The sequence below is a fragment of the Microbulbifer bruguierae genome, assembly GCF_029869925.1.
Lineage (GTDB): Bacteria > Pseudomonadota > Gammaproteobacteria > Pseudomonadales > Cellvibrionaceae > Microbulbifer > Microbulbifer bruguierae.
The window spans coordinates 2858358-2913975 of sequence record NZ_CP118605.1 but is presented as its reverse complement, the minus strand read 5'-3'; the positions used below and the strand labels follow the sequence as shown (position 1 = coordinate 2913975).

Annotated in this window: 59 protein-coding genes (2 of these 59 only partly in view); 26 read left to right on the top strand and 33 right to left on the bottom strand. The window is 60.1% G+C overall.

Annotated elements, in window-relative coordinates; genetic code table 11:
• Together PVT68_RS12200 and PVT68_RS12195 are read right to left on the bottom strand one after the other, a co-directional pair.
• A protein-coding gene (locus PVT68_RS12200; protein ID WP_280318427.1) for an NAD-dependent epimerase/dehydratase family protein crosses the window boundary here: on the bottom strand, positions 1-336 show its 5' portion. Its footprint begins 687 nt before the window's first position; 336 of the gene's 1023 nt are visible here — the first part of the coding sequence; it begins with the start codon at positions 334-336; the stop codon falls past the left edge of the window.
• A 78-nt stretch (positions 337-414) separates the two neighbouring features.
• On the bottom strand, positions 415-2598 hold the full coding sequence (locus PVT68_RS12195; protein WP_280318425.1) for a prolyl oligopeptidase family serine peptidase: 2184 nt from the start codon (positions 2596-2598) through the stop codon (positions 415-417).
• 161 nt (positions 2599-2759) lie between these two features.
• Between PVT68_RS12195 and dtd the strand changes: the two genes are divergently transcribed.
• A complete protein-coding gene (dtd, locus tag PVT68_RS12190) occupies positions 2760-3206 on the top strand; it encodes a D-aminoacyl-tRNA deacylase (RefSeq protein ID WP_280318423.1) in 447 nt (148 codons plus the stop codon).
• On the opposite strand, the gene PVT68_RS12185 is transcribed toward dtd, so the two are convergent.
• Positions 3137-4327 carry an aminopeptidase gene (locus tag PVT68_RS12185; protein ID WP_280318421.1) on the bottom strand — a complete coding sequence of 397 codons (1191 nt, stop codon included), beginning with the start codon at positions 4325-4327 and terminating at the stop codon, positions 3137-3139. The two genes, dtd and PVT68_RS12185, sit on opposite strands and share 70 nt — an antisense overlap.
• On the opposite strand from PVT68_RS12185, the gene PVT68_RS12180 reads away from it, so the two are divergent.
• On the top strand, positions 4326-4559 hold the full coding sequence (locus PVT68_RS12180) for a hypothetical protein (protein WP_280318419.1): 234 nt from the start codon (positions 4326-4328) through the stop codon (positions 4557-4559). The two genes, PVT68_RS12185 and PVT68_RS12180, sit on opposite strands and share 2 nt — an antisense overlap.
• Positions 4560-4631: 72 nt before the next feature.
• On the opposite strand, the gene tatC is transcribed toward PVT68_RS12180, so the two are convergent.
• The 8 genes from tatC to ubiE form a co-directional block, all read right to left on the bottom strand.
• On the bottom strand, positions 4632-5378 hold the full coding sequence (tatC, locus tag PVT68_RS12175) for a twin-arginine translocase subunit TatC (protein ID WP_280318417.1): 747 nt from the start codon (positions 5376-5378) through the stop codon (positions 4632-4634).
• Positions 5375-6076: a Sec-independent protein translocase protein TatB gene (tatB, locus tag PVT68_RS12170; protein WP_280318416.1), complete on the bottom strand. Its 702-nt coding sequence runs from the start codon at positions 6074-6076 to the stop codon at positions 5375-5377. Before tatB ends, tatC begins: the two co-directional genes overlap by 4 nt.
• A 29-nt stretch (positions 6077-6105) precedes the next feature.
• Positions 6106-6351 carry a twin-arginine translocase TatA/TatE family subunit gene (gene tatA, locus PVT68_RS12165; protein ID WP_280318415.1) on the bottom strand — a complete coding sequence of 82 codons (246 nt, stop codon included), beginning with the start codon at positions 6349-6351 and terminating at the stop codon, positions 6106-6108.
• 67 nt (positions 6352-6418) lie between these two features.
• A complete protein-coding gene (locus PVT68_RS12160; RefSeq protein ID WP_280318413.1) occupies positions 6419-6766 on the bottom strand; it encodes a phosphoribosyl-ATP diphosphatase in 348 nt (115 codons plus the stop codon).
• Between the two features lie 9 nt (positions 6767-6775).
• Positions 6776-7174: a phosphoribosyl-AMP cyclohydrolase gene (gene hisI / locus PVT68_RS12155; protein ID WP_280318411.1), complete on the bottom strand. Its 399-nt coding sequence runs from the start codon at positions 7172-7174 to the stop codon at positions 6776-6778.
• Positions 7175-7383: 209 nt separating this feature from the next.
• Complete coding sequence (ubiB, locus tag PVT68_RS12150) at positions 7384-9021, bottom strand: ubiquinone biosynthesis regulatory protein kinase UbiB (protein WP_280318409.1); 1638 nt, start codon at positions 9019-9021, stop codon at positions 7384-7386.
• A 1-nt stretch (position 9022) separates the two neighbouring features.
• The gene (locus PVT68_RS12145) at positions 9023-9694 is read right to left on the bottom strand and encodes a ubiquinone biosynthesis accessory factor UbiJ (RefSeq protein ID WP_280318407.1); all 672 of its coding nucleotides are present in this window, start codon (positions 9692-9694) and stop codon (positions 9023-9025) included.
• 183 nt (positions 9695-9877) lie between these two features.
• Entirely contained in the window at positions 9878-10627 is a 750-nt protein-coding gene (gene ubiE / locus PVT68_RS12140) for a bifunctional demethylmenaquinone methyltransferase/2-methoxy-6-polyprenyl-1,4-benzoquinol methylase UbiE (RefSeq protein ID WP_280318405.1), read from the bottom strand.
• Positions 10628-10757: 130 nt separating this feature from the next.
• Here ubiE and PVT68_RS12135 point away from each other — a divergent pair, with 130 nt between their 5' ends.
• Positions 10758-11633, top strand: coding sequence for a CHAD domain-containing protein (locus PVT68_RS12135; RefSeq protein ID WP_280318403.1), 876 nt, complete (start codon positions 10758-10760; stop codon positions 11631-11633).
• Here the strand turns inward: PVT68_RS12135 and PVT68_RS12130 are convergent.
• The 4 genes from PVT68_RS12130 to hslV all read right to left on the bottom strand — a co-directional run bounded on the left by PVT68_RS12130 (position 11630) and on the right by hslV (position 16046).
• Complete coding sequence (locus PVT68_RS12130; RefSeq protein WP_280318401.1) at positions 11630-13228, bottom strand: alkaline phosphatase; 1599 nt, start codon at positions 13226-13228, stop codon at positions 11630-11632. The two genes, PVT68_RS12135 and PVT68_RS12130, sit on opposite strands and share 4 nt — an antisense overlap.
• 254 nt (positions 13229-13482) lie before the next feature.
• On the bottom strand, positions 13483-13860 hold the full coding sequence (locus tag PVT68_RS12125) for a DUF971 domain-containing protein (protein WP_280318399.1): 378 nt from the start codon (positions 13858-13860) through the stop codon (positions 13483-13485).
• A gap of 104 nt (positions 13861-13964) precedes the next feature.
• The gene (gene hslU, locus PVT68_RS12120; protein ID WP_280318397.1) at positions 13965-15278 is read right to left on the bottom strand and encodes an ATP-dependent protease ATPase subunit HslU; all 1314 of its coding nucleotides are present in this window, start codon (positions 15276-15278) and stop codon (positions 13965-13967) included.
• 228 nt (positions 15279-15506) lie between these two features.
• On the bottom strand, positions 15507-16046 hold the full coding sequence (hslV, locus tag PVT68_RS12115) for an ATP-dependent protease subunit HslV (RefSeq protein WP_138234242.1): 540 nt from the start codon (positions 16044-16046) through the stop codon (positions 15507-15509).
• A 118-nt stretch (positions 16047-16164) separates the two neighbouring features.
• Between hslV and PVT68_RS12110 the strand changes: the two genes are divergently transcribed.
• Entirely contained in the window at positions 16165-16398 is a 234-nt protein-coding gene (locus tag PVT68_RS12110; RefSeq protein WP_280318394.1) for a DUF2798 domain-containing protein, read from the top strand.
• Positions 16399-16489: 91 nt separating this feature from the next.
• Here the strand turns inward: PVT68_RS12110 and PVT68_RS12105 are convergent, their stop codons facing one another.
• Positions 16490-17065, bottom strand: a complete 576-nt coding sequence (locus PVT68_RS12105; protein ID WP_280318392.1) for an SPOR domain-containing protein — start codon at positions 17063-17065, stop codon at positions 16490-16492.
• A gap of 81 nt (positions 17066-17146) precedes the next feature.
• Positions 17147-19336, bottom strand: a complete 2190-nt coding sequence (locus PVT68_RS12100; RefSeq protein WP_280318391.1) for a primosomal protein N' — start codon at positions 19334-19336, stop codon at positions 17147-17149.
• Positions 19337-19702: 366 nt separating this feature from the next.
• Between PVT68_RS12100 and PVT68_RS12095 the strand changes: the two genes are divergently transcribed.
• The 12 genes from PVT68_RS12095 to rsd all read left to right on the top strand — a co-directional run bounded on the left by PVT68_RS12095 (position 19703) and on the right by rsd (position 28621).
• The gene (locus PVT68_RS12095) at positions 19703-20281 is read left to right on the top strand and encodes a hypothetical protein (protein ID WP_280318389.1); all 579 of its coding nucleotides are present in this window, start codon (positions 19703-19705) and stop codon (positions 20279-20281) included.
• Positions 20278-20583, top strand: a complete 306-nt coding sequence (locus PVT68_RS12090) for a winged helix-turn-helix domain-containing protein (protein ID WP_280318387.1) — start codon at positions 20278-20280, stop codon at positions 20581-20583. The genes PVT68_RS12095 and PVT68_RS12090 overlap by 4 nt, the downstream gene beginning before the upstream one ends.
• A 175-nt stretch (positions 20584-20758) precedes the next feature.
• Positions 20759-20971 carry a 50S ribosomal protein L31 gene (gene rpmE, locus PVT68_RS12085; RefSeq protein ID WP_280318385.1) on the top strand — a complete coding sequence of 71 codons (213 nt, stop codon included), beginning with the start codon at positions 20759-20761 and terminating at the stop codon, positions 20969-20971.
• 23 nt (positions 20972-20994) lie between these two features.
• Positions 20995-21834 (top strand): thermonuclease family protein, encoded by an 840-nt coding sequence (locus PVT68_RS12080; protein WP_280318383.1) that lies wholly within the window; start codon positions 20995-20997, stop codon positions 21832-21834.
• Between the two features lie 168 nt (positions 21835-22002).
• Positions 22003-23256 carry a malic enzyme-like NAD(P)-binding protein gene (locus PVT68_RS12075; RefSeq protein WP_280318381.1) on the top strand — a complete coding sequence of 418 codons (1254 nt, stop codon included), beginning with the start codon at positions 22003-22005 and terminating at the stop codon, positions 23254-23256.
• A gap of 188 nt (positions 23257-23444) precedes the next feature.
• A complete protein-coding gene (locus PVT68_RS12070) occupies positions 23445-23960 on the top strand; it encodes a hypothetical protein (protein ID WP_280318379.1) in 516 nt (171 codons plus the stop codon).
• Positions 23961-24085: 125 nt separating this feature from the next.
• The gene (gshA, locus tag PVT68_RS12065) at positions 24086-25675 is read left to right on the top strand and encodes a glutamate--cysteine ligase (RefSeq protein WP_280318377.1); all 1590 of its coding nucleotides are present in this window, start codon (positions 24086-24088) and stop codon (positions 25673-25675) included.
• Between the two features lie 82 nt (positions 25676-25757).
• Positions 25758-26342 carry an acyl carrier protein phosphodiesterase gene (locus PVT68_RS12060; RefSeq protein ID WP_280318375.1) on the top strand — a complete coding sequence of 195 codons (585 nt, stop codon included), beginning with the start codon at positions 25758-25760 and terminating at the stop codon, positions 26340-26342.
• Between the two features lie 17 nt (positions 26343-26359).
• Positions 26360-26860, top strand: coding sequence for a disulfide bond formation protein B (locus PVT68_RS12055; RefSeq protein ID WP_280318373.1), 501 nt, complete (start codon positions 26360-26362; stop codon positions 26858-26860).
• Positions 26861-26869: 9 nt separating this feature from the next.
• On the top strand, positions 26870-27286 hold the full coding sequence (locus PVT68_RS12050) for a CidA/LrgA family protein (protein ID WP_280318371.1): 417 nt from the start codon (positions 26870-26872) through the stop codon (positions 27284-27286).
• On the top strand, positions 27276-28025 hold the full coding sequence (locus PVT68_RS12045; RefSeq protein WP_280318370.1) for an LrgB family protein: 750 nt from the start codon (positions 27276-27278) through the stop codon (positions 28023-28025). The genes PVT68_RS12050 and PVT68_RS12045 overlap by 11 nt, the downstream gene beginning before the upstream one ends.
• A 128-nt stretch (positions 28026-28153) precedes the next feature.
• A complete protein-coding gene (rsd, locus tag PVT68_RS12040) occupies positions 28154-28621 on the top strand; it encodes a sigma D regulator (protein WP_280318368.1) in 468 nt (155 codons plus the stop codon).
• A 117-nt stretch (positions 28622-28738) separates the two neighbouring features.
• Here the strand turns inward: rsd and PVT68_RS12035 are convergent, their stop codons facing one another.
• Positions 28739-29530 carry an FKBP-type peptidyl-prolyl cis-trans isomerase gene (locus tag PVT68_RS12035; RefSeq protein WP_280318366.1) on the bottom strand — a complete coding sequence of 264 codons (792 nt, stop codon included), beginning with the start codon at positions 29528-29530 and terminating at the stop codon, positions 28739-28741.
• A gap of 474 nt (positions 29531-30004) precedes the next feature.
• Here PVT68_RS12035 and PVT68_RS12030 point away from each other — a divergent pair, with 474 nt between their 5' ends.
• Positions 30005-30961, top strand: a complete 957-nt coding sequence (locus PVT68_RS12030; protein WP_280318364.1) for a histidine kinase — start codon at positions 30005-30007, stop codon at positions 30959-30961.
• Between the two features lie 10 nt (positions 30962-30971).
• Here PVT68_RS12030 and PVT68_RS12025 read toward each other — a convergent pair whose 3' ends face one another.
• Positions 30972-31493, bottom strand: a complete 522-nt coding sequence (locus tag PVT68_RS12025) for a TIGR02444 family protein (RefSeq protein WP_280318362.1) — start codon at positions 31491-31493, stop codon at positions 30972-30974.
• Positions 31494-31561: 68 nt separating this feature from the next.
• On the opposite strand from PVT68_RS12025, the gene PVT68_RS12020 reads away from it, so the two are divergent.
• Positions 31562-33484: an ATP-binding cassette domain-containing protein gene (locus PVT68_RS12020; RefSeq protein ID WP_280318360.1), complete on the top strand. Its 1923-nt coding sequence runs from the start codon at positions 31562-31564 to the stop codon at positions 33482-33484.
• 48 nt (positions 33485-33532) lie between these two features.
• On the opposite strand, the gene PVT68_RS12015 is transcribed toward PVT68_RS12020, so the two are convergent.
• From PVT68_RS12015 to ftsY, 7 genes are all read right to left on the bottom strand, one after another.
• On the bottom strand, positions 33533-34345 hold the full coding sequence (locus PVT68_RS12015) for an outer membrane beta-barrel protein (RefSeq protein ID WP_280318358.1): 813 nt from the start codon (positions 34343-34345) through the stop codon (positions 33533-33535).
• A gap of 90 nt (positions 34346-34435) precedes the next feature.
• On the bottom strand, positions 34436-35173 hold the full coding sequence (gene trmB, locus PVT68_RS12010; protein ID WP_280318357.1) for a tRNA (guanosine(46)-N7)-methyltransferase TrmB: 738 nt from the start codon (positions 35171-35173) through the stop codon (positions 34436-34438).
• A 220-nt stretch (positions 35174-35393) separates the two neighbouring features.
• On the bottom strand, positions 35394-35771 hold the full coding sequence (locus PVT68_RS12005; RefSeq protein WP_280318355.1) for a DUF423 domain-containing protein: 378 nt from the start codon (positions 35769-35771) through the stop codon (positions 35394-35396).
• Positions 35772-36039: 268 nt separating this feature from the next.
• The gene (gene rpoH / locus PVT68_RS12000) at positions 36040-36894 is read right to left on the bottom strand and encodes an RNA polymerase sigma factor RpoH (protein WP_280318353.1); all 855 of its coding nucleotides are present in this window, start codon (positions 36892-36894) and stop codon (positions 36040-36042) included.
• 334 nt (positions 36895-37228) lie between these two features.
• Complete coding sequence (ftsX, locus tag PVT68_RS11995; RefSeq protein WP_280318352.1) at positions 37229-38242, bottom strand: permease-like cell division protein FtsX; 1014 nt, start codon at positions 38240-38242, stop codon at positions 37229-37231.
• Complete coding sequence (ftsE, locus tag PVT68_RS11990) at positions 38226-38909, bottom strand: cell division ATP-binding protein FtsE (RefSeq protein ID WP_280318351.1); 684 nt, start codon at positions 38907-38909, stop codon at positions 38226-38228. The genes ftsX and ftsE overlap by 17 nt, the downstream gene beginning before the upstream one ends.
• A gap of 268 nt (positions 38910-39177) precedes the next feature.
• Positions 39178-40425 (bottom strand): signal recognition particle-docking protein FtsY, encoded by a 1248-nt coding sequence (gene ftsY / locus PVT68_RS11985; RefSeq protein ID WP_280318350.1) that lies wholly within the window; start codon positions 40423-40425, stop codon positions 39178-39180.
• Between the two features lie 154 nt (positions 40426-40579).
• Between ftsY and rsmD the strand changes: the two genes are divergently transcribed.
• The 3 genes from rsmD (at position 40580) to ggt (ending at position 43666) form a co-directional block, all read left to right on the top strand.
• Positions 40580-41203 carry a 16S rRNA (guanine(966)-N(2))-methyltransferase RsmD gene (rsmD, locus tag PVT68_RS11980; protein ID WP_407666094.1) on the top strand — a complete coding sequence of 208 codons (624 nt, stop codon included), beginning with the start codon at positions 40580-40582 and terminating at the stop codon, positions 41201-41203.
• A 156-nt stretch (positions 41204-41359) separates the two neighbouring features.
• On the top strand, positions 41360-41848 hold the full coding sequence (gene coaD, locus PVT68_RS11975; RefSeq protein ID WP_280318349.1) for a pantetheine-phosphate adenylyltransferase: 489 nt from the start codon (positions 41360-41362) through the stop codon (positions 41846-41848).
• Positions 41849-41905: 57 nt separating this feature from the next.
• A complete protein-coding gene (gene ggt, locus PVT68_RS11970; RefSeq protein WP_280318348.1) occupies positions 41906-43666 on the top strand; it encodes a gamma-glutamyltransferase in 1761 nt (586 codons plus the stop codon).
• Between the two features lie 34 nt (positions 43667-43700).
• Here ggt and mutM read toward each other — a convergent pair whose 3' ends face one another.
• The 4 genes from mutM to radC form a co-directional block, all read right to left on the bottom strand.
• Positions 43701-44516 carry a bifunctional DNA-formamidopyrimidine glycosylase/DNA-(apurinic or apyrimidinic site) lyase gene (mutM, locus tag PVT68_RS11965; RefSeq protein ID WP_280318347.1) on the bottom strand — a complete coding sequence of 272 codons (816 nt, stop codon included), beginning with the start codon at positions 44514-44516 and terminating at the stop codon, positions 43701-43703.
• Positions 44517-44583: 67 nt separating this feature from the next.
• Complete coding sequence (gene rpmG, locus PVT68_RS11960) at positions 44584-44739, bottom strand: 50S ribosomal protein L33 (protein WP_066960071.1); 156 nt, start codon at positions 44737-44739, stop codon at positions 44584-44586.
• 33 nt (positions 44740-44772) lie between these two features.
• A complete protein-coding gene (gene rpmB / locus PVT68_RS11955) occupies positions 44773-45009 on the bottom strand; it encodes a 50S ribosomal protein L28 (RefSeq protein ID WP_280318342.1) in 237 nt (78 codons plus the stop codon).
• 305 nt (positions 45010-45314) lie between these two features.
• Positions 45315-45989, bottom strand: coding sequence for a RadC family protein (radC, locus tag PVT68_RS11950; RefSeq protein ID WP_280318340.1), 675 nt, complete (start codon positions 45987-45989; stop codon positions 45315-45317).
• A gap of 140 nt (positions 45990-46129) precedes the next feature.
• On the opposite strand from radC, the gene coaBC reads away from it, so the two are divergent.
• The 4 genes from coaBC to slmA all read left to right on the top strand — a co-directional run bounded on the left by coaBC (position 46130) and on the right by slmA (position 51591).
• Entirely contained in the window at positions 46130-47344 is a 1215-nt protein-coding gene (coaBC, locus tag PVT68_RS11945; protein ID WP_280318338.1) for a bifunctional phosphopantothenoylcysteine decarboxylase/phosphopantothenate--cysteine ligase CoaBC, read from the top strand.
• A 95-nt stretch (positions 47345-47439) separates the two neighbouring features.
• Positions 47440-49752, top strand: coding sequence for a phosphomannomutase/phosphoglucomutase (locus tag PVT68_RS11940; RefSeq protein ID WP_280318336.1), 2313 nt, complete (start codon positions 47440-47442; stop codon positions 49750-49752).
• A gap of 58 nt (positions 49753-49810) precedes the next feature.
• Positions 49811-50731: an acetylglutamate kinase gene (argB, locus tag PVT68_RS11935; protein WP_280318334.1), complete on the top strand. Its 921-nt coding sequence runs from the start codon at positions 49811-49813 to the stop codon at positions 50729-50731.
• Positions 50732-50976: 245 nt separating this feature from the next.
• On the top strand, positions 50977-51591 hold the full coding sequence (gene slmA, locus PVT68_RS11930; protein ID WP_280318332.1) for a nucleoid occlusion factor SlmA: 615 nt from the start codon (positions 50977-50979) through the stop codon (positions 51589-51591).
• Between the two features lie 92 nt (positions 51592-51683).
• Here the strand turns inward: slmA and PVT68_RS11925 are convergent, their stop codons facing one another.
• Both PVT68_RS11925 and pyrE read right to left on the bottom strand, forming a co-directional pair.
• A complete protein-coding gene (locus tag PVT68_RS11925; protein WP_280318330.1) occupies positions 51684-52280 on the bottom strand; it encodes a hypothetical protein in 597 nt (198 codons plus the stop codon).
• A 139-nt stretch (positions 52281-52419) separates the two neighbouring features.
• The gene (gene pyrE, locus PVT68_RS11920) at positions 52420-53076 is read right to left on the bottom strand and encodes an orotate phosphoribosyltransferase (protein WP_280318328.1); all 657 of its coding nucleotides are present in this window, start codon (positions 53074-53076) and stop codon (positions 52420-52422) included.
• A gap of 123 nt (positions 53077-53199) precedes the next feature.
• Between pyrE and PVT68_RS11915 the strand changes: the two genes are divergently transcribed.
• Positions 53200-53967 carry an exodeoxyribonuclease III gene (locus tag PVT68_RS11915; RefSeq protein ID WP_280318326.1) on the top strand — a complete coding sequence of 256 codons (768 nt, stop codon included), beginning with the start codon at positions 53200-53202 and terminating at the stop codon, positions 53965-53967.
• Positions 53968-54042: 75 nt separating this feature from the next.
• On the opposite strand, the gene PVT68_RS11910 is transcribed toward PVT68_RS11915, so the two are convergent.
• A protein-coding gene (locus tag PVT68_RS11910; RefSeq protein WP_280318324.1) for a tetratricopeptide repeat protein crosses the window boundary here: on the bottom strand, positions 54043-55618 show its 3' portion. It continues 137 nt past the right edge of the window; only the last 1576 of its 1713 coding nucleotides appear in the window; its start codon lies beyond the right edge, outside the window; the stop codon is at positions 54043-54045.

Genomic DNA, 55618 nt, shown 5'->3' with positions numbered 1-55618 from the left:
CCCCGGTTTGCTCTGCGCAGCGAAATGCTCGCGCGCCGCGCGGGCGATCATCGCCGAGCCGATCACATTGTCTCGCCACTGCTGATCGTTGCCACCGCGCCACATATTGGTATTGCCGGCGAGGTGAAACACTGCATCCAGATCCGCAGGCAGGGCCCGACGCAGCGAATTGAGGTCGTCCAGAGACGCCTCCACCGGTGTCGCCCCCAGTGCGCACAGTCGCTCTGTGTTGGAGCCAGGCCTGTGCATGGCAGTCACCTGCCAGCCGTCGTCGATGAGTTGTTCAATCAAATTGGCCCCGAGAAATCCGGTACCGCCGGTCACAAATGCACGCATTACTTCTAAACCTCATTTTTATTCTAATAGGGCAGCAAATGCTGCCCGCCAGACATTCCGTATAAACGGCCTTCAAGGTTACTGGATTTGCAGACCCAGCTGATGGGCAAGAAAGGCAAACTGATTGGTAAAATCTTCCACCTGCATCCACACCGGCTTGCCTGCACCGTGACCCGCGCGAGTCTCCACCGCAAGATATATGGGGTTTTCACACCCCTGGTCCCGCTGCAGTGCCGCGGCAAATTTGTAGCTGTGCCAGGGCACCACGCGGTCGTCGCGGTCAGCGGTCGTAATCAGGGTCGCCGGATAGCAGGTGCCTTTCACGGTGTTGTGCACCGGTGAATAGGCGTAGAGCGCGGCAAACTCCTCCCGGTTCTCCGCCAGACCATAATCGCTGGACCACTGGCGCGCGTTGGCGGAGGCGGTGTGGTAGCGCAGCATATCCAGCACGCCGACGATGGGTAGCGCCACTTTGAACAGTTCCGGGCGCTGTACTTCGACGGCACCGACGAGGAGACCGCCATTGGAGCGCCCCATGATGCCGAGTTTTTCCGGTGAGGTGATTCTTTTTCCGATCAGCCACTCCGCCGCACCGATAAAATCATCGAAGACATTCTGCTTCTGTAGTTTGGTACCGGCCTTATGCCAGTCGCCACCGTATTCACTGCCCCCGCGCAGATTCACCAGCGCGAAGGTGCCGCCCATATCCAGCCAGCCGGCAAAACGGGTGTAGAACTGTGGCAGCTGCGCGGCATTGAATCCGCCGTAGCCGTACAGCAGCGTGGGATTGCTGCCGTCATTTTTCATTCCCTTTTTGTGCACCAGAAACAGCGGTACCCGGATGCCGTCTTTACTGGTGAAAAAGTGCTGGCTGACGGTGTAATCGGAAAAGTCCGCGGGATATTTCGGCGCTTTGACTTTTTCGCTCTCGCCGGTCGCTACATCCAGTTTGTAAATGCTGGGTGGCGTCAGGAAATTGCTGAATTCATAGTAGGTTTCACTGTCGTCCGGCTCGCCGTAAAAACCGTCTACGGTCCCCATCCCCGGCAGTTTCAGTTCGTACTGCTGCTTGCCCCCGAGGTCAGTCACCACCACCTTGGATCTCGCATCTTCCAGATAATGCAGCACAAATCGGCCGCCGATCAGGCTGGCACTCTGCAGGGCATTTTTTTGCTCCGGCACCAGGGTTTTCCAGTTGGTTTTTTCCGGCATATCGATGTCGATGGCGACAATCTTGCCGTTGGTGGCACCGGCGTTGGTTTCAAAATAAAACTGCTTGCCGTCGTTACCGAGATAGGTATACAGCGCGTCCCAATCGTTCAGCATTTTGACCACCTCGCCGTTGCTATCGCGCAAATCCCGATAGTAAACACCGTTGCTGTCATAGCCGTCGAAAATTCCGAAAATCAGGTAATTACCATCGTCACTGACACGGGCGTCGGGGTTGCGGGTAGGGTGATCGGTGATCTGGTAGACCAGTTGATCCTTGCTCTGGGGCTCACCGATCTTGTGAAAATACACCGCGACCTGTTTACTGTCGTCGGCACTGCCGTCCTCGTTGAACGGATAGCGGCTGTAATAGAAACCGGACTCATCCTTGGCCCAGCTGGCGTCACTGAACTTGATGCCGGTCAGGTGATCCGGCAGCAGGCGACGGGTCCTGAGATCGCGCACATGGTAGTCCGTCCAGTCGGTGCCACCGTCGGAGGTGCCATAGGCCAGGTAGCGACCGTTGGGGCTGACGGAATAACGTCTCGCCGCGATGGTGCCGTCCTTGCTGAGGGCGCGGGGATCCAAGACCACGCCACCGTCCTTGTGGATATCGCGGGTACTGTAGAAGACACTCTGGTCCCAGCTACCGTCGTTGTATTCATAAAAGATCTGCCCGGCCTTTTTGTAGGGCACACCGTAACGCTCGTACTGCCAGAGTTCACTCAGGCGTTGATTGATCTTCTGCCATCCCGGCAGTGACTTGAGTTTGGGCAGAGAAAAATCGTTCTGGGCCGCCACCCAGTCCTGCACCGGCTTGGACTCCTGCTTTTCCAGCCAGCGATAGGGGTCACTGACCTGCGTGCCGAAATAATCGTCCTGGTGCGGCACCGTTGCGGTTTGCGGATACTGAATCTCAGAGCTTTTACTCGAATGACTCTGCGGCTGCGGGTCGCCGGTATTTTCAGTACTGCTGAAACTACCGTTAGCAGCAGCGATCACTGCAGCGGCTGCAATACAAGCCGCGAGCAGCGCGATGACAGGTGTTCTCATGGAAGGATTCCGGTCTCTTTTCTGGAATGAATTATTTGGATTGGAATAGGGGTAACCGGCTGTCGCTGCCCGGGGGCCGAACCGGTAAACTGCTTGACCGAACCCTAAGCGATTCGCAGCCGCGGTTCTACAGAGTCCATGCAGTTTAGAAGAGGATTACGATGAAAGGCCTGATTCAGCGGGTAAAGCACGCGAAAGTGGAAGTGAGCAGTGAATCCGTCGGCGCCATCAATCACGGTATTCTGCTGCTGCTCGGAGTGGAGGCCAGCGACAGCGAGGAAACCGCAGACAAGCTGCTGCACAAGGTGCTGCACTATCGCATTTTCAGCGACGATCAGGGCAAGATGAACCTGAATGTGCAGCAGGCCGGCGGCGGCCTGCTGGTGGTAAGCCAGTTCACCCTGGTGGCGGATACGGCCAAGGGGCTGCGCCCCAGTTTCAGCCGCGGTGCCACGCCACAGCAGGCGGAAAAGCTCTATCAATATTTCCTGAATCAGGCGCGGCACAAGCTGCCGGGGGAACTGCCCGTGGCCGGGGGTCAGTTTGCCGCGGACATGCAGGTATCGCTCTGCAACGACGGCCCGGTAACCTTTTTACTGGAAGTTTGAGCCCGCTTGTTCAGTGCCTGCAGACGCTCGCTGCGCACCTCTTTCGACTGCGCGCCCAGCTGCTCCACTGCGGCGTAAAAGGCCTCCCAGTCACTGCCGCTGTCGTTGTACAACTGCACGAAGGCGGGAACCTGTGACTGGTACTCGCTCACCAGCGCCAGGGTGGCGTTGTTGGTCTTTTCGATCATCTTGGTGAAATTCCGGTCTTCTTCCCAGCCAGCGGAAATTTCGCGGTAACAGGTGCGCAAACGCTCGAGTGTCTGCGCTTTCCGTTCGCGCTTGTCTTCATCGCTGCTCGAGGACTGGTATATCTCCTGCAGTTGCTTGCGCGCAGTCACCATCAGCCCATTGACCCTGCGCGCCTGTACCACACTCTCCACTTTCGGTGCGGCTATACCCTGGCGCCGGCGCCAGTCAGGCAGCGCTATCCGCGATACCGCAGTGGCAAAACTTTCGTTAAAGCGGGTATCGCCAGAGATATATACCCGGCGGTGCGCCAGCTCGTGAAACAACAGACCCGCGAGGCGATCCGGAGTCCAATTGACGAAGCTCGAAAGTACCGGATCATCAAACCAACCCAGGGTACTGTAAGCCGGCACCGGTCCCAGGTACACATCGAAGCCCTCTGCCCGCAGGCGCGCCCCATGGGCCTCTGCGTCGGCCTTGTCGAAGTAACCGCGGTAACTGGCGCAGCCGGCAATGGGATAACACCAGCGCTTGGGCGAGAACGAGAACTCAGGTGCCGCCACCAGATTCCACAGCGCGTATTCCCCCTCCAGCTGGGTAAATTCACTGTAGGCACTGCCCACCGGCAGATGCAGTTCGGCGCCGGCGTAGGCGCGAATTGCGCGCACCCATTGCAGTTGCTGCCGGAGTTTTTTGTCGGTGGTGTCATCCGCCACCAGTTGGTCAATGGATTTTCGACCGGCGAGAATTTTCAGCTGGCCGCTGGCCGCCTGAGAATAGAAATATATGGATTCGCAACCGCTCAGCAGCGCAGCCAGTAACAGCATCAGCAGGCGGACCCTGCGCCCGGGAACAGTAGCGCGCCAACGCAGCGTAAATGCCGCAGAAGCAACTAACTTTAGTTTTGCGAGGACATTACCCGGGAAATTTTCCATGCAACCTGTCGTGGCGGTGTCACTGATTTTTACGCTGGTGCTCGGAGCCGTGCTGTGGATTTACCTGTTGCGGCTCGCCTTCGCAGAATCCACCCTGCTTGGCATAACCGCCATCGCAATACCTCCGCTGGCATTGCTCATCATATTGGCACAGCGCCCGCAGGATGGGGAATTGATTGCTCTTACCGTCGCGGTAATCACATTTGCCGGCGCGGTACTCACCCTGTCGTGACGGGTTTTATAGCGGGACTCGCACCGGTGACAGTCTGAAGAAAACAGGGAAAACGCAGCCGGCGCAGGGTTGCTACTGCGCCTCCACTTCCTCTTCGTCCTTACCGCGCTGCTTGATCCAGCGGCCGAAGAAAACACCGATTTCAAACAGCAGCCACATGGGCACCGCCAGCAGGGTCTGGGAAATGATGTCAGGTGGTGTCAGCAGCATGCCGATGGCGAAGCAGGCGACGATGACATAGGGGCGTTTTTTGGCCAGTTCCTTGGCGGTAACCGCCCCACTCCAGATCAGCACAATGGTCGCAATGGGAATTTCAAACGCGAAGCCGAAGGCGAAAAACAGCTTCAGTGCCAGATCGAGATAACTGCGGATATCCGGCATCACCTTGATATCCGCGTGAGCGGAGCTGATAAAAAATTCGAAGATCAGCGGGAAAACCACAAAGTAAGCAAAGGCCATACCCGCGTAGAACAACACCACGCTGGAAAACATCAGCGGTCCGATCAGGCGCTTCTCGTGCTTGTACAGACCGGGAGCGATGAACGCCCAGAACTGGTACAGCACAAAGGGGATGGCGATAAAAAACGCCAGCACGAAGGTGGTTTTAAACGGCGTCAGGAAAGGCGAGGTGACCTCGGTAGCAATCATGCCCGCGCCTTCGGTAAGGCGCGCCTGCAGGGGCTCAGCCACGAAGTCGTAGATCTCGTTGGCGAAGGGCGCCATACAGGCAAAAATTGCGATCACTACCAGCAGGGTCTTCAGCAGACGGTCCCGCAGCTCGATCAAGTGCTCAATAAACGGCTGGTCTTTTTCGCTCATTGACGCTTGTCTTCCGCCTGGGTGGATTGCTCGTCGAGGGGTTTGGCTGCTGCCTTCTCGGTGTCGGGGTTGTCGGGATTGTCGGCGGGATCGGCCTTGTCCACTTCCGCCCATTCATCCTCTTCCCACTCCTTGAAGTGGTCCGGGTGATGGGGGTTGAACTCGGGGTCGCCGTGGTCGTGGAGGTGTTCGGGGTAGTCGGGGTCTTCCTGATCCTGGTCTTCCTCGTCCTCTTCCGGCAGATAATCGTCGGCAGCAGGAGCGGTGTCTTCGTCGGGCAGGTAATCCGCCGCCCGGCGCAGATTGTCAGCTTCCACATCTGGTGCGGAAACCGCCGGCTCCGGTTTATCCTCGGATTTGGCATCGACGTCAGTGGCTTGCTGTTTCAGCGCATCCGCCTGTTCGGTGACAGCCTTCAGGTCCTGCTCGAACTTTTTCTCCGCCTCAGTGAAGGTGCGCTGCATGGCTTCCTGGCTTTCTTTCAGTTCACGCAGCACACGCTCGTTGTGCAGCTCCCGACGGATGTCGTCGGCACCCACCTCGCGCTCCAGTTCTTCCTTGGCGCTACCCAGGGTCTGCTTGATCTGGGTCCACCAGCGCACCGTGGTGCGCACCGCATCGGGCAGGCGTTCGGGGCCGATCACGACCAGACCGACGATACCCACCAGCAGCAGTTCAAAAAATCCGATATCAAACACGTGCGCTTCGCTCTACCAGGTGCGGACGGTTACTTGTCCTGGGACTGTTTTTCTTCCGTTGAGGTTTTCTGCTGCGGCTTGACGCTGTCGTCCTTGCCCAACAGGTCCGGATCCTTGTCTTCTTCACCGTCTTTCTTGTCTTCGTCTTTCATGGCTTTCTTGAAGCCCTTGATGGCACCACCGAGATCGCCACCCAGGTTGCGCAAGCGCTTGGTGCCGAAAATCAGCAAGACAATGACCAGCAGAATCAGTAATTGTTGCCAGCTAATACCCATGTGAAATGCTCCTGACTATTTTGTGAAATTCGCTTGTTGTTTCCGTTCTTGTATTCGCAACCCGGGCTCAGCTCTGCTCACGCGAGGCTTTTTCTTCCAGCCCGGACAGACCGAAACGGCGGCCCAGTTCGTCCAGCACGGCGCGGGAATCGGTTCCCATGTGCGCCAGCATCACCAGTGAGTGGAACCACAGGTCCGCGGTTTCCCCGATCAGTGCCTTGTGCTCGTCGGAATCCAGCGCCTTGCCCTCGGCATCCTTGGCGGCGATGACCAGTTCAGTGGCTTCCTCGCCCACCTTTTCGAGAATCTTGTTCAGGCCCTTCTGGTGCAGGTTGGCGACATAGGAGGATTCTGTATCCCCCTGATGCATGCGCAGGCGCAGCACCCGGTCCAGTTGAATCAGCATATTACTCATGACAAAGGCCTACTTCTCTCCTGAATAGATCTCTTTCGGGTCGGTAATCACCGGCTGGCGTACCTGCCATTGGCCATCTTCGAGTACCTGATAAAAACAGCTTACACGACCGGTATGACAGGCAATGCCACCCAGTTGCTCAACCAGCAACACCAGGGTGTCGCCATCGCAGTCGAGACGCAGTTCGCGTACCTGCTGCACATGACCGGAGGACTCGCCCTTGCGCCACAGCTTGCCGCGGGAGCGGGACCAGTAAACGGCGCGGCCCTCTTCGGCGGTGAGACGCAGAGACTCGGCGTTCATCCACGCCATCATCAGCACCCGGCCGGTCTTGAAATCCTGGGCGATAGCGGGCACCAGCCCGTCGCTGTTCCATTTGACCGCCTGGGTGAAGTCGGTTTCGCTCACACTGTGGGTCCTTACTGCTTTGGTTATTGTAGGCTGGCCGGTCCGGTTCCCGGCTGTCGTTTTATACCTTGTTGGCCACACTGCGCTTTGCCCAACGTAGGGCGCAGGTTTTTGCACCGGCCGTAGGAGCCTGCCTTGCAGGCGAACCGTTCAAGGCTCCGCACTGGTCCGCCTGCAGGCAAGCTCCTACATGTCACGGAGTCATGAAGTTATGGCCAGAGCAACAGCGCCAGGGCCGCAGCCCCCAGAGCCCAGCTCGCCGCCGGTACCTGTGCCAGCAATCCGGGAGAGGCCACCAGCGCCGCACCGGCAGCCAGCAACCCACCGACCACCATACGCGCATAACGCGCCCGCCCGCGCTGGCGGCTCCCCGCCAGTTCCTCGCCGAGCCGCTGCAACTGAGGTGCCAGTTCCCGTCCCTGTTCCAGGGCAGAGAAAGCCAATTGCGGCAGCTGGGGTAATTTTTCCAGCCATTCTGGGCCATATCGACGGATTTCGCCGATGATCGTTTTGGGGTGAATGCGCTCGCGCATCCACCGCTCCAGAAATGGATGTGCAGTCTTCCACAGATCCAGCTGTGGATAAAGCTGGCGACCCAGGCCCTCGATATTCAGCAGGGTTTTCTGCAGCAGCACCAACTGCGGCTGAACTTCCATATCGAAGCGGCGCGCCGTCTGAAACAGGCTGATCAGCACCCGCGCAAAAGAGATTTCACCCAGGGGTTTTTCAAAAATCGGCTCGCACACCGCACGCACCGCCGCCTCGAACGCATTGATCGGCGTATCCCGGCGCACCCAGCCACTCTGTACGTGCAGTTCCGCCACCATGCGGTAATCGCGGCGAAACATGGCCAGCAAATTACGCGCCAAATAGTACTGGTCCTCGCGGGTAAGACTGCCGACGATAGCGGTATCGATAGCGATATATTGCGGCCGCTCGGGGTGCTCCCGGGACACAAAGATATTGCCCGGGTGCATATCGGCGTGGAAAAAATTGTGCTCGAACACCTGTTTGAAGAAAATCTCCACCCCACGCTCGGCGAGCAGCTCCATATTCGTATTCTGCGCCCGCAGCTGCGCCATATCGGTTACCGGAATACCGTCGATACGCTCCAGCACCAGCACGTTTTCGCGGGTGTAGTCCCAGTAAACTTCGGGGATATACAGTAGCGGGGAATTGGCAAAATTGCGCTTCAGCTCCGAGCCGTTAGACGCCTCGCGCACCAGGTCCAGCTCGCCCTCAATGGTGTGTCGGTAATCCTCCACCACTTCCAGCGGGCGCATACGGCGGCCATCCGGCAAATAGCGCTCGATCCAGCGCGCGATATACCCCAGCAGCTGCAGATCCTGCTGGATCACTTTGTCGATGCCCGGTCGCAGTACCTTTACCACCACCGACTTGCCGGGCTTGCCATCGGCCCCCTTGAGACGCGCACCGTGCACCTGGGCCACGGACGCGGAGGCCAGCGGCTCGCGCTCAAATTCCGCAAACAACTCATCCACCGGCGCTCCCAGCGCCTCCTCAATGCGGGCAATGCACTGGTTCGCCGGGTAGGGTGGCACATTGTCCTGCAGCTGGTTCAGCTCCTCGACAAAATCCGGTGGCATCAAATCCGGGCGGGTGGACAGCAGCTGGCCGAACTTCACATAGATCGGCCCCAGATCCTCCAGCGCCCGCCGCAGCCGCTCACCGCGGCCCATATTCCTGGTTTTGCCGCTCTGCGGCAGCAACTTAGCCGGCGCCCACAGCGCCCGCAGCCACAGGGGCTGGTATTCCCCCGGGATCAACTCATTCAGGCGATAGCGCAGGAATACCCGCGCAATGGTCAGACTTCTCGCAATCGGCACTTCAGTATTTCCCCTGACCCGGTTTCTTCTGACCCTGGTTATCACGGCCTTCCAGCTTGCGGCGCAGGATTTCCACCCGCGCCTCCAGCCGCTCCACCCCCTGAGCGAACTCCGCCACATCCTCCGCGAACGCCTCGAACTGCGCCTGCGGCGGTGTCATCCGCCACTCCTCACTCACCGCCTCCGACGCCGCACGGGGCGCCCGGCCCAGTACGTCTTTCAGCCAGCTTGCGGCGATACGCACACCGGTCCCCAGCTGGTGCGCGGGGGCATCTCCGATCAGCTTCGCCAACGGCTCTTCCCAATCGATGTCCAACTCCCGCAGTATCGCCTGCAGCTCCGCCAGCAGTGCACTGGAACCGCGCACCGTCACACCCAGTTTCGCCGGGGTGGCGTCGCGATTCTTTAACAGCTGGACAAACGCCAGCGCGGAACCGGAAAGCTCCGTGGTCACCTCACCACTCCAGCGGCTGTGCACTTCCACATAGCCACCTTCTTCCTCGTCCTCGATGACCAGAAATAAATTCATGGAAGGCGCGGTGAGACTCACCCCCAGCACCTTGCCCGCGAGCCTGCCAAGGCGCGCGCGGCTGCCCGGGTCGTAGCGCAGGGCGGTGTTGATGGCGGCTTCCAGAGTGGCGTCGAAGCCGGCGCGGAAGGTGGGATCGGTCATTCTTGTTCTGGCTTTGTCAGTGCGCGAAACGCAGATGCGAAGGCCCGGCTGGCGGTAACCCCTCGCGAGACCTTCGAAAACAGGGATGTTTTCGAAGAGCCCCCAGGGATGGGTTCACGGCGTGTCTCGCGAGGGGTTACCGCCAGCCGGGGCGCCACAGGATTCACTGTTGGCGGAAATTAATCAGGGCTTGATGCCCTTGTGCAGGGCGACAATACCGCCGGTCATATTGTGGAATTCGCAATCCACAAAACCTGCGTCGCCCATCATGTCTTTCAGGGTTTCCTGATCCGGATGCATACGGATACTTTCCGCCAGATAGCGATAGCTGTCCGCATCGTCCGCCACCAGCTTGCCCATAAACGGCAACAGACGGAACGAATACTGGTCATACACTTTCTCCAGCAGCTTCGACTGGGGCTTGGAAAACTCCAGCACCAACAGGCGACCACCGGGCTTCAGCACCCGCAGCATCGAACGCAACGCCAGATCCTTGTCGGTGACATTGCGCAAGCCAAAAGCAATGGTGATGCAGTCAAAGGTGTTATCCGGAAACGGCAGGTACTGCGCGTCCGCCTGCACCGTCTCCACATTGCCGGCAATGCCCCGATCCAGCAGGCGATCGCGGCCCACCTTCAGCATCGACGCATTGATGTCTGCCAGCACCACCTTGCCGGTGGGGCCGACGATACGGGAAAAGCGCGCCGTCAGGTCACCGGTACCGCCAGCGATATCCAGAATCGCCTGCCCCGGACGCGCCGCCGACAGCTCGATGGTAAAGCGCTTCCACAGGCGGTGAATGCCGCCGGACATCAGATCGTTCATCACATCGTAGCGCGCCGCCACCGAGTGAAAAACATCCGCTACCCGCCCGGCCTTCTCTTCGACCGGCACCTGCTGGTAACCGAAATGGGTCGTCTTGCGTTCTGTCATCTTGCGCCTGCTGAGCCAAATTCAGGGCGCCATTGTACATGGGCCGAGGTAGATGGGGCGAGCGCCGGGAGCACTTGCTCGCTGCGCAACGCCCTACACTGACCACAGCACAGGAATTCCGGAATATCTGATGACCTACCGCTTTGATCCACACCAGTCGCCAGCGAAACAAATTCAACGGATTGCCCGGGAACAGCTCGCCTCCGCACTGCACGCGGCCCAGCAACTGGAGCAGCAGGAGGCAATCCACCAGATCCGCAAACACTGCAAAAAGATGCGCGCACTGGTGCGACTGGTGCAGAAAACCAATCGTCATACCGAACGGCTGTATCCGGTTGAGAACGCCCACTACCGCAGCGTTGCGCAGACCCTATCCGGCAGCCGCGACGCCGTGTCGCTGTACGACGCGCTCACCAAGCAGCTGGCAGCGACACAATTTCCCGCAACCGCGGCAGCGCTCAAAGCCCGCATTGACACCAGCGGCGCCGGTGCCGCACTGGCGCAGGCCCAGCAGCTACTGGTCCAGGGTCAACGGCAGGTCGAATGCTGGGAACTGTTCGGACTGACCACCAGAGACCTCAAGCGCGGCTACGCACGCAGTTACCATCGCGCCTATCGCGCCATGCAGCAGGCGTTCGCGCGGGAAGACGGCGAAAGTTTCCACACCCTGCGCAAACGAATAAAGGATCAGTGGTATCACACCCGTTTGCTGCAAGAACTGAAACCCCAAAAAATTGGCGGTCGCCGCACTCGACTGAAACTATTGGCGAGTGCCCTGGGTGACTGGCGCGACCTGCACCTTTTGTGCCGCTTTCTGGCAACACACAAGCAGGCGCTGGGTGCCGAGGAGGAAAGAGAGCTGATACCGCTGCTGGACCAGGCCCAGCAGCGGATGCAGGAATTGCGGCGGTCCATTGGACGCGAATGTGAGCAGCTGTTTGCCCACGACAAGTGGCGTGAACAACGCAAACACAGCCACCCGCGCCCGATCGACGCTGCCGACTAGTCCTTGCTCAAGAGCCCGCCGGCGTGGGCCATCACATGAAAAATAAAGTTCTGCTCATTCGTGCCGCCCAGCAGGTGCGCGCCCGGGCCGCGCGCCCAGATACCCACATCTTCACCGCCGTGGGTTTCACCGGAAGTGGGCACCAGTGCTTCCTGATAAAAACCGGGGGCCAGGGTATCCACTTCGGTCAGGTCCGCACGTCCGGCGTGGGCTGGTGCCCCGCGGCGCAGATCGGAATCGGTCTCGTCACCGAGATACGCAAAGCCCGAACCATTGGCATACCCAACGGTGGTATAAGGTTTGCCATCAGCAGCCAGCAGCGGGAAATCCTGAGGCTCACCGTGCTCGTCGTTACTCACCACCTTGCCGAGAATCGGGTTACCGCGGGTGGGGTAACCGGCGATGACAAAGGTGTGGCTGTGGTCGGCAGTGACGATGATCAGGGTATCCCGGGGATCGGTATTGTCCATGGCCACCTGCACCGCGTTCGCGAACTCCACCGCATCGTGCAGTGCGTTGTAGGCGTTGCCCGCGTGGTGGCCGTGGTCGATGCGACCGCCCTCAACCAGCATGAAGTAGCCCTGCTTGTTTTTCTGCAGCAGCTCTATGCCCTTGGCCGTCATCTCGCTCAGAGAGGGTTCGCCGGCCTTGTCATGGTTGCGGTCCGACTCGTAGCGCATATGTGATGGCTGGAACAGTCCCAGCAACTTGCCGGTGGAAGTGACATCCAGCTGGTTGAATCCAGCCTGGTCCTCGATATACACGGCACCTTCGCCGTAGCGCTGCTGCCACTCCTGTACCAGATTGCGGCCGTCTTCGCGCTTGCCGGCCGCGCCTTCCAGATCGGTCACGCTCGCCGGCAGGAAGCCGCGGCGACCGCCGCCCATGATCACATCGATTCCATCACCCACCGGCATTTCCACCAGCTGCGCGGCAATATCGCGACAACCTTCGGGCGCTGAGTGTTCCCAATCGCGCTCCGGTACCTTGGCGTAGGTGGTTGCAGGGGTGGCATGCGTGATGCGCGCGGTACTGATAATACCCGTGCCCTTGCCCTGAGCTTCCGCCAGCTCCAGGGCCGACGTGAGGCCATGTTTGAGGCTCGCCGGGCAATCGCCGCGGGCCACGCTCTCGTCCACGCTGATAAAACCGGCCTTGGTCTTCACTCCGGTAACGATGGCCGTGGCGGTACCCGCGGAATCCGGGGTCTGCTGGTTGCTGTTGTAGGTTTTAATCAGTCCGGCGAACGGCATCTTCTCAAAGCTGAGCTGGTACTCCTCACCGGTCTGCCCCTGCAGCTGGCCGGCGAGAATACGAGCGCCGGTCACGGTGGAAATCCCCATGCCGTCGCCCACAAACAGAATGATATTTTTCGCCGCGCCACGCTTGTTGTTGATTTCTACCTGTGCGGCTCGCTGCAGTCGCTGCTCGGCTTCGGTGAACCAGGGACTGTTGCTCTGGGATTGCGCCAGCGAGATTTGCGGCGCGGGCGTCTTTGCGGTTTCAGCCGCTTGCGCTCCGGCGTCCGCACCGTTACAGCCAGCAAGACACAGGGCTGCCGCGATGGCACTGATGACAAGTACTTTCGGTTGCATACATGACTCCTTGAAACGCCACCGGGAGCCGGGTTCTCACCCGCTGGCGGCAAATAGCCCACATTAAAGACCAGTCATGTTACCGGAGGATGGCAAAAATGTGGTCATCGGCAGTAATCGGGAATCGGAGAGGTTGAGTACCGGTAGCTGGGCGCCGATATGGGAAGAGGATCAAGAGGGTAAGGAAAGAGAGAAAGTGACCGAGGGTGAGCGGGAGCGTCCAGCGAGAGGACACCAAAACGGCGGATCCAGCCCTAGCCGATAAATTTCACGGCGCTCTCGTCCGGGTCCCGCCCCTTGCCTTCCCGCTGCAAGCGCTCGAGGTAAATCTGCCATTTTTCGTTATGGGTATCGCAGAGTTCGCGCAGATAGGCCCAGGTATAAATACCGCTATCGTGGCCATCGTCAAAAAAGATCTGCAGGGCATAGCGACCGGCGGCGGCCACTTTTTCGATGCCAACGTGCATTTTTCCACTGACCAGGGTGCCTTCACCGATGCCGTGACCGCGCACCTCGGCACTGGGGGAATAGACCCGCAGGTATTCCGCAGGGAGCTGGAACGCCTGATCGCGGTACTGCAGGACCAGCTTTTTGCCAGCTTTGTCGAGGCGGATTTTTTGTGGGGCAGACATGTTGTTTCCGGGGTGAACGACCCTGTAGGAGCCTGCTTGCAGGCGAACGGTCCAGTGCGCTGAGCCATTCGCCTGCAAGCAGGCTCCTACAGAGTGCAGTGTGATCACAGAATAAAACGCGAGAGGTCTTCGTCCTTGCTCAGCTCTCCGAGCTGCGAATCGACATACGCCGCGTCAATGATCACGGTGTTGTCCCCGTCAGCGCCAGTAAAGGAGATTTCCTCCAGCAGCCTTTCCAAAACGGTGTGCAGGCGGCGGGCGCCGATATTTTCCGTGGATTCATTCACATCGAATGCGACTTCGGCGATGCGCCGGATACCATCGTCGGTAAATTCCAGGTTTACGCCTTCGGTGCCCATCAAGGCTTTCTGCTGCTCGGTCAGTGAGGCGCTGGGTTCGGTAAGGATGCGCTGGAAGTCTTTGGAGGTGAGCGAGCTCAGCTCCACGCGAATCGGCAGTCGTCCCTGCAGTTCCGGGATCAGGTCGGAGGGCTTGGACAGATGGAAGGCACCGGACGCGATAAACAAGATGTGATCGGTCTTGAGCATGCCGTATTTGGTGGTCACGGTGCAGCCTTCGATGAGCGGCAGCAGGTCCCGCTGTACCCCTTCGCGGGAGACGTCAGCACCGCTGTTGCCCTGGCGCTTGGCCACTTTGTCGATTTCGTCGATAAAGACGATGCCGTTTTGTTCGGCGGACTGAATAGCGCGGGTTTTGATCTCTTCGTCGTTGATCATTTTCGCGGCTTCGTCGTCGGCGAGCTGCTTGAGGGCTTTTTTTACGGTGAGTTTGCGCTTCTGGGTTTTGCCCTTGGACATGTTGGAGAACATGCCCTGCAGCTGGTTGGTCATTTCTTCCATGCCGGGGGGGGCCATGATTTCGACACCCATGGGGCTGGCGGAGACGTCAATTTCGATTTCCTTGTCGTCGAGCTCGCCCTCGCGCAGTTTCTTGCGGAAGACCTGGCGGGTGCTGGAGTCGCGGTCGCCGGGTTCGGTGGAGCGCGCGGGGGGCAGCAGGGCGTCGAGGACACGCTCTTCGGCGGCGTCCATGGCGCGCTGTTTTACACTTTCCACGGCGCGCTCGCGCTCGAGTTTTACTGCCATTTCCACCAGGTCGCGCACGATGGATTCAACGTCGCGGCCGACGTAGCCGACTTCGGTGAATTTGGTGGCTTCGACCTTGATGAAGGGCGCGCCGGCGAGTTTCGCCAGGCGGCGGGCGATTTCGGTTTTACCGACGCCGGTGGGGCCGATCATGAGGATGTTTTTCGGGGTGATTTCCGCGCGCAGTTCTTCGTTGACCTGCATGCGGCGCCAGCGATTGCGCAGGGCAATAGCCACGGCGCGCTTGGCGTCGTTCTGGCCAACAATGTGGCGGTCGAGTTCGTGGACGATTTCTCTGGGGGTCATGGACATGGTCTTTACTCGGATTCTTTCAGTTTTTCCCACCGCCGCTCGTTCTAATGTGGCGCGGTGGCGGCGGGGCACCGGGTAAAGGTTTTTGAAACCGCTGTGAATACATCCCTGTACGCTGCGTCGGCGACATCCCTGTCGCCGACGCTTTCAAAAACCTTTACCCGGCACCCCGCCTTCAATTCGTAATGATTAACTTCGTCAGAAACTTGTTTCTGCTGCGCTCGGATTTCAGTAATTCAATTCTTCAATCGTGTGGTTCTGGTTGGTGTACACACAGATATCGCCGGCGATTTTCAAACCCTGCTCGACGATGCTTCTGGCATCCATATCAGTGTTGTCGAGCAGTGCGCGAGCGGCGGACTGAGCAAACGGACCGCCGGAGCCGATGGCAATCAGGTCGTCTTCCGGCTGGATGACATCGCCGTTACCGGTCACGATCAGGCTGGCGGTTTCGTCGGCGACGGCGAGCAACGCCTCCAGTCTGCGCAGGGCGCGGTCGGTGCGCCAGTCTTTGGCGAGCTCTACCGCGGCGCGGGTGAGCTGGCCGTTGTGAGCCTGGAGTTTGGCTTCGAAACGTTCGAACAGGGTGAAGGCGTCGGCGGTGCCGCCGGCAAATCCGGCGATGACTTTGTCGTTGTACAGGCGGCGCACTTTGCGGGCATTGCCCTTCATGATGGTGTTGCCCATGGAGACTTGCCCGTCACCGCCAATAACGACTTTGCCGTTCCGGCGCACGGAGAGAATGGTTGTGCCGCGATATTGTTCCACTTGTGCCTCTGCGTTTTCAGTTCAGTTGCTCTAAGTGTGGTCGCGGAGGGCAAATTTCAACTTGTCGGTGCAAGCCCTATAATCCGCGCCTTCTTCTGAGGTTCTGTGGAGACGGCTAGTGGCGCGTATCAAGCACCGGTATTACACCCTGGTTTTTGCAGTATTCATGTCGCTGTTTATGTCGGCGATGATGTCGGGGGTGATCACGGTAATGAACACCGGTATTGCCGCCGGGTTTCTGACCCGCTGGTTTCATGCCTGGCTGGTGGCCTGGGCGGTGGCGTTCCCGCTGGTTTCGATGGTTGCGCCGGTAGCGCACATGATTACCCGCCGGTTGGTTGAGACTGAATAGTCCAGAAAGAACACCAAAACTCCGGGCGAAGGCGTCGCTAGCGGGTGCTACCTCGCGAGACCTTCACCGCCAGAAAGCTAGAATCCAGTACTTACCCCTGCGCCGGGCGCTTTAATACCAGCGGCATCAACCGGTGCTCGGCGAGGATGCTGCGCGCCTTGGCCACTTTGGAGCGGTTGGTATAGGGGCCGACGAGGACCCGGTGCCAGGTGCCGCGGCTGTCGGTGGCAGATTCCACTTTGACATCAAGGTTGGCGAGCATCAGCTGCGCACGCAGGCGCTCGGCTTCTTCCCTGTCGCGGAAACTGGCGGCCTGGAGGATATAGACGAGGTCGGATTCGGGTTCACTGCGCGCCGTTGCACTACTGTCCGTATTTTTTTCGCTGTCACTTTCCCGCACCCGCACCTGCTGGTTTTTCGGCGCCGGCACTTTGACTTCGTTTTCTTCCAGCAGCTTGTAGAAATCGAACTTCGGCTTGGAATCTGTGGGAGCGTTTTTTTCCGCCGGCGGTTTGTCCGCCCTGGCGGCAACCTGGGGCTGCGCGGTTTTGAGGTCGTTGAGCAGGAAGATAAATACAGCGAAGCCGCCGACAAAATTGCCGAGCACGAACCAGACCCAGGCGGGCTTGCCGGTGGATTGACTGCGGCGGGTATTGCGGCGGCTCATGGGGTTTCTCGACTTCGTTATTTTACAGGCGGCAAATTGTAACCCTTGCGCCCGGCACTGTCCGCTGGGCCAGTTCCCGCTTTACGACAATTCCTGAGCATCCATATCCACGGCCCAGCGCAGGCGGCGGTTTTTATTGCCCTCGGCCCACTGGCAGAAGTGCGCGAGCATCTGCTGCAACAGGCCGCGCTTGTCGGCGGTGATCTGCAGGTAAAAACGGAAGCGGCCGGATTTGCGCTCCAGCAGTGCCGGCACCGGACCCAGGTATTGCAGTTCCGGGGAAGGTGGAGCCAAAGCCTGCAGGTAGTCGCGCACGTTGGCGAGGAATTCCTCCGCCCAGCGCGGCTCTTCACACTCCGCCCGCACCAGCGCCATGGCGCGGATGGGGGGCAGCTGGCCGATTTTGCGCTCCTCCATCAACTGGCGGGCAAAGGCGCCGTAGCCCTTGTTCAGCAACAGCTGCAACAGCGGATGTTCGGGGTAGCGGCTCTGCACCAGTACATGGCCCGGCAGGTCGCCGCGGCCGGCGCGGCCCGCCACCTGCTCCAGTAACTGCCCCATACGCTCAGGGGCGCGGAAATCGGCACTGAACAGGCCGCCGTCGGCGTCCTGGATCACGACCAGGGTGACCTTTGGCAGGTGATGCCCCTTGGCCAGCATCTGGGTGCCCAGCAGCAGGCAGGGCTCACCGTTGCGCGCCGGTTCCAGCAGGCGATCCAGGGCCTGCTTGCTGGCAGTGGTATCGCGATCGACGCGAATCACCGGGTACTTGCCGAAGGTGTGGGTGAGGAAGTCCTCACTGCGTTCGGTGCCGGCGCCGAGGGCATTCAGGTTGCGGCTGTGGCACTGGGGGCAGCTGTGCACCTCACGCTGGCGATAGTCGCAGTGATGACAGCGCAATTGGCGCTGGCGGCGGTGCAGGGTGAGCTTGCTGGAACAGTGCGGGCAGTCGGCGAGCCAACCGCAGTCATCGCAGGTCAGTGCCGGGGAATAGCCGCGGCGGTTAATGAAGACCAGTGCCTGCTCGCCCCGCTGCAGGGTGGCGCCGATATGGCGCAACACCTGCGGGGCAAACCCCTCCTGCAGCTGCTGGTGCAGAATCGGCACCACACTGATCTCGGGCGGGCGCGCATTGCCGGCGCGGTGGCGCAGACGCAGGTGCTGGTAGCGACCGCTAAGCGCGTTGTGAAGACTCTCGAGAGACGGCGTGGCGGACCCCAGCAACACCGGTACCCCGGCATTTTTCGCCAGTACCACGGACAGGTCGCGGGCTGAGTAGCGCACACCGTCCTGCTGTTTGAAGGAGCCGTCGTGCTCCTCGTCCACCAGAATCACCCCCAGGCGCGGCAGCGGGGTAAAAATCGCTGAACGGGTACCGATCACGATATCCGCCACGCCGCTGGCGGCAGACAACCAGGCGCGCGCGCGTTCGCCGTCCGCCAACCCCGAGTGCAGGGCGGCGATACGGAAGTCCGGGAAGCGCGCGGCGATTCGGCGCAGGGTCTGCGGGGTCAGGCCAATCTCCGGCACCAGCAACAGGGCCTGATTGCCTTCCCTCAGCGCGCGCTCCATCAGCCGCAGATAGACTTCAGTTTTACCGCTGCCGGTGGTGCCTTCCAGCAGGGAGGCACTGAAACCTGTGGAGGCCACCGCATCGATAACCTCACGCTGCTCATCGTTGAGTTCCGGCGCCGACCGCGGCGCTACCGCTTCCATGGGCGGCGGCGCGGTAGGGCCGGCTACCCAGCGGGTCAGGTTGCGTTCGCACAGCGCCTTGCACACCGGGGCGTTGTGCCCCAGCGCGTTCAGCGCGGTGCGGCTCTGGCGGCCCCGGTTCAGCAGCAGCTGCAACAACGCCTGCTGCTTGGGCGCGCGGGCGAGGGCGGTTTCCGGCAGGCCCTTGCCCTCGGTGGTGAGTTCCAGCCACTGCTCCGCCCAGTGATCCGCGGGCTTGCCCTTGCGCAGGGCGGCGGGCAGGGCGGCGGCGTAGAGTTCACCGACCGGCGCCTGATAGTAGTCGGCGGCCCACTGCAGGAACTGGCGGCTGCGCTGATCGAAGATGGGCTGGCTGTCGATGCGCTCAGCGGCGGGCTTGATGGTATCCAGGGGCGAGTCATCCACCACGTCCACCAGTACCGCCACCAGGCTGCGGTTGCCAAACGGCACCCAAAAACGCTGGCCCGGTTTGCAGTCGGCGGCACCCAACCCCGCGGGCGGCAGGTAGTCGAACAGGCGGCGCAGGGGTACCGGCACAGCCAGGCGTAGAATCACGCGCGCCCCTTCTTGTTGTTGTACTGCCGCTGTCGTCAAACTGCCCCCAATGTTCTGGTCGCGGCTGCACTGGCAACCGTCGAATCGCAAAAGCGCGCTAGTTTACCGGCTAGCGCCTGTGGGTACAGCCGCGCGTTGTCCGGCTTTTTCTCGCCCATTTTTGTCACGCTACTCACACCACTCACACCCGCTGCCAACAATAGCCCGAACAATAACTGGCGCCGCACACCACCTCAATTCGTCGCCAGGGATTGCTTACTCTAAAAAATAAAGTACTCTACAATTCAACTCTAAATATTAGAGCCAATGGAAGTCTCGAAAATTACTGCCAGACAAGCACTCAAAACAAACAAAGGAACTGTCCTCATGACCGACGTCAACAAACTGCAAAGCGACCTCGACTATATAAGTAACACCCTGCGCGAGGATGCCACGGCCGGTGGCATACCAGCACTGTACTTTATGTGGGGCGGCCTCATCGCCGCCGGTTTCAGCCTGCCAGACTTTGCCCCTCAACTGGCAGGTATCTACTGGCTGGTGGCCGGAATCGGCGGCGGCCTGTTTAGCTGGTGGCTCGGGGAGCGCCAGAGCCGCCGTCAGGGCGTGAAAAATGCCCGTATGGCGCAGCGCTACGGCTTGCACTGGGGCCTGATGGGCGCGGCCTTCCTGCTGTGCTTCCTGCCACTGCTGCTGGGGCGAGTTTCCCCGGAGATGGGCGGCGCCAACTTCCTGCTGGTGACGGGGATCGGTTACGGCCTCGCCGGCGTTCATCTGGAGCGCCCTCTGCTGTGGTGCGGCCTGCTAATGCTGACGGCCTACGGTGTTCTGGTACTGCTAATGCCGCCCTACACCTGGACCATTACCGGCATCACCGTGGGCCTGTCGCTGCTGTGGGCTGGCCTCAGCCGGCGTGCAGCCCTGCGCGCTGCGGGTGACGCAGCATGAAAGCGCTGTCCGCTCTGGATCCGCTGCTGGAACACCGAATTCGTCTGGGTGCCTGCGTACTGCTGACCAGGCACGGTGAGCTGACGTTTGCACGGCTGAAAGCACTGTTGCAGGCAACGGATGGCAACCTCGGGGCACAGCTGCGCAAACTGGAGGAGCGGGCGTACCTGCAATCCCGCAAGGATTTCGTGGAGCGCAAACCGACCACCTGGTATCAGCTCACCCCCGATGGTCGCTCGGCCCTCAACGCCCATATGGCGGCGCTGCGGGATCTGATCGATGCCAGCGGGAGCGCACAATAAGCGGGATGGACCGGCGGTCCGGGCAGCGGGCGCCAAGGCCGCATTTTCCCTTGAAACGGCAGGCTAATCTGATAGTATGCGCCGACTTTTTAAACAGCCCGGGGAATCCTCCCCTGCACCAACGACGGCTCCGTGCTCAGCAGATGACTGGGTGGCGGTGTCGAAAGAGGCCAACATGAAGACCGATATCCACCCGAATTACGCTGAAATCACCGCAACCTGCTCCTGTGGTAACGAGTTCAAAATGGGCTCCACTCTGGGCAAAGACCTCCAGCTGGACGTCTGCTCCAACTGCCACCCGTTCTACACCGGTAAGCAGAAGCAGGCCAGCACTGGTGGCCGTGTAGACCGCTTCAAGAAGCGTTTCGGCAGCCGCATTTCCAAGTAAATGCTGCTGGATCACACACCGGAGTGACCTGCGTGTTGCCGGTGATGGTGAATCAGAAAAAGGCGCCAAGGGTCTCCCTCGGCGCCTTTTTTTACGCCCTAATTTTGCTCCCGCTGGCACTGTTCCCCGGCAGCGGCCTGGCGGACTGTGTACTCGGGCAGGCGGACGAGCTGGCGGCCCTGCAGAAGGTCATCGACGGCGACACACTGCGCCTCAGGGATGGCCGAAGAGTGCGTCTTATCGGCGTCAACGCCCCGGAACTGGCCCACGGCAAGCACAAGGCACAGCCGCTGGCGCGGGAAGCCCGCGAGTTTACTGAGCGCTTTCTCGCCGGCGGCGACCTGGAGCTCGTGTACGATCGCGACCGCCACGACAACCACGGCCGCGTACTGGCCCACGTCTACAATCACCGCGGCGACAGCCTGGAATCGGCGCTGCTCTCCGCCGGGCTGGCCTTTCATATCGCCATTGCTCCCAACTTCGCCCTGGCGGAATGCCTTGCCAGTCGCGAACAGGAAGCCCGCGCTCACGGTCGCGGCATCTGGGCTCCCGGGGTCTGGCCGGTACTCAAGGCCGCAGAGGTGCGTCCCGGTGACGGCGGATTCGTGCGCCTCACGGGCACCGTCAAAAACGTCGACCAAAATCGCTACCTGTGGCTGGAACTGGACGGGCCGGTGGCGGTGCGCCTGCCACAGCCCCGGGATAATGGCCACTTTGGCGGGCGCGATTGGCAAGGACGCAAAATAGAAGTGAAAGGTTGGCTGGTGGACCGCGGAGCGAAATATTCATCCCAACATAAGCAAAATAAAAGGTGGTTTATTTCTGTAGACTCGGAATTCACCATTGAAATTAGTAGAAAATAACTACGGCGCTCAGTTTTTGAGCTTGTGAACCCTCAGTCGTCTCGGTTATTCTTCGCGCCCCGGATAAGGGGACAGTGCGCCCCCAACAATAAAATCAAAATATCCGCTGTAACCTGCCGCCAGCCGCAGAATGCTGTCGGCATTCCAAACCCTAGAGATGACATCCTGATGACCGACTCCCTGCGCCAGGCCGCGCTCGACTATCACGCCTTGCCAACACCGGGCAAACTTTCGGTGGAACTCACAACTCCAGCCCAGACCCAGGAAGATCTGTCCCTGGCATACAGCCCCGGCGTCGCCGAGCCGGTGCGCGAAATTGCCAAGGATCCGGAGGCCGCTTATCTGTATACCGGCAAAGGCAATCTGGTGGCAGTCATCTCCAACGGCAGCGCGATTCTCGGCCTCGGCAACCTGGGGCCACTGGCGTCCAAGCCGGTGATGGAGGGTAAATCCCTGCTGTTCAAGCGCTTTGCGGGAATCAACTCGGTGGATATCGAAGTGGAGGCCCCGAGCCCCGAACGCTTTATCGAGACCGTCGCCGCCATCGCCAACACCTTCGGCGGCATCAATCTGGAAGACATCAAGGCGCCGGAATGCTTCCACATTGAGGAAGCGCTGATCGAGCGCTGCTCGGTACCGGTGTTCCACGACGACCAGCACGGCACCGCCATTGTCACCGTCGCGGGAATGCTCAACGCACTCGAGATCCAGGGCAAGAGCCTCGGAAGCGTGCGTATCGTGTGCCTGGGCGCCGGCGCTGCCGCCACCGCCTGCTGCAAACTGCTGCTGGCCGCGGGCGCGAAAAAAGAACAGATCACCATGCTCGACAGCCGCGGCGTCATCCATTCCGGACGCAGCGACATCAATGCCTACAAGGGCGAGTGGGCGCGGGACACCGAAATGCGCACTCTGGACGACGCCATCGAGGGCGCCGACGTATTTCTTGGCGTATCCGGCCCGGACCTGCTCACCGCCGCACAACTGGCGCATATGGCACCCAGGCCGGTGGTTTTCGCCTGCTCCAATCCGAACCCCGAAATCGCCCCGGAACTGGCCCACGCCACCCGCGACGACCTGATCATGGCCACCGGCCGCTCGGACTACCCCAACCAGGTCAACAATGTGCTGTGCTTCCCGTTTATCTTCCGCGGCGCTCTGGACGTGCGCGCCACCCGCATCAATGAAGATATGAAGCTGGCCGCCATCGAAGCCATTCGCAAACTCGCCCACCAACCGGTACCGGATGAAGTGCGCGCAGGTTACGGCGGCGTGGAACTGAGCTTCGGTGCCGATTACATACTGCCCAAGCCCACCGATCCGCGGCTGTTGCCGGAAGTGGCGGCCGCGGTAGCGCGGGCGGCGGTGGATAGCGGCGCGGCGCGGCTGCCGTATCCGGCGCACTATCCATTGAAAACCCTCTGACCCCGATCTTATTTGTAGGAACCTGCCTGCAGGCGAACAGGCCGCTATCAACGGCCTGGAGTCCTTGAAAGTTTCGCCTGCAGGCAGGCTCCTGCAGGTCGAGCGCACACAGCTCGCCCCCAATTCTTGAGCCTCACCCCAGCCACCGCTAAACTGCGACCCATGTCTGAGCAAAGTTGTCCTATCGCATGAGTCACGTCTACGTGCTGACCAACCAGCACCTGCAGTTTTTGAGCAAGAGCAACGAATGGATCGACGGCCGCGAGGTCGCCAAGCTGTTTCGCAGTGAATTCAAGGATGTCGCCATCAACCAGATGTTCGAGGCCAATACCCGTGACGTCACCCAGCGCATCGAACTACTGGAATGCGAGCTGGACGCCAAGAAGCAGCCCCTGGTTCCCGCCGACGCCCTGAGTCCGGAGCCTCTGGAACGGGAAACCCCGCCAGAGGAATCCCCGGCAACGGAATCCGACGAGAGCACTGTGGTGGAAGCTGCGGCAGACACCGATGGCGGTGACCCGGAAGAACTTCCGCAGCCAGCCCCCAGCGAAACACCGCCGGAATACAATCCCGAAATCGATCCCACCCCCGCCCCGGAAGTGGAACCGGACCAGTACCCAGGCACAAGCCCCGAGATCGAGCCGCAGGTAGAACCGGAAATCCTGCCGGATCAGCCCCCGGAAGCCACAATCAGCCAGGCCTGATTCCGGCACTCGAGGCGGCCCAGAGAAGTTCAAACGCATTTCTGCAGGGCCGAGCCCTTGAGTTGGGTTTCAACGCCCCCATTTAGGCGGGATATTCGCCCACCGGCTGCTCACAGGAGATTCGAGTGCCCACTTTCAATCTGGCCGAACTGGCCCAGCCGGAAACCCTGCCACTACTCAAGGGCATTCGCCGCGGCATCGAAAAAGAAAGCCTGCGGGTTTCCCCCGCCGGCGAGCTGGCCCAGACCGAACACCCCCGGGGCCTGGGCTCGGCCCTGACCCAGGACTGCATCACCACCGATTTCGCCGAAGCACTGCTGGAGTTCATCACCCCGCCGGTGGCGACGCCGGAGCAGGCACTGGAAAAGCTCGACCAGATCCACCGCTTTACCTACAGCCAGATCGGAGATGAGCGCCTGTGGGTCAACAGCATGCCCGGGCGCATCGGCCGCGATGCGGACATTCCGGTAGCGCGCTACGGCAGCTCCCACAGCGGCACCATGAAGTCGATCTACCGCCTGGGTCTCGGGCTGCGCTACGGACGCGCCATGCAGACCATCGCCGGGATCCATTACAACTTCTCTCTGCCGGACACTTTCTGGCAGTGGTTGCAGCAGAAAGAGGGCAGCAGCGAGTCGCTCAGTGAATTCAAGACCCGCCGCTATTTCGACCTGATCCGCAATTTCCGCCGCCACTACTGGCTGCTGATCTACCTGTTTGGCGCCGCGCCGGCGGTGTGCGGGACCTTCGTGCAGGACCGGGAGCACAAGCTGCAGTCCTTCGACGGCGATGGCCGCAGCCTTTACGCACCGGAGGCCACCTCCCTGCGCATGGGCGACCTCGGCTACACCAGCGACGCACAGAAATCCCTGATCGTCTGCTACAACGACCTGCCCAGCTACCTGTCCACCCTGTGTGCCGCGATCAGCCGCCCCTATCCGCCGTACCACGAACTGGGCGTGAAGGACGCCAACGGCGACTATCAGCAGCTCTCCACCGGGCTGCTGCAGATCGAAAATGAATTCTATTCACCGATTCGGCCGAAAAACCCGGCCGGTATGGGCGAAACCGCACTCTCGGCACTGGATGCGCGCGGTGTGGAATACATCGAAGTGCGCTGCCTCGACCTGAATCCCTTCGTGCCTCTGGGTATCGAAGCACCGCAGATGCGCTTCCTCGACGCCTTCCTGCTGCACTGCCTGCTCAGCGACAGCCCGATCACCGACGACGCCGACTACCGCGCAGTACAGGAAAACCAGTCGCGCATCGTCTACCGCGGTCGCGATCCGGAGCTGCAACTTGTCCACAATGGCCAGGAGCGCAAACTCACCGACTGGGCCGGCGCACTGCTGGACGAAATCACCCCGGTGGCGGAGCTTCTCGACCAGGCGTGGGAAAGCAGCGACTACCAGCGCGCGGTCACCGCACAGCGCGACAAAATCAGCGGCAAGACACCGACGCCGGCGGCGCAGGTACTGGCGGAAATGCACGAGCACCGGCAGACCTTTTTCCAGTGGGCCCAGGCCAAGGCCGAGCAACATCGCCAGTACTTCCTCGAACGGCCGCTGGATGCGGCAGAGCAGGCGGAATTTGAGCGCCTCGCCCAGGAATCCCTGCAGAAACAGCGCGAGGTGGAAGAGGCGGATAAAGGCAGCTTCGAAGATTTTCTCGGCCGCTACTACGCACAGTACACCTTTTGCCAAAGGGACCTTTGATCTACAACGCGAAGGCAGCGCTACGGGGAAAGCTTTCCCCCGGTGGCGGCGCAGCCACTGCAGCTGATAGGACCTGAAGCGCATGAACTACCTCGCCCACCTGTTGCTCTCCGGCCCCGATCCGGACTGGCAACTGGGCGGGTTGCTGGGGGATTTCGTCAAAGGCCCACTCAAGGGCGAGCGTCCGCAGGCCATCGAAGACGGCATCCGCCTGCACCGGCGTATCGACCTGCTGAGTGACCAGCACCCTGCCTATATTGCCGCGCTCACCCGCCTGGGTCCGCAGTGGCGGCGTCTCGGGGGTATCGCCCTGGATATCTGGTTCGACCACCTGCTCGCCATCCGCTGGCAAACCTGGCATCCACAGCCACTGGAAACCTTCGTCGATCAGTGCTGGTCCAACTTCCGCACCCGCCGCCAGTGGATACCGGAAAATGCCCGGGCATTTATTCAGCGCGCCGAGCAATTTAAACTGCTGCCCGGCTACCGCGAGGTAGCGGTAATCCAGCGCACTCTGGAGCGCGTCGGCACACGCCTGCGCCGCCCACAGCCTCTGGCAGATATGCTGCCGCTGCTGCAGGCAGACAAAGAAGCACTGGAACAAGACTTTCAAACACTGTTCACCGACCTGTCGCAGCAGGCGGTGCGGTTCCGGCAACAGCAATAACGCGGAAAATAATCACCATGACCCTGCCCAGCCCCCGAATCACCTTTCTGTTGATGTTCATCGCCGTCGTGCTGGTACTCGCCACCGCGTTTTATATGGAATACGCCATGGGTCTGGAACCCTGCCCGCTGTGCATCACCCAGAGAGTGATGTTCCTGGGCGTGGGCCTGGTGTCCCTGCTTGCGTTTCTGCACAACCCGCGGGGGATCCACAACATCGGCCGCCGCATTTACGGATTGCTGGTTTCGCTGTTCGCCCTCGGCGGCCTGTATTTTTCCGGCCGCCAGCTGTGGCTGCAGAGCCTGCCCGCCGACCAGGTGCCTGCCTGTGGGCCCGGTATCACTTATATGGTGGAAGCCTTCCCGATGTCAGATGTGATCAAAACCCTGCTTACCGGCGACGGCAATTGTGCGGAAGTGAAGTGGACTCTGTTGGGTCTGTCGATCCCCGGCTGGGCCGCGGTGGGTTTCGTGGGGCTGACCCTGTTCGGGATCTGGCAGGCCTTTCGCAAACACTGACCCGCACCGGTGGTCACACTCACCAAGGTCGCCCACTGGTGTGGCGGGGCTGCTCTGCTGGTAGCCTTTGACCTGCTCGGGGGCGCCCTGGCCGCGACGTTTTCACTCCCAATACCCGGCTCAGTATTCGGCATGGTGCTGCTGTTGCTGGCCCTGCTGCTGTACGGCCGCGTGCCCGAAGGCCTGGCACAGGTCAGCGAGCAGATTCTGCGCCTGCTGGTATTGATCTTCCTCCCCGCCTCCGTGGGTATCTACTTTCTGCGCGACCTGGCGCCGGGGGATTGGCTGGCCCTGGTTGCCGCCATGGTGCTGGGAACGCTGATCTGCTTTGCCCTCACCGCTCTGCTGCTGAAGTATCTGATTCAGCGCGCGCAGGGGCGGCCACCGCGTACTGATCCCAAGGACAACACGCCAAATGAGAAGTGAAGTTCAGCAGTGGCTGGGTCAGCTGGCGCAGTTTGGGGAGACCATTCAACTGCCGCTGTCGGCGGCACACCCACTGGTCATCATGCCCCTCAATGTCGCCGCTTTCTGGCTGGGGCTGAAACTCTACCGCCGGGTCGACAGCCCACTGCTGCACCCGGTGGTGGGCGGCAGCCTGTTGATTTTCGCCGCACTGTTGCTCCTCGACGTGGACTACCCCAGCTATCAGCGCGGCAGTGCCCTGTTGTACCTGCTGCTGGGCCCCGCCGTAGTAGCTCTGGCAATCCCCCTCAAGCAGAATCTGGTCATGGTGCGGAAAGTGGGCTGGCCACTGATGCTGGGGCTGCTGGTGGGCGCGATACTGGCACCGCTGGTAGCGGTAATCATTGCCCTGCTGCTAGGCGGCAGCCGCACGGTGTTAATTGCGCTGACCACCAAATCCGTAACCACGCCGGTAGCGCTGGCACTGGCGGAAGAGATCAACGGCATCCAGAGTCTCGCCGCCGGCGTAGTCGCGTTTACCGGCATTGTCGGTGCGGTATTCGGCCCCGCACTGCTGCGCTGTATGCGCATCACCGATGAGCGTGTGGTTGGCTTCACCATGGGCATCAATGCACACGCCATAGGTACGGTTCGCGCCCTGGAAATCAGCGCCCTGTGCGGTGCTTTTTCGGCACTGGCGATGGGCCTGTGCGGCGCACTGACCGCACTGCTGCTGCCACTGATTGCCGGTGCCGGCTAGCGTCACCAGTCAACGATGAGACGGACTTCCCTTTCTGGCGCTTATTGTGGCGGCGTCCTTGCCCGCGGCGGGGGAAGCTTCTACATTCCTATAAGCAGCTGTTGAAGCCACAAAAAGGAAACTTGGAGATGTTGGAAAACTGTAAAAATGCGCAGGAGCGCTGGGGTGGCGTCAGCCAGATCATTGACCGCTGGTTGCAATCCCGACAGGCGCTGTTAGTCAGTTTTTGCGGGCTGTCGGAAAAAAAAGAAGTCGCCGATGGCGATAGGGAAGCCGAAGCCCATCTGCGTACCCTGTGCCAGCAACTGGTGGACTACGTTTCTGCCGGCCATTTCGAGGTGTACGACCAGCTGATGCAGGAAGGCCAGGCATTTGGCGATGCCGAAGGCCTGCAACAGGCAAAAGCCCTCTATCTGGAAATAGACGCCACTACCGATGTGGCGGTGGACTTCAACGACAAGTATCTGGAAACCGACGACCTGAGCTCTTTGCCCAAGGACCTGTCTGAGCTGGGCGTGGCCCTGGAAACCCGATTTGCCGCTGAAGATCGCATGATCGATACCCTGCATACAGCACACAAAAATCAGCTGGCGTGAAATCTTAATCGGGGAAAAATTCCAGCTTCAGAATCAATCACAGACAGGGTGAACAAAAAAAGGGGCCGCAGCCCCTTTTTTATTGCCTGCCAGTTTTTCCACCGGCTGAAGCAGCAGTTATTGGTCCTGCGCTTCTTCTGACTGTTCTTCCACCGCTTCGTCTGCAGCTTCAGCAGTGTTTACGTCGGCCTTGTGCAGTTCAACTTCGAAAATCAGCGTGGAGTTGGGGCCGATCAGACCACCGGCACCACCCGGACCATAAGCCAGGTCGGAAGGAATGTAGAGTTCCCATTTGGAACCTTCCTTCATCAGCTGCAGCGCTTCGGTCCAGCCTTTGATGACACCATTCACCGGGAACTGTACCGGCTTGCCGTTTTTGTAGGAGCTGTCGAATTCGGTCCCGTCGATCAGGGTACCTTTATAGTCCACTTCCACCACACTGGTTTCGCTGGGGCTGGGGCCGGTGCCTTCAGTAATGATTTTGTACTGCAGGCCGGATTCAGTGGTCTGAACACCTTCTTTCTTGGCATTCTCTTCCAGGAATTTTTTGCCCTCGGCCAGATTCGAATCCGCCTTGGCCCGGAAATCGGCTTCCTGCTTGGCCATCAGTTCTTTCTGTTTGGCCTGCATGCTTTCCTGGAATATCGAAATAACCTCTTTCTTCTCGTCTTCACTGAGACGGGAATCGCGGCCGCTGGCAACGTCGTTCAGTGCCATGGCAACGATTTTAGGATCCAGAGCAACTTCCTGGGTTTTCAGGCGCTGGGCCATATCTTCGGCAATGATATAGCTGACCTTCTGCTCCTGGGTTTCCAGTGTGATATCTGCAGATTCAGCAGACTCCTGTTTGTTACAGCCGACCAGTGCAATACCCAGCGCTATCGCAGCAGCCAAAGAAGTTTTATTCATGAGAATCATCTCTTTATTTCCGTGAAGCATTATTTGAGTAGAGCAGGGTCCACCCTTCTCTGCTGTTGTACACCCCGATCGCTGCACGCTTTGTGCTTTGGATCACATTTGCAGCTGGTCGGGCCAGCGACAGGCAAGTCTAACCCATGCCGGTTGCCACTGCACACCGCTGGCTTCAGACACTGAGTGCCGTCCATCGTTGCATATCCCGGCAACTTTTTTCCGCACCGCCGGCACAATTCGAGGCGATGCCCGACACTTCAGGGAAAATACTCGATAAAAACCTTTACATTCTGCCCCGTGCAGGGATGCACATCACAAATAACAGCGCTATTATCAGCGCTCACCCTGATTTTTATTTCTCCCGCAGAGAGGTTGATCTGCAGTGCAGGGGGAATGTATTCAGGGTGCTGGGCAATCCAGTTTCACCAAACCGATTTCGACAACTCCGTTTCAACCGCAGGATTTCGACCCATGGCCGCCAAACGCAAAGCCGCTGTATCCGTAGCAGATCTGGAAAGCCAGATCGCCAAGCTCAACACCCAACTCGACAAGGCGCGGGCCAAAGAAGCGGCCGATGCCGACAAGGCCCTGAAAAAAGCCAGCAAGGATGCCGACAAAGCCCTGGCCCAGGTAAAGCAGGCCAAGGCCAAGCTGGCCACCGCAAAAACCGCTGCGGGCAAAGCCAAAACTCCTGCCGCGAAAACTTCGGCAAAGAAAAAAATCGACACCGCCAAGGCCGCTGTCGCCAAGCTTGAAAAAATCGCCAAGGATGCCGCCAAGGCCGTTGGCGATGCCAAGGTAGCTGAGGCTGCAGCCAATCTGGCCGTAAAAACTGCCGGCACTCTCAAAAAGGCCGCTGACGCCACCGCCAAAAAAGTGATGGCAGCCAGCAAGCCGAAGAAGAAAAAAGCCGCAGCCAAGACCGCCAAGAAACCGGCCGTCAAGAAAGCGACATCTTCGGAAGCAAAAGCGCCAGCAAAAAAAGCGGCAGCAAAAAAGGTAGTAGCAAAGGCGGCAAAGAAACCCGTAGCAAAGAAAGCTGCTCCGAAAAAAGCCGCAACCAAAAAAGCTCCGGTGAAAAAAGCGGCCGCAGCTAAACCGGCCGCGGACCAGGCACCAGCCAAACCCGCAAAAAAAGCGGCGACCAAGAAAGCGGTAGCCAAGAAGGCCCCCGCCAAAAAAGCGGCCAAACCGGCGAAAACCAATGGCAGCAAACCGGCGACTCAGACTGCGGCCGCCGAACCTGCACCTGCGGCGGAACCCATCATGGGCAAAACCTCAGAGCCGCAACCGCTGGTGTCGGAATCCAGCCCCGCCGCGGTTACTCCGGTAGCGCCAAGCATTACCCCCAGCACTCCGCCCAACAGCCTGTTCGCCAGCGAGGAAAATCCGCACTACGGTCCGGAAGAGCACAAGCACAAGTACTGAGCGTAGAGCATCAAGTGGCGGCGACCGGTGAACCGGTCGCGCTGCGGATGCTACCGCTGTAGTTATCAATCAGGCCCGCCCAGCGGGCCTGATCTTTTTGTAGCAGGCCGTATTGCTGTCCCGCCAGAGCCAGGGGTGAGCGGGTTTCCGGCCAGGTCTCACTATTGAGCTTCCACAACGCCGCGAGTTGGCGCTGTTCCATACGAATCTCGCAGCGCTTGCACCATTCGTATAGCCCTCCTCGTTTGTTGAAGCGCCCGAGTAAACGGCGCAGGTTGCGCATGCTGACAATCATCCTTCTGCGCGGCGCCAGACCGCGATCGGCTACGCGCCAGCTCTCTTCACTCAACTGCCTTCCACAGGCACTTACATAGCTCGCCCACAGCAGCAGGCACACATCTGCGCCCTTGCCGTCCTGGCATTCGAGTAGAAAATCGGCCACCTCAGGCTGGCGATAGAATTCCAGGCTGAAGTGCCACAGAGGGTTTTGTAACGGCGAGGGGGGCGGTGATGGAGATGCGGTTGCTGTCACGATAGAATCCCGGCGGTTTCTTATGCCGATAGCCTAGTCAAATTCGGGCGAATTCAAAGAGGTTTCCATTGATTAATCTGCAAGGCGTATCGCTGCAGGTGGGCGGGCGCGACCTGCTCCACAACGCCAGTTGTCGCATCTTTCCCGGTCACAAGGTCGGCGTCATCGGTGCCAATGGCTGCGGCAAGTCCACCCTGTTCAAATTGTTGCTGAAACAGCAGGACAGTGACGCCGGTACGGTTGAAGTGCCCGGGGGCTGGGAAGTCGCACACATGGCCCAGGAGGTTTCTGCCAGCGATCGCAGTGCACTGGAGTACGCCCTGGACGGCGACCACCGCCTGCGAGAATTACAGCGCGAGCTGGAGGCGGCAGAAGCAGATGGCAGCGATGGCAAACGTATAGGCGAACTGCACGAACGCATGGCCGCCATCGATGGCTACAGCGGGCCGGCGCGAGCTGCGCAACTGCTCGATGGTCTCGGCTTTTCTCACGCAGACCAACAGCGCCCGGTAAAAAGCTTTTCCGGTGGCTGGCGCATCCGCCTGAACCTGGCACGTGCACTGATGTGCCCAGCAGACCTGCTGTTACTGGACGAACCCACCAACCACCTGGATCTGGATGCCACCCTGTGGCTGGAGCAGTGGCTCCAGCGATTTCCCGGCACCCTGCTGATCATCTCCCATGACCGCGACTTTCTCGATGCCGTGGTCGACGGCATCATCAGTTTTGAACAGCAAGAACTGGTGCTCTACAGCGGCAACTACACCGCCTTCGAGCGCACCCGTGCTGAACGCCTGGCGCAACAGCAGGTTCAGTACGAGAAGCAGCAAGCCGAGCGCGCGCATATGGAAGACTTCGTGCGCCGCTTCCGCGCCAAGGCGACCAAGGCCAAGCAGGCGCAAAGCCGCCTCAAGGCACTGGATCGCATGGCGGAAATCGCTCCGGCCCACGTGGATTCACCGTTCCGCTTCCGCCTGCCCTGTGCGGACAAGGTTTCCAACCCGCTGATTGACCTGCGTGAGGCGGAGATCGGTTATTCCGGAAAAACCATCATGCCGCGGGTGGAGCTCGGTGTTCAGCCCGGCCGCCGCATCGGCCTGCTGGGCCCCAACGGGGCCGGTAAATCGTCCCTGATCAAAACCCTCGCCGGCGACCTGCCACTGCTATCGGGGGAACGCCAGTGTGGCGAACACCTGCGGATCGGCTATTTCGCCCAGCACCAGCTGGAAGCGCTGGATGCCAAGGCCTCACCTCTGCTGCATCTGCAGCGACTTTCCCCGGATGCCAGCGAGCAACAGCTGCGGGATTTTCTTGGTGGTTACGGATTCGTGGGCGACCGCGTGTTTGAACCTGTGGGCGGTTTTTCCGGCGGTGAAAAAGCGCGGGTCGCGCTGGCGCTGCTGGCGTGGCAAAAGCCAAACCTGCTGTTGCTGGACGAGCCCACCAATCACCTGGATCTGGAGATGCGTCACGCCCTCACTCTGGCGCTGGCAGAATTCCCCGGTGCAATGATTCTGGTTTCCCACGACCGTCACCTGCTGGCCAATACCACCGATGAATTCATCCTGGTGGCGGACGGTCGCGCCGAGCCCTATGACGGTGACCTGGATGACTACAAGCAGTGGTTACTCAGCTTCAAACGGGATGAGAAGCGCCGTCAGGAAACCCCGGCGGAATCAGCTGAAACCCAAACTGGTGATAAATCAGCGGAAGACAAAAAAGCCCAGCGCCGTGCTGCTGCCGCCCTGCGGGAACAATTGAAGCCGCTCACCAACAAGCTGAAAAGCATCGAGCAAAAGATGGCAAAGGCGGAGCAGGCGTTACACGCTCTGGAATCCCGCTTGGCAGACGAAAGTCTGTACAGCGGTGGCCAGCAGGATGAAATTACCCGCCTGACCCAGGAGCAGGGGCAGGCCCGCGAAACCCTGGATGCGCTGGAAATGGAGTGGTTGGAAATATCCGAACAGCTGGAGGAAGCCAGGGGCGGATAGCCCCGGGATTGCGTTGGGCACGCTGCACTTTGCTCAACCTACTTGCTCTTATTTGGAGAGGTCTGCGGGGTCATAGGGGGCCAGCGGACAGCCGTCCTGATTCACCGGTGTGCCCATGGGGGTCATGGCGCACTGGTCCAGATAATCCGGGATACCGTCGCCATCGCTATCGATGGGGCAACCGCGCCCATCCACATCGATACCCACAGGCGTTTGTGGGCACTCGTCTATCTCGCCGAATACCCCGTCGCCATCGCGGTCATAGACCACCGGATCTGCGCCCCATTGATATCCAATGGCGAGGCTTACAAAGCCATCCAGACCACCTTCTTCCACACCCTGGAAGCCCCGCGCATCACCGCGCAACTGCCAGCGCGGTCCGAGGCGGTATTTGATCCCGGCACCGAAGTTGAGCATGGTCTGACGCTGGTGCCAGCTATCGGGATAACCGAAGGAATCCTCATCGATGCGCAACTCTCCGGCACCGACAACCACATAGGGCTGCCAGTCGTAGTTGCCACAGAAGCGGCCGGCAAACTGGTAGAGCAGGTCCAGGTGGTAATTCTGTACGTTCACGTCCAGGTCGGTGTCTTTTATATTGACGCTGAAGTAATCGTACACGCCCTCCATGGCCCAGCGATCGGTAATGTTGTAGCCAAAGCCGATACCGCCACCGGCGTTGTCTTCGAGCTCCAGGCCAACATAAGGGGTACCGTCGAGACGCGCGTCGTCAAACCAGTACTGGCCGCCATTGAGATACAGGGTGAGGGTGCCCTCGCGATCGGCAAGGGCGTGACTGCTGAGCAGCAATATGACGCTGCTCAACAGGCGCTTTGGCAGCGCAGTTGGTTTTTTTGTCATTGTGACTCCGGAGCATCCGTTTACCGGTAGTCTGAAGATAGCACAGCGGGCCCGGCGCCCCGGCCCGCTGGCAGCAGCCGAAACGTCGGCTTATTTTTTCCGGTACAGAAGATCCCAGACACCGTGGCCGAGGCGCTCGCCGCGGCGCTCGAACTTGGTCTGTGGACGGAATTCCGGACGCGGGGCGTAATGGCCTTTGCCAGCGGTGTTTTCCAACAACTCTTCAGCTTCCAGTACTTCGAGCATCTGCTCCGCGTAATTTTCCCAGTCAGTGGCCATGTGCATAAGACCACCGGGTTTCAATTTACTGCACAGCAGCTTTACAAATTCCGGCTGCACAATACGGCGCTTGTTGTGCTTTTTTTTGTGCCACGGATCGGGGAAGTACAGCTGGAAGCGATCCAGGCTGGCATCGGGGATACAGTCATTCAACACGTCGATGGCGTCGGCCATATAGACGCGCAGGTTTTTGACTTCAGCCTTGCCAGCGTTGTTGATCAGCCGGCCAACGCCAGGCGGATGCACCTCGATGCCGATAAAGTCTTTGTCGGCTTCGGCTTCGGTCATTTCCAGCAGGGAGTCGCCCATGCCAAAACCGATTTCCAGCACCACCGGCGCGTCACGTCCGAAGATTTCTTTCGGGTCGATACCGCCGTCGTAGAGCGACAGGCCAAACGGACCCCAGTAGGTATCGAAAGCCTTGCGCTGGCCTTCGGTCATTCGACCGCCACGAATGACGTAGCTGCGGATGGATTTCTTTTTGAATTCGGTGCGGTAGGGGAAGTCTTCTTCCTCGTTACCTGGTTCGTTGTTGGGTTCTTCTTGCATTCTTTACCTCTGAGCTTCGTAGCTTTTTGGGTGCTCCGTAGCTGGTGGTGGGGCGGCCCAGCACCGGGTATGGGGTTTCAGAACCGGGCTAGGCGCCCCCCTTCAACCCATCCCTGGGCGCTGCGGCGGCGACGTCCTGTCGCCGACGCTTCTGAAACCCCATCCCCGGCACTCGGCCTTCAATTCAAATTTCTGTGCTCTTACCGCCTTCGGTTGGCGGTTATTTTCCGTAATTCAGTGCGGCGATAAACAGCGCTATCCATCCGCCGATCAGCAGGGTGCCACCCAGCGGGGTGATGGGACCCAGGATTCTTGGTCCGCCGAAGGTCAGACCGTACAGGCTGCCGGAGAAAAACAGGATGCCGATAGCAAACAGGGCACCACTTACAATCAGCGAGGTTTTTGCGCCGATCTGATGAATCAATACAGCCACGGCGATCAGGGCCAGGGCGTGGACCATCTGGTAGTGCACACCGGTTTTATAGGCTTCCAGAAGGTTCTCCGCGACTTTGTCACGCAAGCCATGAGCACCAAACGCTCCGAGAACAACTCCGGTACCGCCAAAAAAAGCGGCAAGCAGCAAATACAATTTAGCCATATTCATTCCTTTCTAACTGGCTTACGAAGTAATCCGGTTCATTGCGAAGGGGGAGCGCTGGGTGCGGGTTTTCAGAAGCGTCGCAAACAGGAAGTTTGCGCCGCAACGCCCAGGGATGGGTTTAAGGGGGGCGCCTAGCCTGGTTCCGAAAATAGATACCCGGTGCCTCACCGCCATCCAACCGGCTTCAAAGCAATACCACGGACCACCAGATACGAAAAAACCGCGCCAGTAGCGCGGTTCTTGAATCCGGTCAGTGAGAAGGCTGTCAGGCCTCCATCGCCACCCGGACTTTTTTCATGGCGTTTTTCTCAAGCTGGCGGATTCGCTCAGCGGAGACGCCGTATTTGTCGGCCAGCTCGTGCAGAGTCGCTTTGGACTCGCTCAGCCAGCGCGCCTCGATGATGTCGCGGCTGCGATCGTCCAGCTGCTCCATCGCGGCGGTCAGGCTGTTTACGCTGGTTTCCTGCCAGTTGTCGTTTTCCAGCATGGTCGCCGGGTCGTAACGACGGTCTTCCAGGTAGTGCGCCGGGGCCTGCCATGCGGTGTCTTCGTCGTCGTCCACGCCGGCATCAAATGCCGCATCGTGGGCCGCCAGACGCCCCTCCATCTCGTGCACGTGGGCAACGTCCACGTTCAACTCTTCCGCTACGCGCTTGGCTTCATCATTGCTCAGCCACGCCAGCTTCTTCTTCTGCCCGCGCAGATTGAAGAACAGCTTGCGCTGGGCCTTGGTGGTGGCAATTTTTACGATGCGCCAGTTGCGCAGGATAAATTCGTGAATCTCCGCCTTGATCCAGTGCACCGCAAAGGACACCAGGCGAACACCCTTTTCAGGGTTAAAGCGCTTCACCGCTTTCATCAGCCCCACGTTACCTTCCTGAATCAGGTCGCCCTGGTTCAGGCCGTAACCGGAGTACGACTTGGCGATATGCACGACAAAGCGCAGGTGAGACATGACCAGCTGACGGGCAGCGTCCAGGTCTTCGTGATAGTACAGGTCTTCCGCGAGTTTCTTCTCTTCCTCGGCGGACAGCACCTCGAAACCGCTGACTGTCTGAATGTAGGCGTTCAGATTAGCGCCCGGAGACAGTGTATGAATCGGCTGTAGACTGGTTCCCATCCAGGATCCTCCTAATAACTCTCTGTTGCCCCGCTTGGCACTTGCTGCCCGGACTAAATCTTACCGGGACCAGTAGTTTGCGGCGGCTTGCTCCCTCCGGCCCTGAGCTGTTCAGCTTTTGAGCGGCACCGAAAGTGCAAAGTCGGCCACAGTGTAGCACCCGCAACGGGAAATGGAACCCCGTATCTCACGGGCTGGCACACCGCGCCAGGCCTTGGTTTGCGGTTGGTTAGAGCAGTTATCCACAGGGGAAGTTCCGCGGCGGAGAACGGCTTTACAAATCTTGATTGACTGGCTGGTCGCCCGCCAAATTTGGCACCCTGGCCGACGGAAACTAGCGCGGCTGGATCGCGGAGATGTGGCGGGCCACGGCCAGCCAGGCGCCGGTCAGGCCCAATAGCGCGGCGCCACCGGCGAGTCCGAACAGATAGGTGACCCCCGGGCCATCGAGCCTGAAGCCGCTGCCATAGAGATTTGCCAAGCCGCTCACTGGTCCCGCCAGCAACCACACCCCGACACTCACCAGCAGCCAGGCAATCAAACCACCAACCAGGCCGTAGCAGAGCCCGGTATACAGAAATGGCCGGCGCACGAAGGCATCGGTACCGCCCACCAGTTTGACGACCAGAATCTCCTCCCGGCGGTTCTCGATATGCAGGCGGATACTATTCACTACCACCAGCAATACTCCCAGCGCCAGCAAAAAGGCCAGCCCAAGACTCATGCGTCGCCCCAGCGCCGTAAGCTGTGCCAGCCGCTGCACCCAGGCCATATCCAACACTACCGAGTCTGTCAGCGCACTGGCGCGCAAGCGTTCCGCCAGTGCCTCCAGATCGCTATTGTCAGAACCGGCTGAACGCACCAGCAATACTGCCGGCAGCGGGTTGTTTTCCATACCGGCAAGGGCGTCTCCCAGTCCAGACGCCTGCTGAAACTCCGCCAGCGCCTGCTCGGGAGAAATGTAAGTCACTGCCGCCACCAACGGATCCGCACGCAGGTCCTCGGCCCAATCGGCAACCACCGCCTCTTTGGCGCGCTTTTGCAGGAACACGGAAATCTGCGGCTGCCCGTCCCAGCCCGCCACCGCGCGCTGGAAGTTGGTGAGCCCCAGCTGCAGTGCCGCGGGCAGGGCGAGGGCGATGGCGATCACCAGCGCGGTCATACCGCTGGACATGGGCGAGGCGAAAAAACGCACCCAGCATTCGCGCCACATTTCCCGGTGGTGCCCCAGCCAGCTCCGCAGGCGGTCGCCGCCACTGGTGCGCGCGGTGACTGCACCGGTGGTGCGCGGGCGCTCCACCGCCGGGGAATTGGACAATCTTGAGGCGGGCTTAATACGCTGGTTCACGGCTCGGGTATCCGTCATAGATCAGTTGCCCCGCGTGCAGGGTCAGCACCCGCTGGCGCATGCGCGCGATCAGTTCGAGGTCGTGGCTGGCGATCAGTACTGTGGTACCGACGGCATTGAACTGCCGAAACAGCTCCATAATTTCTTCTGATAGCTTGGGATCCAGGTTGCCGGTGGGCTCATCCGCCACCAGCAGCGCCGGCTTGTTCACCACCGCGCGGGCGATGCCCACCCGCTGCTGCTCGCCACCGGAGAGCACGATGGGATTCTGGTTTTCCTTGTGTAGCAGGCCCACCTTATCGAGCGCCGCGCGCACCCGCCGGCCCACTTCGCGCTTGCTGCAACCGGAAACAGACAGGGGCAGGGCGACGTTGTCGAACACACTGCGATCAAACAGCAACTGGTGGTTCTGGAATACGATGCCGAGATTGCGGCGGTAATAGGGAATCTGGCTATTGCGCAGCCGGTTCAGGTTCTGGCCGCTGACGATGATGCTGCCGCGGGTGGGGCGCTCGATGGCGGTCAGCAGTTTCAGCAGGGTACTTTTGCCGGCACCGGAGTGGCCGGTGAGAAATACCATTTCCGCGCGCCCGATTTCCAGGCTGACACGGCCAAGCGCATCCTGGCCGGACTCGTAGCGTTTATTGACGTTATCGAACTGGATCATTGGCGCGTTTTTGTTGTTCTTTAAATACAGCAATTCAACGAGTGCCGATTCGCGACTTTGAGCTTACTGCGAAGGTGCTGATATTGGGTACGGCCTTGTGAGACCTTCACCGCCATGGATGGCGGTGCAGAGCCCCCATGGAAGGGTTCACGGCGTGTCTCACAAGGCCGTACCCGGTAGCAGTACCGCCACTCATGTTCCTCGAAGCATCCGGCTCTGGGGGGCATGGCAACCCTAAGCCCGGTTAATCAGCTCTGAGCCCGGTTAATCAGCTCTGAGCGCGGTTAAACAGCGCCGCGACAAAATCCTTCGCCACAAACGGCTGCAAATCTTCCGCCTGCTCCCCCACACCGATAAAGCGTACCGGAATCCCCAGCTTCTGTGCCAGCGCGAAAATCACCCCGCCCTTGGCGGTGCCATCCAGTTTGGTCAGCACCAGGCCGGTGACCCCGGCAGCAGCCCTGAACTGGTCCGCCTGGCTGATTGCGTTCTGGCCCGTGCCCGCATCCAGCACCAGCAGCACTTCGTGGGGTGCAGTTTCATCCAGCTTGCCCATTACCCGGCGCACCTTGGCCAGTTCCTCCATCAGGTTGGACTTGGTGTGCAGGCGACCGGCGGTATCCGCGATCACCACATCGACTCCGCGGGACTTGGCAGACTGTATCGCATCGAAGATCACCGACGCACTGTCGGCACCGGTGTGCTGCGCCACCACCGGCACATCGTGGCGCTCGCCCCAAACCTGCAACTGCTCCACCGCCGCCGCGCGAAAGGTATCGCCAGCCGCCAGCATCACCGATTTGCCCTCGTTCAGGTAGCGGTGCGCCAGCTTGCCGATAGTGGTGGTCTTGCCGACGCCGTTGACGCCAACCACCAGGATGACAAACGGCTGTTTTGCCGCATCCACCGCCAGCGGCACTTCGACCTTGTCCAGCAAGCCCGCCAGTTCTTCCTGCAGCGCGTTGTACAGGGCCTCACCGTTGGAAAGTTCGCGGCGGGAGACGCGCTCGGTCAGGCGGTCGATAATTTCCGTGGTGGCGTCGACACCCACGTCCGCCATCAGCAGCTGGGTTTCCAGCTCCTCCATCAGATCTTCATCGATCTCCTTGGCACCCAGGAACAGATTGCCCATGCCTTCGGCAAACTGACTGCTGGTGCGCGCCAGACCGCGGCGGATACGGGCGAAAAAGCCTTCCTTGCGCGGCTTTTCCTGGGTGACCGGCTGTTTCGGTGCCGCAACTTCCGGCGCGCTTGCAGAGGCCACTTCCGCGACAGGATCGAAGGCCGCTTCCGGGGCTTCTTCCGCAGACAGTTTCTCTTCTGGTACCGCGGCCTCGGCGGCGCTGTCCTCGGCTGGCACCGGCTCCACTGCCGGCTCGGCTACTTGCTGCTCCGGTTCCGCGCGCAGGTTGTCGGGAATAATCAGTTCCGATTCTTCGGCCAGCGGATGTTCAACCGTCTGTTCCGGAGCCTCTTCGGCTTCGGGCTTTTTCTTGCGCAGAAAATCAAAAATCATCGTGGTGCGGATTCTGTGACAGGGATTCAATGACTGATGGCCGCCGACTGGCGACCGGTGGCAGAAAGGCGCTAATCTTAGCACCTCTCAACCCGGTTTGGCTGAAGTATATACAGTCCGCCCGCCACCACTAATCGTCTCCAGCGAGCCTCTTTTGTCCAAACACCCGCCGAGAAACCGCAAATCCAATGCCGGCAGCGAACCTCGTGCTGGCAATAGCCCCCGCACCGCAGCTCCGCCCCAGTTGCGTATCATTGGCGGGCGCTGGCGCGGGCGCAAAGTGGCCTTTGCCCCGGTCGAAGGCCTGCGCCCCACCGGTGACCGGCTGCGCGAAACCCTGTTTAACTGGCTGCAGTTCGACCTGCCCAATGCCCGCTGCCTGGACCTGTTTGCCGGCTCCGGCGCCCTCGGCCTGGAAGCGCTGAGTCGCGGCGCTGGCGAAGTGGACTTTGTCGAACTCGACCGGAATACAGCGCAGATGCTGCGCCAGCAGCTGGATCTGTTGCAGGCGGAAGGCGGCCGCGTGCACAACTGCCCCGCCCAAGTGTTCCTCAGCCAGCCCGGCCCGCCCTGTGATGTAGTCTTTATCGACCCACCCTTTGCCGGCGACCTTTGGCAGACAACCCTGGACGCACTGGTGAATTCCGGGCGGATCGGGGAAAACACCCTGGTGTATGTGGAATCCCCGCGAGACACCGCGGTGACTGCGCCCGCGAGCTGGCAGCTGGTCAAGGAAAAACGGGCCGGACAGGTCTGTATGCGGCTGTTTTCAGCCTGATGTCTTCCCTCTGATATGGGCCGGGAAATTCAGCGACTTGCTTTCGAAGTTGCTTCTATTCAGCGCTGTCTCGCGGCTTTTTTCGCGATTTTTTGAGCGCGGGAGCTAAATTGTTTAAGATGCGCGTCCCCTCTGGCCCGCAAGGCGATTTGGCATATGAAAAAAGTGGTTTACCCGGGTACCTTCGACCCCATCACCAACGGTCATATGGATCTGGTGGAACGGGCCTGTCGTCTGTTCGATCATGTAGTGGTCGCCGTAGCCGCAAGCACCCGTAAAAACCCTCTGTTTACCATGGAAGAGCGGGTGGAACTGGCGCAACAGGAACTGTCGCACCTGAAGAATATCGAGGTGATCGGTTTCGATATCCTGCTCGCGGACCTGGTGCGGCAACTGGATGCCTATGGTGTCGTGCGGGGCCTGCGCGCAGTTTCCGACTTCGAGTACGAATTCCAGCTCGCCAATATGAACCGCCAGCTGGCGCCGCAGATGGAAAGCCTGTTCCTGACCCCGGCGGAGCACCTCTCCTACATTTCCTCATCACTGGTGCGGGAAATCGCCTCACTGGGTGGCGACGTCACCAAGTTTGTCCCCCCCTGCGTACAAAAGGCGCTGCAGGAAAAATTCAACCGCCAGGCGCCCTGAGCCTCCCTGCATCAGGTCTGATACACTCGGGCGATCTCCACCAAGCCGGATCGCCCAGTGAACAGATTTCTGACCCTTTCCCGCGTCTTTTCCCGAGCCCTATCCCTTTCTGCCGCTTTAATCGCTGCGACAGCAGGGGCAGCACCGCAAAGCGAAGTACAGCCGGAAGTCGCCACCGGGCGCACGGAAATCAAATCCGCAACGGCCAAAAGCTATATGGCCGTCACCGCCAATCCCCACGCGTCTGCGGCAGCTGAAACCATGCTCGCCAAAGGCGGCACTGCCGTAGATGCCGCGATTGCCGCGCAACTGGTATTGGGGCTGGTGGAACCCCAGTCTTCCGGTATCGGCGGCGGCGCCTTCCTGCTGAACTACCGCGCCGATCACAAAAAACTCTACTCCTACGACGGCCGCGAAACCGCGCCCATGGCGGTGAATGAAGACTATTTCATGCGCGACGGCAAACCCCGCGGCTTTATCGAGGCGGTGATCGGGGGCTATTCGGTGGGTGTGCCCGGCGCAATGCGCATGCTGGAGATGGCGCACCAGCGCGATGGCAAACTGCCCTGGAAAGATCTTTTCCAGCCCGCGATCCAACTGGCAGAGCAGGGCTTTGCCATTTCCCCTCGCCTGTATCAACTGGCGCTGCGTATGCCGCGGGTTGCCGTGCGCCCGGCCATTCGCGATTACCTGTTCGGTGAGGACGGCAAGCCACTGCCAGTCGGCCATCTGCTGAAAAATCCGGAATATGCCGCAACACTGAAACTGTTGGCAGAAAAGGGCACACAACCCTTTTACCAGGGAGAAATCGCCGAGGCCATTGTCACCGCCGTGCGCAACGACCCGGAAAACCCCGGCGTGATGACGCTCGAGGACATGGCCGCGTACACCGCCAAGCTACGCGAACCGGTGTGTGGCAAATTCCTGGTCTATTCGGTGTGCGGCGCTGGTGGCCCCTCGTCCGGTGGCACCACAGTGGGCGCCATTCTCGGTATACTTCAGCACTTCCCGCTGGAAGATTACGCGGTGGGTTCCGCGGAACTCACACACCTGTTTGCCGAGGCCTCGGAACTCGCTTTCGCAGACCGCAATACCTATTCCGCCGACGGCGATTTTGTCGCGGTGCCTTATCAAGGGCTGGTGGATCCCGAATATCTTGCGGAAAGAGCCGCACTGATTTCCCTCAGCAAGGCCACGCCAGCGGTTGCCGGTAACCCCACCGCGTTTTCGGAAAACCGCCAGACCGCCAGCTCGCCGGAAATGCCCAACACCAGCCATATGTCCATCGTCGACCGCTACGGCAACGCGGTAAGCATGACCACCAGTATCGAAACCGGGTTCGGCTCGCGCCTGCTGGTGAAGGGTTTCATCCTCAACAACCAGCTCACCGATTTCTCCTTCGTACCGCGCACCGGTGACAAGAAGCTCGTGGCCAACCGCATTCAACCCGGTAAACGCCCACGCTCCTCCATGTCCCCCACCATCGTGTTCAATCCCGAGGGCACTCCACGACTGGTGGTCGGCTCACCCGGTGGCTCGCGCATCATCGACTACACCGCGCGCACCATTCTTTATCACTTGGCCAAAGACATGCCCATTGCTGAAGCCATCCACGCGGGCAATATCACCGCCATTGGTTACAAGGTTGAAGTGGAGCCCGACGCGCTGTCCTGGTGGGAACAGAAAAAACTGGAGCGCATGGGACATGAGGTGATCAGCAAGGAACTGAACAGCGGCCTGCACGCCATTGCCCTGATTGACGGCCAGTTGCACGGCGGTGCGGATACCCGTCGCGAAGGGAGTGCGGTAGGGCGATAGAAGGGCTCACACTGCGGCCCCAGCCAGACGCTGGTTAGCGCTGACAGCGGGGGCAGAAGAAGGTATTGCGCTGGCCGATGATCTGTTCGCGAATGGTCCCGGGACAGTGGCGGCAGGGCTGACCGGCGCGGCCATAGGCGTTGAGCTGCTGGGCGAAGTAACCGGGTTTGCCGTCGCCACCGACGAAATCCTTGAGCGTGGTGCCGCCCTGTTCGATGGCTGCCGCCAGCACGGTTTTGATGGCTTCCACCAGGCGCTCGTAGCGCGGACGGGAAATACTGCCCGCAGGTGTCTGGGGGCGGATACCGGCCATAAACAGCGCTTCGCTGGCATAGATATTACCGACACCAACAACGATCCGACCATCCATGATGAAGCTTTTTACCGGGGCTTTGCGGCCGCGGGCGACGCTGAACAGGTAGTCGCTGTGAAATTCTTCGCTGAGGGGTTCTGGGCCGAGATGGGCGATGAGTTCGTGCTCCGCGATGTCTTCGGTGGTCCACAGCAGGGCGCCGAAGCGGCGGGGGTCGTGGAAGCGCAGGCGCTGACCGCTGTCGAGGAGCCAGTCGATATGATCGTGCTTTTGCGGCGGCAGTTTGCCGTCGACGATACGCAGGCTACCGGACATACCCAGGTGCCAGATGGCGAGGCCTTTGTCGGTTTCCACCAGCAGATATTTGGCGCGGCGATCCAGACGCTGGATACGGGCGCCTTTTATCTTTTCCGCAAAGTCACTGTCCACCGGCCAGCGCAGACTGTGCTGACGGATTTCACAGCGCGTTACCTTGCAGCCTTCCAGATGGGGGGCCAGACCGCGTTTGGTGGTTTCTACTTCTGGTAGTTCGGGCATTGATCTGAGCTCCAGACACAAAAAAGCCCGGAAAACCGGGCTTTTTCGCGAACAGTCAGGCAATCAATTACTTGATTTTGCCTTCCTTGTACATAACGTGCTTGCGAACAACGGGATCGTATTTTTTGATCTCCATTTTCTCAGGCATGTTGCGCTTGTTCTTGTCAGTGGTGTAGAAGTGGCCGGTGCCGGCGCTGGAATTCAGGCGAATCTTGTCACGCATTGTTCTATCTCCAATCTGCTGTTAAAGCAGCAATTAAACTTTCTCGCCGCGCTTACGCAGCTCAGCCAGAACGGTATCAATACCTTTCTTGTCGATTACGCGCATGCCTTTGGCGGATACGCGCAGCTTAACGAAGCGCTTCTCTGCTTCCACCCAGAAACGGTGGGACTGCAGGTTCGGCACGAAGCGACGCTTGGTGCGGTTTTTGGCGTGAGAAACGTTGTTTCCGGTTACCGGGCGCTTGCCGGTTACCTGACATACCTTAGACATCTGATTGGCCTCTTAAAAACTCTCTTGCCCTCTGCTCTGGGGCGGGGCAGGGACGAAATTCGGTATCCAGCGCGACCGCGGGATCTGTACAGAATCTGGCCCGGCCGCAAAGAGCGGCGTTTTATACCAGAACACCCTGGGTGGGGCAAGTTTTGATCAATGTTTTTACTGTCTGGACAGACACTTTCGGTCGATGGCACGAAAACCGACTACAGCTCCACCCTAACGAACGCCACAAAGCATATTCGCCGACGCGACGGCAGGGTGCCGCCACTAGCGCAACTACGAGGCACCGCGATGGCAGATCAAATTAGCCCCCGCTCGGCAAAAGAGCATCCGCCCCCCTCCCCAACAATCAAATGATCCAGCACCCGAATGTCCACCAGCGCCAGTGCGTCTTTCAACCGCTGGGTGATATGAATATCGGCCTGGCTGGGCTCACTCACCCCGGAAGGGTGATTGTGGGCAAGTATCACTGCCGCAGCCCCTCTGGCCAGGGCCGCCTGCACCACTTCGCGGGGGTATACGCTCGCCGCGTTCAGGGTCCCCTCGAACAGTTCCTCATAGGCAATCACCCGGTGCTGGCTGTCGAGAAACAGACAGCAGAACACCTCCCGCGTGCGATGGCGCAGCTGTGCGGATAAATAGTCACGTACTGCCTGCGGGCTGGTCAGCGCATCCGCGCGTTTCAGATCTTCCGCCAGGTGCCGGCGGCCCATCTCCAGCACCGCCTGCAACTGCACAAACTTCGCATCCCCCAACCCTTTACCAGCGCAAAAGTCCCTGCGCTCTGCCTCCAGCAACGGCCGCAGGCCGCCAAAATCTGCCAGCAACTGCCGCGCAAGATCCACCGCCGACACCCCCGGCAACCCCGTGCGCAGAAAAATCGCCAGTAGCTCCGCATCGGACAGCGCCTCCGCCCCCCGCGCCAGTAACTTTTCCCGCGGCCGCTCCTGCGCCGGCCAGTCCGTAATCGCCATACTTCCCCTCCCTGAAAGTGAACGCTCGCTTCCTTTGCGAACCAGTACCACAGTGCGCGCGCTTGTGCCCTAAGGACCATACTGCCCGCCACCCTAAAGTGGTAATCTTACCGGCTCGCAGAGTTTCGGAAACACAGAATATGCCTTCACTGGCCGACAAACGGATATTGCTGGGTGTCACCGGCGGCATCGCCGCCTACAAAAGCGCCGACCTTGTACGCAGGCTCCAGGACCGCGGCGCCAACGTGCGCGTTGTCATGACCGCCGGCGCCCAGGAATTCGTGCGACCGCTGACCTTCCAGGCCCTGTCCGGCAACCCGGTACACACCGACCTGCTCGACCCCGCCGCGGAAGCCGCCATGGGGCACATCGAGCTGGCCAAGTGGGCCGATGCCATCCTCATCGCCCCCGCCAGCGCCAGCGTGATGGCCAGGCTGACCACCGGTATTGCCGACGATCTGCTCACCACCCTGTGTCTTGCCAGCGAAGCGCCGCTGATCCTGGCGCCCGCCATGAACCAGGCCATGTGGCGCCACCCCGCGACCCAGGCCAATGTGCAAACACTGCTGACCCGGGGCGTTAGCCTGCTCGGTCCCGCCGCCGGCAGCCAGGCCTGTGGCGACGTGGGGCCCGGGCGAATGCTGGAACCGCTGGATATTGCCGCGGGACTGGAACGCATCATCGCCCCCACACAGAGCCTCAAAGGCAAAAAGGTCACGATCACCGCCGGCCCCACCCGCGAAGCGCTGGACCCGGTGCGCTACCTCAGCAACCACAGCTCCGGGAAAATGGGTTTCGCCATCGCCGCCGCCGCCGCGCGTGCAGGTGCCGATGTCACCCTGATTGCCGGCCCCGTGCGGCTGGACACCCCCGCCGGCGTACAGCGGGTCGACGTGGTCAGCACCAACGACATGCTGAAGGCCGCCGAACAAGCTGCAGATGACTGCGACCTGTTTATCGCCGCCGCCGCGGTGGTGGATTTCCGCCCCGCGGTCATCGCTACGCAGAAAATAAAGAAGGAAGACGGCAACGACAGCGATGCACTGACACTGGTGAAGAACCCGGACATCGTCGCCACCATTGCCGCCCGCGTGGAAAGGCGCCCCTTCGTCGTGGGCTTTGCGGCGGAGACGGAAAAAGTGGTCGAGCACGCCGCGCAAAAGCTGGCGCGCAAGAATCTGGATATGATCATTGCCAATGATGTGAGCAACCCGGAAGGGGGCTTCAACAGCGACCGCAATGAAGTCATGGTGATCGATCACAGCGGCCAGCAGCCGCTGCCCGCGGCCCTGAAAACGGAGCTGGCGGCAGAGCTGGTGGCGCTGATCGCCGCGCGGGCATTTCCGCACAACTGAGCTGGCCTGCACGACAAGAATCAACAATAACGACACAACAACGCACAAGATTCAGCAAATACTGAACAAGACTGAACTCTGGTCTGGGGAATTTAGTGGCATCACAAGCGCAAATACAGAAAAGGCCGCTGTGGCACCGCGGCCTGACGCTGCCCGCACTGCTGGCTGTGGCGGTATGGCTCGGCGGCAGCCACCTGCTACAGGTGAAGTTGATCGACCAGCACAATGTGGACAGCGTGCAACAGGCAGCACTGCAGACCGTGGAGTCCTACGCACGGCAGCTGCAGCAGTTTTTTACCCGGCGCCAGCAACAGCTGGACACGCTGGCCACGCAGTACAACCCTGGCACCGGCAACACCGTTGCTCCGGCCCAGGCTTCACTACAATTTTTCGCTGCCGATAAGCTACATGTTGGCGCCGGCAATCCGCCCCTGGATTTCGCCCAGCTCGACCTGCTGAAGCGCAGCCTGGAACAGGGCTCGCAGAAGCCGGAATTCCTGCAAAACGCGGATCGCCAATGGCGCTTGTACAGCGCACGGGCGCAAAACGATGGCGCGCTGCTGATCAGCCAGCCCTTCTCGGTTTTCAGGAGCGCACTGCAGCAGCTGGATAGCAGCCCAGGCACCATTGCCGTCAGCCAGCGGTTTCCGGATGGACCGCCGCGGGGCCTGTGGAGCTCACCCGCCCTCCCGAGCGGCGGCGCCAGCGTCAGCGCCCCTGTTGCCGGTTCTTACCTGAACATTTCCTTCACCCCGTCACCGGCATATGCCGCCAGCCATAGTATTGCCCCGGGCTGGATCTACGGACTGGCGCTGGCGGGACTGCTCGCCAGCCTGTTTGCACTGTGGAAATGGTTGCCCGCCGAGGGCAATGCGGCACCCTGGGAAAGGACCAGCCGCAAAGGTGGCACGCCGGCCAGACAAAGTCTCAGCAAGGCGGATCTGGATAAGCCCCCTGCTGCGGCGGCAACCACTGCTGCAGCCGTGCCGGAGATCGAAGTCGCTTCCCGACAGGAACTGATGCGCACTCCCAGTACTGAGATCCCGGCTCATGTATTCCGCGCCTACGATATCCGCGGCATCGCCGGTGAAGAGCTCAACGAGCCTTTCGCCTACCAGCTGGGACGGGCACTGGGCACCATCGCGCTGCAGGCGGGGGAAGAGCTACTGCTGGTCGGTCGCGACGGGCGCAATAGCAGCGAGCTGCTGCGGGATTGCCTGGTTGAAGGCATTCTCGAGAGCGGCTGCAGTGCGGTAGACCTGGGGCTGGTGCCGTCGCCCTTACTCTATTTCGCCTGCGCGAAGGGCAAGAACACCAGCAGCGGCGTGATGGTAACCGCGAGCCACAATCCCGCGGAATACAACGGTTTCAAGGTCGTAATGAACGGCCGCCCGCTGGCGGAAGAAAAACTGCAGGACCTCCGCGCGCTGATGGAGTCCGGTGAATTTGCCTCTGGTAAAGGCAGCCACAGCAACCAGGATATTCGCGAAACCTATATTGACGAGATCTTCAACGACGTCGCTCTCGCCGGTCAGCCCCACATCGTCATCGACGCCGGCAACGGCGCCACCTCCGAACTGGCGCCAGAACTTTTCGAGCAGCTGGGCTGCCTGGTAAAACCCCTCTATTGCGAGGTGGATGGAAACTTCCCCAATCACGCCCCGGATCCGTCGCGGGTCGAAAACCTGCAGGATCTGATCCAGACGGTAGCCAGCGAGAACGCCGACCTGGGTATCGCCCTCGATGGCGACGGCGACCGCCTTACCCTGGTGACCGGCAGCGGCCGTATCGTGTGGGCGGACCAGCTGGTAATGCTGCTGGCCCGGGATATTCTCGCGCGCCACCCCGGCTCCGATATCGTATTCGATGTAAAAAGCACGCGGGCACTGGCGGAGCTGGTCACCCAGTACGGCGGACGCCCGGTGATGTGGAAAACCGGCCACGCGCCGATGAAAACCAAAATGCGGGAAACCGGTGCGCTACTCGGCGGTGAACTTTCAGGGCACATTTTCATCAAGGATCGCTGGTACGGCTTCGACGACGGCGCCTACGCTGCCGCGCGAATTCTCGAAATCATGGCCCTGCGGGAACAAAGCCTCGACGAGCTGCTCGACACGTTGCCCCACAAGGTCAACACGCCGGAAATCCTGATACCGGTGGCCGAAGGGGACAAATTTGCCCTCATCGACCGCCTGCGCAAAGAAGCCAATTTCGGCAATGCAGACCTCAACACCATCGACGGTCTGCGGATAGAATTCGCCGATGGCTGGGGCCTGGTACGCGCATCCAATACGACCGCCGCGTTGACCCTGCGCTTTGAAGCCGACGATGAAAGCGCGCTGGCCAGAATCCGCGACCAGGTCGCCTCACAACTTCAGCAACTCGATCCCGCCCTGGCACTACCCTGACAGGTAGGCCCGGGCCGATCCGCCCACACTGACAGCAAGCAGCAGTAAGGAAAACGCTATGTCTCTGGATCAAAAGTCCGCCCTGCGCGTCGCGCAGGTTCTCAATGAAGCACTGCCCTATATCCAGCGCTTTATCGGCAAGACCGTGGTGGTTAAATTCGGCGGCAACGCCATGGTGGACGAGGAACTGCAGAACAGCTTCGCCCGCGACGTGATCCTGATGAAACTGGTGGGTATGAATCCGGTAGTGGTGCACGGTGGCGGCCCGCAAATCGGCGACCTGCTGAACAAACTCAATATCGAATCCCGGTTCGTGGATGGCATGCGGGTAACCGACAGCGAAACCATGGACGTGGTGGAAATGGTACTCGGCGGTACCGTAAACAAGCAGATCGTCAATCTGATCAACAAAAACGGGGGCCGCGCCGTAGGTGTCACCGGCAAGGACGGCTTGCTGATCCGCGCGAAAAAACTGCGCAGGCAGGAAGACAGTGCAGGTCTGCACGCCTCCGAGATCATCGATATCGGCCACGTGGGCGAAGTGGAAAGTGTGGATACCGGCGTGATCGACATGTTGATCAACAGCGACTTTATTCCGGTAATCGCTCCCATCGGCGTGGGCAAGGGCGGTGAGTCCTACAACATCAATGCCGACCTGGTAGCGGGCAAAATTGCCGAATACCTGAAGGCGGAAAAACTCATGCTGCTGACCAATGTGGCGGGCCTGCAGGACAAGGAAGGCAAGGTGCTCACCGGCCTCTCCACTCTGGAAGTGGACGGCCTGATCGCCGACGGCACCATTTATGGCGGCATGTTGCCAAAAATCGCCTGTGCCCTGGACGCGGTAAAAGCCGGCGTGAACTCCGCGCACATCATCGATGGTCGTGTACCCCACGCGGTACTGCTGGAAATCTTCACCGATACCGGCGTCGGCACCCTGATCACCAATAGCAACCTGAGCGCGCAACCTGGCCAATAACTAAACCAGTAACAACGGCACGCGCGTGACTTTCGTCACATTCCAGATGTTAACAGTCACTAACAATTGATGCGGTGGCGGCGAATCGTTAGGATTCTGCCGCCGGCAATGGTGCTTTTCAGCGACAGAACACGGGCTTCTGACACCCTGACACTGGTTCAAATGCTGTAAGGCTTACAAAGACAACAACACCGGCATCAAAACAAAATCAGTTCCCGGCTGAATTTTCCGGGTATAGGCAGTCAATGAGCAGCGAAAAAATCAATCGGCGCCAGCAGATACTTCAGGCCCTGGCCCACATGCTGGAGGCCAGCCCCGGCGCCCGCATCACTACCGCCGCGCTGGCCAAAGAAGTCGGTTTTTCCGAGGCGGCGCTCTACCGCCACTTCCCCAGCAAATCCAAAATGTTTGAAGGTCTGATCGAGTTCATCGAAGAGACTATCTTCAGCCGCATCAAGATCATCCTGCAGGACGAGCCCAGCGCTCTGGCTCGCTGCCAGAAAATCCTGCACTTGCTGCTGGCGTTCTGCGAGCGCAACCCGGGCATCACCCGCCTGCTCACCGGCGATGCACTCACCGGGGAAACTGAACGCCTGCACGGCCGTATCCTGCAACTGTTCGACCGCCTGGAAACCCAGCTCAAGCAGATCCTGCGCGAAGCCGAACTGCGCGAGCAGCTGCGCCCCGCCATTCCCCTGACCGCGGCCGCCAACCTGCTGCTGGCCAGCGCCGAGGGCCGGATCGTCCAGTACGTCCGCAGCGGCTTCAAGCGCCGACCGACCGAACACTGGGCCGAGCAATGGCCGGTTCTGGTGGCGGGTTTCTTTCGGGAAAGCGCACTGGCGGCGCAGAACGGCTAGGCTAAAACAGCCCTGAGCGGGAAAGGTACCCCTGAGCGGGGGAAAGACAGCCCCGGGCAGGGAAAGCAGCCCGAGCGAAATCGAAAGCCGGCTTAATTGCCGGCCAATTCCTGATAACGGCTGCTGGCCTGATCAAATTCCTGATTGATCGTCACCGCTTCTTTCTCGCGCAGTAACAGTCGCTCACTCACCACTTTCGCTTCCTCACGCAGATTGTCGATCCGCGCCAGCAGTTCCTGGGAAATGGTTTCACCATTGCGCTGGGTGCGGGCAGCGACGGCTTCTTCGTTTTCGATCTGACGCTCAAGGGAGGCGATATTGGAGCGCAGGATGGCCATGTCCTGCTGCACCATGGCCAGCTTGCGGTTGCGCGCAGATTCGATGTCGGCAACGCTGTTGTAGCGCTTAAGGAGTTGCAGGTCCGCCGCGGCGCGGGCTTCGCGACGCTGCTTTTCTGCCAGCTGGCGGCCGGTCAGCGCAGGCTCCACAACTTTCAGCACGCGCCCTGTTGGTGTCAGGATTTCGTATCCGCCAGCCACATAGCGGGGGGGCACACGGTCATCCAGCACCTGTACGCCGTGTTCATTGGTGTAGCGGTACAGCTTTTTGCCGTCCCAATCTCGATCTGCAGCGACAACATCCACTGTCAGAAGAGCGCCAGCCAGCGCCAGCGCAATTGCGGTTTTCACGCGTGCCTCGTCATTATTTTATGTCATTCATTCAGTTTCTGACCGCTGATACCAATCCTTAGTACCTCAGCCTTCGTAGCTCAACGCTCACACTACCGCACTGACACCCTGGCAACCACTTGATTAATACCCGGAGCTGCTAGCCCTGAGCACTCACGCCGTAGCGCGTGCGGTAGTCGATAATTTGCTGCAGTAAAGTTTCACTGGCGGCCTCCGCTTTAAGATAGGAGATAATATCGTCCAGTTCCACAATACCGACCACAGGAATACTGTATTCCCGTTCTACCTGCTGAATCGCAGACAAATCGGTGTCGTCTCCCGCCTTCTCCTGACGGTTGAGACCAATCACTACACCGGCAGGTTCCGCACCCTGCGCCTTGATGATCTGCATCACCTCGCGCACCGCAGTTCCGGCCGTAATCACATCGTCGATGATCAAAACCTTGCCTTTAAGCGGCGCACCCACTAAGGTTCCGCCCTCGCCGTGGTCCTTGGCCTCTTTCCGGTTATAACAGAAGGGTTTATCAACCCCTTTCTGCGCCAGCGCCACCGCGGTCACCGCACCCAGCGGGATGCCCTTGTAGGCCGGTCCGAAGATGACATCAAACTCCACTCCAGAGGCAATAATCGCCTCCGCGTAGGCATTGCCCAGAGCGGCGAGCGCCGCACCACTGTGGAAACGGCCGGCATTAAAGAAGTAGGGGCTCTGGCGCCCGGATTTCAGCGTAAAATCTCCGAAACAGAGCACATCGTGCTCCAGGGCCAGTTGAATAAAGTCGCGCTGGTACTGCTGCATGGCAATTCGATAACTATTGGCTAAGGTGAAGGATGAGCCCCTTGGAATGGGGTACGGCAATCATAGAATGTTCAGACGAATAAAGACTGCAATTTTACACAGTCCGCTGGTAAGGGGCTAATAATGCGAATAGTGAGTTTGTCCGTAGACGGAGTGCACCAGGCTGCACAGCGCGGGCTATACGACTGGCTGGCAGATCAGGACGCAGACATCATCTGTCTGCAGGATCTACGCTCACTGGAACCGGAACTGGATCACCCCATTTTCCATCCGGACGGCTATTACAGCTACTTCTTTGATTCCGGCTCTCCCCACGATAACGGTGTCGCCATCTATACCCGCGCGCAACCCAAGGCGCTGATTTACGGTATGGGCTTCGCCAATGGGGTCGATATGTACGGCCGCTACCTGCAGGCGGATTTCGAGCGCCTGAGCGTCGGCTCGCTGCTGGCACCGGTCGCCACCGACGAAGCCTCTCTGGAGGTGAAGGTACAATTCTTCGACGATATGCAGGCGCACCTAGCCAAAATCAGCCGCAAACGCCGCGACTTTATTTTCTGCGGCAACTGGGGCATGGCCCATCGCCGCGCCGACGTGCAGAACTGGCAGGACCACCAGGACACCCCCGGATTCATGCGCCACGAACAGCGCTGGCTCGACCAGCTGTTCAACGATATCGGTTACATCGATGCGTTCCGCCGCGTGGTGAAGGATGCCGACGAGTTTACCTGGTGGCCCAGTGGCGAAGTGGGCAAGGGCGACGGCTGGCGGACCGATATGCAGATCGTATCGCAGACCCTGAAAAACAAGATCGAATACGGGGCCATCAATAAGAATGTGACCTTTTCCAGTCACCTGCCGGTGATCATGGATTACGATCTGGAAGTCTGACGGGACTCACGCGTACAGCACATGAAGGCCGCACCCAGGTGCGGCCTTTCTCGTTGTTGCGCACTCGAAGCGCCACTACTGAATCCTTGATGCGCTCAGTTTTACATCCGCATCGCGCCAGGCCTTGCGAAAACGGGTTTCAATCAGCGCCGCCTGATCGTTTTTGCGCTGCGCCTTTAGCGCTTCGCTCAACCCAAACAGGGCCCAGCCGTTGTCCGGATATCGATCCAGATTCTGCCAGTACACCGTTTCCGCCTCGCTCGCCTTGCCCGCTTTTAACAGCACTGCTCCAAGGGCGAGCCGCGGAGGATAGTGCCATTCCGAGGGCTCGGTATAGACCAACCCGTCTTCGAGGCGCACCGCGCGATCCAGGTGTGTCACCGCGGTGTCGTAATCGCCCCTGGCCGCCGCCAGCTCCCCCGCCAGAACTTCCGGTGCAATGGCGAGAATACCGGCGGCGGTATTGGGCGAGAACAGGGTGTAATCCAGCTTCGGATCCGCGGCGATTTTTTTCACTGCCGACAATTCAGTTTCCGCAGCCTTCAGATTACCTTTGCCCAGTTGCGCGAGACCGCGCACGTAGTGCCAGGCGCCTTTGAGAAACAGATCGTTGGTCGGCTCTGGCAACGCCAGAATGTCGTCCCACTTTCCAAAGCGTGCCAGCGCCCAATAGGGCACCACGCGGAAACCCGACAGCATGGGCATGGCCGCGAGCGCATCGTCGGGAATCTGCTCTGCCACCTTGTTCGCCGCGTCGATCGCCGCGGCGCTGCGGCCCTGGGCGGTAGTGGCAAACCACAGGAAATGGATATTGTGCGGGTAGTACGCCATGGGATAGAGGCCCTGGGCGCGGCACTGACTGATGTAATCCTCGTCTGCTGCGATGGCGCTGACATTGGTCCTGGCAGAGTCCGCGTAACGCCCCACCCGCTGATAGATATGCGCCGGCATATGCACGATATGCCCGGCTCCGGGCATCAGACCTCGCAAGGTGTCTGCGGCTTTTTCTGCGCGCTCCGGTTGATCCGTAGGTTCGATCAGATGGATATACAGATGCAGCGCGCCTGGATGTTTCGGGTTGCGCGCCATCACCGACTCCAGAAGCGCAACAATCTCTTCAGTGCCCTCATAGGGGGTGCCGTCCCGCATCCAGTAATTCCACGGCCTTAGATCCATCATCGACTCCGCGTACAGCGTGGCAATATCCAGATCATCCACATACGCCTTGCTGACATTGGCCATGGCCTCGGCGTATTTGTGGTCATTGGCGGCGCGGTCCGCCGCGTCGCCAGAGTAGCGCAGCGCCAATGCCTCGATCAGCACCCGCTCGCGGGTATCCGCGGTGTTGCGCAGGGACATGGCTTTCTGCACCAGTTCTTTCGCCTGCGCCTCAACCTCGGGATTCATCGGCGCGTTGATATTCGGCCCGAGTACCAGGGCTTGCCCCCAGTACGTCATGGCGCAGTCCGGAGCCAGGCGCGCGGCTTCACGGAAAGACCTGCCCGACTCCGCGTGGTTGAATGCATAGGCGAGATTCAGCCCCTGATCGATAAAGCGCTGGGCGCGCTCGTTCTTACAGCTGGTCGGGAAGGTGTGCTTGCCGAGGTTCTGCAGCCGCGGTGCCAGGGCGCCGCTTGGGGACGGCTTGTCT

Bases quoted from the DNA above. Each gene is read 5' to 3' on its own strand.
- rpmB (WP_280318342.1), bottom strand. From the start codon at position 45,009: ATGTCTAAGGTATGTCAGGTAACCGGCAAGCGCCCGGTAACCGGAAAC.
- slmA (WP_280318332.1), top strand. From the start codon at position 50,977: ATGAGCAGCGAAAAAATCAATCGGCGCCAGCAGATACTTCAGGCCCTG.
- PVT68_RS12130 (WP_280318401.1), bottom strand. From the start codon at position 13,228: ATGCAACCGAAAGTACTTGTCATCAGTGCCATCGCGGCAGCCCTGTGT.
- tatC (WP_280318417.1), bottom strand. From the start codon at position 5,378: ATGAGCGAAAAAGACCAGCCGTTTATTGAGCACTTGATCGAGCTGCGG.
- hslU (WP_280318397.1), bottom strand. From the start codon at position 15,278: ATGTCCATGACCCCCAGAGAAATCGTCCACGAACTCGACCGCCACATT.
- dtd (WP_280318423.1), top strand. From the start codon at position 2,760: ATGAAAGGCCTGATTCAGCGGGTAAAGCACGCGAAAGTGGAAGTGAGC.
- rpoH (WP_280318353.1), bottom strand. From the start codon at position 36,894: ATGGGAACCAGTCTACAGCCGATTCATACACTGTCTCCGGGCGCTAAT.
- PVT68_RS12105 (WP_280318392.1), bottom strand. From the start codon at position 17,065: ATGAGCCGCCGCAATACCCGCCGCAGTCAATCCACCGGCAAGCCCGCC.
- PVT68_RS12125 (WP_280318399.1), bottom strand. From the start codon at position 13,860: ATGTCTGCCCCACAAAAAATCCGCCTCGACAAAGCTGGCAAAAAGCTG.
- PVT68_RS12135 (WP_280318403.1), top strand. From the start codon at position 10,758: ATGACCTACCGCTTTGATCCACACCAGTCGCCAGCGAAACAAATTCAA.
- ubiE (WP_280318405.1), bottom strand. From the start codon at position 10,627: ATGACAGAACGCAAGACGACCCATTTCGGTTACCAGCAGGTGCCGGTC.
- PVT68_RS12095 (WP_280318389.1), top strand. From the start codon at position 19,703: ATGACCGACGTCAACAAACTGCAAAGCGACCTCGACTATATAAGTAAC.
- PVT68_RS12055 (WP_280318373.1), top strand. From the start codon at position 26,360: ATGACCCTGCCCAGCCCCCGAATCACCTTTCTGTTGATGTTCATCGCC.
- argB (WP_280318334.1), top strand. From the start codon at position 49,811: ATGTCTCTGGATCAAAAGTCCGCCCTGCGCGTCGCGCAGGTTCTCAAT.
- pyrE (WP_280318328.1), bottom strand. From the start codon at position 53,076: ATGCAGCAGTACCAGCGCGACTTTATTCAACTGGCCCTGGAGCACGAT.
- radC (WP_280318340.1), bottom strand. From the start codon at position 45,989: ATGGCGATTACGGACTGGCCGGCGCAGGAGCGGCCGCGGGAAAAGTTA.
- coaBC (WP_280318338.1), top strand. From the start codon at position 46,130: ATGCCTTCACTGGCCGACAAACGGATATTGCTGGGTGTCACCGGCGGC.
- tatA (WP_280318415.1), bottom strand. From the start codon at position 6,351: ATGGGTATTAGCTGGCAACAATTACTGATTCTGCTGGTCATTGTCTTG.
- PVT68_RS12090 (WP_280318387.1), top strand. From the start codon at position 20,278: ATGAAAGCGCTGTCCGCTCTGGATCCGCTGCTGGAACACCGAATTCGT.
- PVT68_RS11915 (WP_280318326.1), top strand. From the start codon at position 53,200: ATGCGAATAGTGAGTTTGTCCGTAGACGGAGTGCACCAGGCTGCACAG.
- PVT68_RS12035 (WP_280318366.1), bottom strand. From the start codon at position 29,530: ATGAATAAAACTTCTTTGGCTGCTGCGATAGCGCTGGGTATTGCACTG.
- PVT68_RS12060 (WP_280318375.1), top strand. From the start codon at position 25,758: ATGAACTACCTCGCCCACCTGTTGCTCTCCGGCCCCGATCCGGACTGG.
- PVT68_RS12145 (WP_280318407.1), bottom strand. From the start codon at position 9,694: ATGACCGATCCCACCTTCCGCGCCGGCTTCGACGCCACTCTGGAAGCC.
- PVT68_RS12030 (WP_280318364.1), top strand. From the start codon at position 30,005: ATGGCCGCCAAACGCAAAGCCGCTGTATCCGTAGCAGATCTGGAAAGC.
- trmB (WP_280318357.1), bottom strand. From the start codon at position 35,173: ATGCAAGAAGAACCCAACAACGAACCAGGTAACGAGGAAGAAGACTTC.
- PVT68_RS12185 (WP_280318421.1), bottom strand. From the start codon at position 4,327: ATGGAAAATTTCCCGGGTAATGTCCTCGCAAAACTAAAGTTAGTTGCT.
- PVT68_RS12045 (WP_280318370.1), top strand. From the start codon at position 27,276: ATGAGAAGTGAAGTTCAGCAGTGGCTGGGTCAGCTGGCGCAGTTTGGG.
- PVT68_RS12005 (WP_280318355.1), bottom strand. From the start codon at position 35,771: ATGGCTAAATTGTATTTGCTGCTTGCCGCTTTTTTTGGCGGTACCGGA.
- coaD (WP_280318349.1), top strand. From the start codon at position 41,360: ATGAAAAAAGTGGTTTACCCGGGTACCTTCGACCCCATCACCAACGGT.
- PVT68_RS12160 (WP_280318413.1), bottom strand. From the start codon at position 6,766: ATGAGTAATATGCTGATTCAACTGGACCGGGTGCTGCGCCTGCGCATG.
- mutM (WP_280318347.1), bottom strand. From the start codon at position 44,516: ATGCCCGAACTACCAGAAGTAGAAACCACCAAACGCGGTCTGGCCCCC.
- rsd (WP_280318368.1), top strand. From the start codon at position 28,154: ATGTTGGAAAACTGTAAAAATGCGCAGGAGCGCTGGGGTGGCGTCAGC.
- ftsE (WP_280318351.1), bottom strand. From the start codon at position 38,909: ATGATCCAGTTCGATAACGTCAATAAACGCTACGAGTCCGGCCAGGAT.
- PVT68_RS12195 (WP_280318425.1), bottom strand. From the start codon at position 2,598: ATGAGAACACCTGTCATCGCGCTGCTCGCGGCTTGTATTGCAGCCGCT.
- PVT68_RS12070 (WP_280318379.1), top strand. From the start codon at position 23,445: ATGAGTCACGTCTACGTGCTGACCAACCAGCACCTGCAGTTTTTGAGC.
- PVT68_RS12015 (WP_280318358.1), bottom strand. From the start codon at position 34,345: ATGACAAAAAAACCAACTGCGCTGCCAAAGCGCCTGTTGAGCAGCGTC.
- ftsY (WP_280318350.1), bottom strand. From the start codon at position 40,425: ATGATTTTTGATTTTCTGCGCAAGAAAAAGCCCGAAGCCGAAGAGGCT.
- rpmE (WP_280318385.1), top strand. From the start codon at position 20,759: ATGAAGACCGATATCCACCCGAATTACGCTGAAATCACCGCAACCTGC.
- rpmG (WP_066960071.1), bottom strand. From the start codon at position 44,739: ATGCGTGACAAGATTCGCCTGAATTCCAGCGCCGGCACCGGCCACTTC.
- PVT68_RS12075 (WP_280318381.1), top strand. From the start codon at position 22,003: ATGACCGACTCCCTGCGCCAGGCCGCGCTCGACTATCACGCCTTGCCA.
- PVT68_RS12180 (WP_280318419.1), top strand. From the start codon at position 4,326: ATGCAACCTGTCGTGGCGGTGTCACTGATTTTTACGCTGGTGCTCGGA.